The organism is Neglectibacter caecimuris, assembly GCF_034335015.1.
In the GTDB taxonomy this organism is placed as follows: Bacteria; Bacillota; Clostridia; order Oscillospirales; family Acutalibacteraceae; genus Acutalibacter; species Acutalibacter caecimuris_A.
Genome location: NZ_JAWXXK010000001.1, coordinates 230,687 through 288,357, shown reverse-complemented (window position 1 = coordinate 288,357; position 57,671 = coordinate 230,687). Strand labels below are relative to the sequence as shown.

The 57,671-nt window shown below is 51.1% G+C and carries 51 protein-coding genes and 2 pseudogenes (2 of these 53 running past the window's edge); 40 read left to right on the top strand and 13 right to left on the bottom strand.

Features of this window, described 5'->3' with window-relative positions:
• Together U8T64_RS01315 and U8T64_RS01310 are read right to left on the bottom strand one after the other, a co-directional pair.
• Positions 1 to 397: the beginning of a glycosyltransferase family 2 protein gene (locus U8T64_RS01315; RefSeq protein ID WP_322180181.1), read on the bottom strand. Its footprint begins 578 nt before the window's first position; 397 of the gene's 975 nt are visible here — the first part of the coding sequence; the start codon lies at positions 395 to 397; the stop codon falls past the left edge of the window.
• Between the two features lie 42 nt (positions 398 to 439).
• The gene (locus U8T64_RS01310) at positions 440 to 3,019 is read right to left on the bottom strand and encodes a YfhO family protein (RefSeq protein WP_322180179.1); all 2,580 of its coding nucleotides are present in this window, start codon (positions 3,017 to 3,019) and stop codon (positions 440 to 442) included.
• 303 nt (positions 3,020 to 3,322) lie between these two features.
• Between U8T64_RS01310 and U8T64_RS01305 the strand changes: the two genes are divergently transcribed.
• Together U8T64_RS01305 and U8T64_RS01300 are read left to right on the top strand one after the other, a co-directional pair.
• Positions 3,323 to 3,865: a PadR family transcriptional regulator gene (locus U8T64_RS01305; RefSeq protein ID WP_322180177.1), complete on the top strand. Its 543-nt coding sequence runs from the start codon at positions 3,323 to 3,325 to the stop codon at positions 3,863 to 3,865.
• 15 nt (positions 3,866 to 3,880) lie between these two features.
• Entirely contained in the window at positions 3,881 to 5,518 is a 1,638-nt protein-coding gene (locus U8T64_RS01300; RefSeq protein ID WP_322180479.1) for a flavodoxin family protein, read from the top strand.
• A gap of 710 nt (positions 5,519 to 6,228) precedes the next feature.
• Here the strand turns inward: U8T64_RS01300 and U8T64_RS01295 are convergent.
• The 4 genes from U8T64_RS01295 to U8T64_RS01280 all read right to left on the bottom strand — a co-directional run bounded on the left by U8T64_RS01295 (position 6,229) and on the right by U8T64_RS01280 (position 10,481).
• Positions 6,229 to 6,615, bottom strand: a complete 387-nt coding sequence (locus U8T64_RS01295) for a sulfite exporter TauE/SafE family protein (RefSeq protein ID WP_322180175.1) — start codon at positions 6,613 to 6,615, stop codon at positions 6,229 to 6,231.
• Positions 6,612 to 6,974, bottom strand: coding sequence for a TSUP family transporter (locus U8T64_RS01290; RefSeq protein WP_322180173.1), 363 nt, complete (start codon positions 6,972 to 6,974; stop codon positions 6,612 to 6,614). The genes U8T64_RS01295 and U8T64_RS01290 overlap by 4 nt, the downstream gene beginning before the upstream one ends.
• A 797-nt stretch (positions 6,975 to 7,771) precedes the next feature.
• Entirely contained in the window at positions 7,772 to 8,566 is a 795-nt protein-coding gene (locus tag U8T64_RS01285) for an NYN domain-containing protein (protein ID WP_322180172.1), read from the bottom strand.
• A gap of 4 nt (positions 8,567 to 8,570) precedes the next feature.
• Complete coding sequence (locus tag U8T64_RS01280; RefSeq protein ID WP_322180170.1) at positions 8,571 to 10,481, bottom strand: LTA synthase family protein; 1,911 nt, start codon at positions 10,479 to 10,481, stop codon at positions 8,571 to 8,573.
• 212 nt (positions 10,482 to 10,693) lie between these two features.
• On the opposite strand from U8T64_RS01280, the gene sigK reads away from it, so the two are divergent.
• The 12 genes from sigK (at position 10,694) to U8T64_RS01220 (ending at position 22,985) form a co-directional block, all read left to right on the top strand.
• On the top strand, positions 10,694 to 11,383 hold the full coding sequence (gene sigK, locus U8T64_RS01275; RefSeq protein WP_322180169.1) for an RNA polymerase sporulation sigma factor SigK: 690 nt from the start codon (positions 10,694 to 10,696) through the stop codon (positions 11,381 to 11,383).
• 11 nt (positions 11,384 to 11,394) lie between these two features.
• Complete coding sequence (locus U8T64_RS01270) at positions 11,395 to 11,625, top strand: hypothetical protein (RefSeq protein ID WP_322180167.1); 231 nt, start codon at positions 11,395 to 11,397, stop codon at positions 11,623 to 11,625.
• 59 nt (positions 11,626 to 11,684) lie between these two features.
• A complete protein-coding gene (locus U8T64_RS01265; RefSeq protein ID WP_322180165.1) occupies positions 11,685 to 12,677 on the top strand; it encodes a macro domain-containing protein in 993 nt (330 codons plus the stop codon).
• 39 nt (positions 12,678 to 12,716) lie between these two features.
• Positions 12,717 to 13,337 (top strand): Type 1 glutamine amidotransferase-like domain-containing protein, encoded by a 621-nt coding sequence (locus U8T64_RS01260; protein WP_322180163.1) that lies wholly within the window; start codon positions 12,717 to 12,719, stop codon positions 13,335 to 13,337.
• 114 nt (positions 13,338 to 13,451) lie between these two features.
• Positions 13,452 to 13,667 carry a hypothetical protein gene (locus U8T64_RS01255; RefSeq protein ID WP_322180161.1) on the top strand — a complete coding sequence of 72 codons (216 nt, stop codon included), beginning with the start codon at positions 13,452 to 13,454 and terminating at the stop codon, positions 13,665 to 13,667.
• 321 nt (positions 13,668 to 13,988) lie between these two features.
• Entirely contained in the window at positions 13,989 to 14,636 is a 648-nt protein-coding gene (locus tag U8T64_RS01250; RefSeq protein WP_322180159.1) for a vWA domain-containing protein, read from the top strand.
• A gap of 289 nt (positions 14,637 to 14,925) precedes the next feature.
• Positions 14,926 to 16,242, top strand: a complete 1,317-nt coding sequence (locus U8T64_RS01245; protein WP_322180477.1) for a phosphoadenosine phosphosulfate reductase — start codon at positions 14,926 to 14,928, stop codon at positions 16,240 to 16,242.
• Between the two features lies 1 nt (position 16,243).
• Positions 16,244 to 16,840 (top strand): IbrB-like domain-containing protein, encoded by a 597-nt coding sequence (locus U8T64_RS01240; RefSeq protein ID WP_322180157.1) that lies wholly within the window; start codon positions 16,244 to 16,246, stop codon positions 16,838 to 16,840.
• Positions 16,841 to 17,088: 248 nt separating this feature from the next.
• Entirely contained in the window at positions 17,089 to 19,830 is a 2,742-nt protein-coding gene (locus U8T64_RS01235) for a type I restriction endonuclease subunit R (RefSeq protein WP_322180155.1), read from the top strand.
• Between the two features lies 1 nt (position 19,831).
• Positions 19,832 to 21,007 (top strand): restriction endonuclease subunit S, encoded by a 1,176-nt coding sequence (locus U8T64_RS01230; protein ID WP_322180153.1) that lies wholly within the window; start codon positions 19,832 to 19,834, stop codon positions 21,005 to 21,007.
• Entirely contained in the window at positions 21,008 to 21,622 is a 615-nt protein-coding gene (locus U8T64_RS01225; RefSeq protein ID WP_322180152.1) for a DUF8453 domain-containing protein, read from the top strand.
• Positions 21,615 to 22,985, top strand: coding sequence for a class I SAM-dependent DNA methyltransferase (locus tag U8T64_RS01220; RefSeq protein ID WP_322180150.1), 1,371 nt, complete (start codon positions 21,615 to 21,617; stop codon positions 22,983 to 22,985). The genes U8T64_RS01225 and U8T64_RS01220 overlap by 8 nt, the downstream gene beginning before the upstream one ends.
• 75 nt (positions 22,986 to 23,060) lie before the next feature.
• Here the strand turns inward: U8T64_RS01220 and U8T64_RS01215 are convergent, their stop codons facing one another.
• Complete coding sequence (locus tag U8T64_RS01215; RefSeq protein ID WP_322180148.1) at positions 23,061 to 23,870, bottom strand: alpha/beta hydrolase; 810 nt, start codon at positions 23,868 to 23,870, stop codon at positions 23,061 to 23,063.
• 181 nt (positions 23,871 to 24,051) lie between these two features.
• Here U8T64_RS01215 and U8T64_RS01210 point away from each other — a divergent pair, with 181 nt between their 5' ends.
• From U8T64_RS01210 to U8T64_RS01200, 3 genes are all read left to right on the top strand, one after another.
• The gene (locus tag U8T64_RS01210; RefSeq protein WP_322180146.1) at positions 24,052 to 25,146 is read left to right on the top strand and encodes an NCS2 family permease; all 1,095 of its coding nucleotides are present in this window, start codon (positions 24,052 to 24,054) and stop codon (positions 25,144 to 25,146) included.
• Between the two features lie 30 nt (positions 25,147 to 25,176).
• On the top strand, positions 25,177 to 25,725 hold the full coding sequence (locus U8T64_RS01205; protein ID WP_322180144.1) for a phosphoribosyltransferase family protein: 549 nt from the start codon (positions 25,177 to 25,179) through the stop codon (positions 25,723 to 25,725).
• A gap of 102 nt (positions 25,726 to 25,827) precedes the next feature.
• Complete coding sequence (locus U8T64_RS01200) at positions 25,828 to 26,040, top strand: chorismate--pyruvate lyase (protein ID WP_322180142.1); 213 nt, start codon at positions 25,828 to 25,830, stop codon at positions 26,038 to 26,040.
• Positions 26,041 to 26,043: 3 nt separating this feature from the next.
• Here the strand turns inward: U8T64_RS01200 and yfcE are convergent, their stop codons facing one another.
• Positions 26,044 to 26,586, bottom strand: a complete 543-nt coding sequence (gene yfcE, locus U8T64_RS01195; RefSeq protein ID WP_322180140.1) for a phosphodiesterase — start codon at positions 26,584 to 26,586, stop codon at positions 26,044 to 26,046.
• An 18-nt stretch (positions 26,587 to 26,604) separates the two neighbouring features.
• Here yfcE and U8T64_RS01190 point away from each other — a divergent pair.
• A pseudogene (locus U8T64_RS01190) lies at positions 26,605 to 26,922 on the top strand (GNAT family N-acetyltransferase); the annotation flags it as partial.
• Positions 26,923 to 27,231: 309 nt separating this feature from the next.
• Here U8T64_RS01190 and U8T64_RS01185 read toward each other — a convergent pair.
• The gene (locus U8T64_RS01185; RefSeq protein WP_322180138.1) at positions 27,232 to 29,040 is read right to left on the bottom strand and encodes an S-layer homology domain-containing protein; all 1,809 of its coding nucleotides are present in this window, start codon (positions 29,038 to 29,040) and stop codon (positions 27,232 to 27,234) included.
• A 138-nt stretch (positions 29,041 to 29,178) separates the two neighbouring features.
• Here U8T64_RS01185 and U8T64_RS01180 point away from each other — a divergent pair, with 138 nt between their 5' ends.
• Both U8T64_RS01180 and U8T64_RS01175 read left to right on the top strand, forming a co-directional pair.
• A complete protein-coding gene (locus tag U8T64_RS01180; RefSeq protein ID WP_367575387.1) occupies positions 29,179 to 29,658 on the top strand; it encodes a methylated-DNA--[protein]-cysteine S-methyltransferase in 480 nt (159 codons plus the stop codon).
• 308 nt (positions 29,659 to 29,966) lie between these two features.
• Positions 29,967 to 30,926: an NAD(P)H-dependent glycerol-3-phosphate dehydrogenase gene (locus U8T64_RS01175; protein WP_322180136.1), complete on the top strand. Its 960-nt coding sequence runs from the start codon at positions 29,967 to 29,969 to the stop codon at positions 30,924 to 30,926.
• A 65-nt stretch (positions 30,927 to 30,991) separates the two neighbouring features.
• Here U8T64_RS01175 and U8T64_RS01170 read toward each other — a convergent pair whose 3' ends face one another.
• Positions 30,992 to 31,735 carry a hypothetical protein gene (locus U8T64_RS01170; RefSeq protein ID WP_322180134.1) on the bottom strand — a complete coding sequence of 248 codons (744 nt, stop codon included), beginning with the start codon at positions 31,733 to 31,735 and terminating at the stop codon, positions 30,992 to 30,994.
• A gap of 792 nt (positions 31,736 to 32,527) precedes the next feature.
• Here U8T64_RS01170 and U8T64_RS01165 point away from each other — a divergent pair.
• The 10 genes and pseudogenes from U8T64_RS01165 to U8T64_RS01125 all read left to right on the top strand — a co-directional run bounded on the left by U8T64_RS01165 (position 32,528) and on the right by U8T64_RS01125 (position 43,460).
• Complete coding sequence (locus tag U8T64_RS01165) at positions 32,528 to 33,274, top strand: JAB domain-containing protein (RefSeq protein ID WP_322180132.1); 747 nt, start codon at positions 32,528 to 32,530, stop codon at positions 33,272 to 33,274.
• A 60-nt stretch (positions 33,275 to 33,334) separates the two neighbouring features.
• A pseudogene (locus U8T64_RS01160) lies at positions 33,335 to 33,610 on the top strand (DEAD/DEAH box helicase family protein); the annotation flags it as partial.
• An 829-nt stretch (positions 33,611 to 34,439) separates the two neighbouring features.
• Entirely contained in the window at positions 34,440 to 35,606 is a 1,167-nt protein-coding gene (locus tag U8T64_RS01155; protein ID WP_322180130.1) for a site-specific integrase, read from the top strand.
• 20 nt (positions 35,607 to 35,626) lie between these two features.
• On the top strand, positions 35,627 to 36,841 hold the full coding sequence (locus U8T64_RS01150) for a tyrosine-type recombinase/integrase (protein WP_322180128.1): 1,215 nt from the start codon (positions 35,627 to 35,629) through the stop codon (positions 36,839 to 36,841).
• 103 nt (positions 36,842 to 36,944) lie between these two features.
• On the top strand, positions 36,945 to 37,793 hold the full coding sequence (locus tag U8T64_RS01145) for a DUF3990 domain-containing protein (protein WP_322180127.1): 849 nt from the start codon (positions 36,945 to 36,947) through the stop codon (positions 37,791 to 37,793).
• A 95-nt stretch (positions 37,794 to 37,888) separates the two neighbouring features.
• Complete coding sequence (locus U8T64_RS01140) at positions 37,889 to 38,323, top strand: hypothetical protein (protein ID WP_367575386.1); 435 nt, start codon at positions 37,889 to 37,891, stop codon at positions 38,321 to 38,323.
• A gap of 14 nt (positions 38,324 to 38,337) precedes the next feature.
• A complete protein-coding gene (locus U8T64_RS01135; RefSeq protein ID WP_322180125.1) occupies positions 38,338 to 38,547 on the top strand; it encodes a hypothetical protein in 210 nt (69 codons plus the stop codon).
• The gene (locus tag U8T64_RS13845) at positions 38,544 to 38,792 is read left to right on the top strand and encodes a Wadjet anti-phage system protein JetA family protein (protein ID WP_496196604.1); all 249 of its coding nucleotides are present in this window, start codon (positions 38,544 to 38,546) and stop codon (positions 38,790 to 38,792) included. The genes U8T64_RS01135 and U8T64_RS13845 overlap by 4 nt, the downstream gene beginning before the upstream one ends.
• Positions 38,793 to 38,846: 54 nt before the next feature.
• Entirely contained in the window at positions 38,847 to 42,101 is a 3,255-nt protein-coding gene (locus tag U8T64_RS01130; protein WP_322180123.1) for an AAA domain-containing protein, read from the top strand.
• Positions 42,102 to 42,107: 6 nt separating this feature from the next.
• The gene (locus U8T64_RS01125; protein ID WP_322180121.1) at positions 42,108 to 43,460 is read left to right on the top strand and encodes a hypothetical protein; all 1,353 of its coding nucleotides are present in this window, start codon (positions 42,108 to 42,110) and stop codon (positions 43,458 to 43,460) included.
• Between the two features lie 256 nt (positions 43,461 to 43,716).
• On the opposite strand, the gene U8T64_RS01120 is transcribed toward U8T64_RS01125, so the two are convergent.
• A complete protein-coding gene (locus U8T64_RS01120) occupies positions 43,717 to 44,640 on the bottom strand; it encodes an IS110 family transposase (protein ID WP_437125989.1) in 924 nt (307 codons plus the stop codon).
• Positions 44,641 to 45,115: 475 nt separating this feature from the next.
• Here U8T64_RS01120 and uvrB point away from each other — a divergent pair, with 475 nt between their 5' ends.
• The 8 genes from uvrB to uvrA are packed head-to-tail and all read left to right on the top strand — an operon-like array spanning position 45,116 to position 53,712.
• On the top strand, positions 45,116 to 47,134 hold the full coding sequence (gene uvrB / locus U8T64_RS01115) for an excinuclease ABC subunit UvrB (protein WP_322180119.1): 2,019 nt from the start codon (positions 45,116 to 45,118) through the stop codon (positions 47,132 to 47,134).
• 1 nt (position 47,135) lies between these two features.
• The gene (locus U8T64_RS01110; protein ID WP_322180117.1) at positions 47,136 to 47,498 is read left to right on the top strand and encodes a CPCC family cysteine-rich protein; all 363 of its coding nucleotides are present in this window, start codon (positions 47,136 to 47,138) and stop codon (positions 47,496 to 47,498) included.
• A complete protein-coding gene (locus U8T64_RS01105) occupies positions 47,464 to 48,009 on the top strand; it encodes a Type 1 glutamine amidotransferase-like domain-containing protein (protein ID WP_322180115.1) in 546 nt (181 codons plus the stop codon). The genes U8T64_RS01110 and U8T64_RS01105 overlap by 35 nt, the downstream gene beginning before the upstream one ends.
• 18 nt (positions 48,010 to 48,027) lie before the next feature.
• Positions 48,028 to 48,714 (top strand): flavodoxin family protein, encoded by a 687-nt coding sequence (locus tag U8T64_RS01100; RefSeq protein ID WP_322180113.1) that lies wholly within the window; start codon positions 48,028 to 48,030, stop codon positions 48,712 to 48,714.
• Positions 48,715 to 48,736: 22 nt separating this feature from the next.
• Positions 48,737 to 49,501, top strand: a complete 765-nt coding sequence (locus U8T64_RS01095; protein WP_322180111.1) for a GNAT family N-acetyltransferase — start codon at positions 48,737 to 48,739, stop codon at positions 49,499 to 49,501.
• Between the two features lie 4 nt (positions 49,502 to 49,505).
• Complete coding sequence (locus U8T64_RS01090) at positions 49,506 to 50,474, top strand: GrpB family protein (protein WP_322180109.1); 969 nt, start codon at positions 49,506 to 49,508, stop codon at positions 50,472 to 50,474.
• A gap of 21 nt (positions 50,475 to 50,495) precedes the next feature.
• Entirely contained in the window at positions 50,496 to 50,891 is a 396-nt protein-coding gene (locus U8T64_RS01085) for a DUF3795 domain-containing protein (protein WP_322180107.1), read from the top strand.
• Entirely contained in the window at positions 50,881 to 53,712 is a 2,832-nt protein-coding gene (uvrA, locus tag U8T64_RS01080; protein ID WP_322180105.1) for an excinuclease ABC subunit UvrA, read from the top strand. The genes U8T64_RS01085 and uvrA overlap by 11 nt, the downstream gene beginning before the upstream one ends.
• Before the next feature lie 572 nt (positions 53,713 to 54,284).
• On the opposite strand, the gene U8T64_RS01075 is transcribed toward uvrA, so the two are convergent.
• Complete coding sequence (locus tag U8T64_RS01075; RefSeq protein ID WP_322180103.1) at positions 54,285 to 54,533, bottom strand: DUF2442 domain-containing protein; 249 nt, start codon at positions 54,531 to 54,533, stop codon at positions 54,285 to 54,287.
• A 52-nt stretch (positions 54,534 to 54,585) separates the two neighbouring features.
• The gene (locus tag U8T64_RS01070; RefSeq protein ID WP_322180101.1) at positions 54,586 to 54,879 is read right to left on the bottom strand and encodes a DUF4160 domain-containing protein; all 294 of its coding nucleotides are present in this window, start codon (positions 54,877 to 54,879) and stop codon (positions 54,586 to 54,588) included.
• Positions 54,880 to 55,668: 789 nt separating this feature from the next.
• Between U8T64_RS01070 and U8T64_RS01065 the strand changes: the two genes are divergently transcribed.
• Together U8T64_RS01065 and U8T64_RS01060 are read left to right on the top strand one after the other, a co-directional pair.
• Positions 55,669 to 56,553, top strand: coding sequence for a sugar phosphate isomerase/epimerase family protein (locus U8T64_RS01065; protein ID WP_322180099.1), 885 nt, complete (start codon positions 55,669 to 55,671; stop codon positions 56,551 to 56,553).
• Positions 56,554 to 56,649: 96 nt separating this feature from the next.
• On the top strand, positions 56,650 to 57,671 hold the 5' portion of the coding sequence (locus U8T64_RS01060; RefSeq protein WP_322180097.1) for a xylulokinase. The gene runs 604 nt beyond the window's last position; only the first 1,022 of its 1,626 coding nucleotides appear in the window; it begins with the start codon at positions 56,650 to 56,652; the stop codon falls past the right edge of the window.

Below are 57,671 nucleotides of genomic sequence, written 5' to 3'. Positions count from 1 at the left end.
GCTTGTTTCGCACGCCGTACACCACGTCGCAGCCGTCCAGATACTTCTTTACAAATTCGTCCAGCACCTCGATATCGTCCTGCAGGTCGGCGTCCAGGCTGATGGCGCAGTCACAGGACTCCATGGCGGTCATCAGGCCGCAGAGCAGAGCGTTTTGGTGCCCCCGGTTATGGGCAAGCTTTACGCCCTCTACCACGGGGTTTTCCTTGTGAAACCGGGAAATCAGCTCCCAGGTTTTATCCTTGCTGCCATCGTCCACCAGCAGCATGCGGCTGTTTTCTCCGGCAAGCCCGGCGCTTTGCATGGCATAGAGCTTGTCCGTCAGCCGCCGCACGGTTTCCGGCAGCACCTCCTCTTCGTTGTAGCAGGGGATCACAAAATACACAGTTGGGAGCATATGCTGATCTTCCTTTCTTTCCATACAAATGGCCATAAGCAATCAATCCTTAAAGTGTTCGGGGAAATTTGTCTGTTCCGAAGCCTCCTCGGCTTCCTCCGGCGGCTTTTCCGAAGAAAGCTCCTCATTGGCAGGCGCTATGGCTTCCCGGGGAAACCGGGGCGTCAGCGCGCCGGGGCGGAGGAAGGATGCGTTTCTGCTTTTAGCGTATTCGGAAAATCGGCCCGCGTGAAGGGACCCTGCGGGCTGGGGCCTGGGGCCCGGAGCCCTAATGCGGCGGATCAGCACCAGGTAAGCGATTAGCAGCGCCAGGGAAAGCAGCGTCAGCAGAATACCGGAGAGCAGGCCGGGGGTGTGATAGGTGAATTCTATCACTACCTTTTCGCCCTGGGGCACTTTTACCGCCATAAAGCCCACATTAGCCCGGTAGATCTCCGCGTCCTCTCCGTTGACCTGGGCCGTCCAGCCCGGCTCATAGGGAACGCTGAAGAACTGCACCGCTTCCCGGCTGCTGCTGAGTTCGGCGGTGAAGCCTGTTGTGGTGTATTGGAAGGAGGAGCAGGCGGTTTTGGCCCTGTCCTCACAATCTTCCAGATATTTTTCCTCGGTAAAGCGGCGGTTATCAGAGGGAAGCTCCGCAAGCAGAGAGGAAAACTCTCCTCTCACATCGTCCTCCAGCACAATGGCCCGCAGCATGGCCCGTTCCCGATCCGCTTTGCTCAAGGCGTCGTAATCGCTGCGGGTCAGGTAATAGCTGTAGGAAAAGCCCATGGGAATATAATACTCGTTTTCCCAAATATCAAAACCATTGGCATTTCCGTAATAGACCCAGCCGGGCATTTTTGGTTCGGAAGCGTCCTCCCCCGCAAAATAGTCGCCGTCGTGATCATCGTCAAACAGCCAGTGAACAGAGGTCAGGCCCCGCAGGGCGTAATGGGTGGTATCGGGCCGGGAGGCCACGTCCCTGGTCACATCGATGGACTCGTAAAATTCCATCACGGAGCCCGGCACGATACTGTGAAAGGCCTGAATGGAAGGGATCTGCCAGAACATGGCGGAATTATCGGTGGATTCGTAAAAATCAGAGCGGCATTCCTGCAGATCGGGCAGGTCGATCTCTTTTCCTCCGTTTAAGGCATAGGGGATCAGGTGGTCCCAGGTGTAGTCGGACTGGGTTTTCCCCAGGGCGATAAAGTAAATGGAGTAAAGCACTGTAACCACCGCCAGGGCGGTGCTGAGGGCACGGTAAAAGCCCTTGCGGTTTTTGCGATAGAAGATGAAAACATAAATCAAGGCCGCCAGCGAGATCAGGGCGATGGCAGTGTAGGTCCAGAACCGGGTGGGATACTGCTCCAGCCCCATGGACCAGACCTTTTCTCCGTCCACGGTTTCCGCATAGGGCATCAGGCCGATAGCCCCGGAAATGACCAGGGTGATCACGAAAGTCCAGGTAATGGAGCGCTTCCAGTTGGTGCGTTCGTTTTCCAGGGCCATTACGGTGGCCAGGGCCATCATCAGGGTGAGCATATAGAACCACCGGGCATAGTAAGCGCTGTTCAGCATCTGGAAGGAGGAATTCAGGCCCGGCACCAGAGCCATGACGAACAGCACCCAGAGCATTTTTTTCAGCCAGTGCTTTCTGCGCAGTTGCAGCCAGCCGATCACACCGGTCATGCTGAACAGGGGCAGCCAAGCCCCCAGAGAAGCCCACTTGGATTCCGATTCCGGGGTGAAATTGGGCCGGGCCGGAAGATCCGGCGGGAAAAAGAAGCATTCCAAAATATGGAGATACCGCTGATTTTTATTGTAAAGCAGGGCGCTCCAGCCGCTGATCAGATTTTCCGTTCTATTGTTTTGCAGCACAGCCAGCACGGAGGGAACCAGCAGAATGGCGGAAAGGCCCAGTCCCAGCACGGCCTCCAGGGCCAGCAGCAGAAAATCCCGGAAGCTCAGACGCCAGCTGCCGTACAGCAGGCGCAGGAAGAAATAGATCACCGTAAAGGTGACCTGCCCTACAAAGAAGTAGTAATTTGTCAGGCAGCAGAAGGCCACGGTCAGGGCAAAAAGACCCCTGCGGCGGGTGGCCATGTATTCGTCCAAAGCCGCCAGCAGCAGCGGGAACAAAATGATAGCCTCATGGAAATGGTTGAAGAAAATATTGTAGATGGAAAAGCCGGAAAAGGCGTACAGCACCGCGCCGATCAAAGCGCTTTCCCGAGTTTTGGTATAGCGGTGGATATAAATATATCCGGTCAGGGTGGCGCAGGCAAATTTCAGGATAAACAGCGGCCCCATCAAAAATTGCAGCCATTCGGAGGGGAAGGGAATGGTCAGCCAGAAAAAGGGGCTGCCTAAAAGATAGAAGGAATAAGAGCCGATAAAATTGGCGCCCAGGTCGGTTTTATAGCTCCAGCCCCATTCCCCGGAACGCACAGCGTCATGGGCCAGGCGGTAAAAGGGGATCTGCTGTACGTTAAAATCCCCATAGAAAAGGAACCGGCCGCCGTCTACAATAAAAAAGGGCAGAAAAATGAGAAAAGAAAGCCCCATTCCCAAGAAAAAGGCTTTAAGAAAATAATTGTTCCGAAAGCCCCTGGTTTCTCTTCGCTGAAGTCCGTTCATACAAAGAAGCGCTCCTTTGTCTTAAATGCTAGATGCTGGATACCAGCTGCCAGACACTAAACAAAAGCCCTTGCCCTTCTCTAATAACTAACAGCTAATATCTAACAACTAGTATATCACAGCCCGTCGGCAGGATAAAGTATTTTTTGGCGGAAGAGGAAAGATTTTCTTTGGAAAAGCAGCGGCGTCCTCCCTCTACCGCAAAATTTTCCGTCCTGATCCAATATCCGAATCTAATCTTGACAATATTCTACTTGTAGAATATAATTAAGCCTTCAAGTAAGATCCGCGGAGGTGTGCGGCATGCTGAAGCATGGTATTTTGGGGCTTTTGAACTATCATCAAATGTCGGGCTATGAAATTATGCTGGTATTTCGGGATTCTCTTTGTTTTTTCTGGAGCGCCCAGACCAGCCAGATCTACCGGGAGCTGCAAACTTTGGAAACAAAGGGATGGGTCAGTAAAACCACGGTTCCCCAAGAGGGGAAGCCGGATAAAAACATCTACACCATTACGGCGGTGGGCCGGGAAGAGCTGCTTTGCTGGCTTTCCAGCGGAGAGCCGGAGTACGGCCCCCGCAGTGCGCTTTTGATGAAAGTGTTTTTCCTGGGAGAGCGCGGGCGGGAGGAAAATATCCGATATTTTAAAAGCTTCGCGGAATATTGCGGAATCGTTCTGCAGGGGCTTGACGAGGCGCAAAAGCATATCGGCGAGTACCGAGCCGTGCTGGACGATCCGGAGAAGGCGCTCTATTGGGAAATGACGGTGGAGCATGGGCGCAGAGCGATGCAGATGGAAATTGACTGGGTACGGGACTGCATTGCCCGGCTGAAGGGAGAGAGGTAAAGGAAGGTTCTTGTTATCAACGGAAGCCCGAAAGGAGAAAAAAGCAACACCTACCGGCTGACAAAAGCGTTTCTGGAGGGAATGCGCGCGGGCTGTGAGGCGGTGGAAACACAGGAGCTTCTTGTGGGCAGCCTGGAGCTTCGCCCCTGTCTGGGCTGCTTTTCCTGCTGGAATAAAACGCCCGGACAATGCTGTATCAGAGACGACATGGGCCAGGTGATCGAAAAGCTGCTGTGGGCAGACGTGATCATCTGGAGCTTTCCCCTGTACTATTTTTCGGTTCCGGGGCCGCTGAAGAATCTTATTGACCGGCAGCTTCCCATGGTTTTGCCCTTTATGGAGGAGGACGGCGGGGAAACCGGCAGCGGCAGCCACCCGGCCCGCTATGACATGAGCGGCAAGCGGACGGTGGTGATCTCCACCTGCGGTTTTTATACGGCCCAGGGAAACTATGATGGAGTGTACAGCCTGTTCGACCATGAATGCGGCAAAGACAGGTATACCGCTCTGTTCTGCGGACAGGGCGAGCTGTTTCGGGTCCCTGAGGTGCGGAAGCGGACAGAGGAATACCTGGGATATGTTCGTCAGGCCGGAACGGAGTACGTGACCAAAGGCATTTCCCCGGAAACGGAAGAAAAGCTTTCCCAGCTGCTTTTCCCCCGGGAGGTATTTGAACGCTGGGCGGACGACAGCTGGGGCGTGGATAAGGAAACCGGGGAAAAGGAATCGGATCCCCTGATTTTCACCCGGCAGATGGCCGCGCTATACAGAAAAGAAAGCTGGTCCGGCCATGATCTGGTGCTGGAGATGGTCTATACCGATGAAAACGAGCGGTATCAGATCGTCTTGAGCAAGGAGGGCAGCCGCGTTCTGACAGAGGCCTTTCTCCCCGCCACCACAACGGTGGAAACCCCTGTTACGGTGTGGCGGGCTATTTCCATGGGAGAGATCAGCGGCAGCGAGGCGCTGATGGAGCATCAGTACCGGGTGGAAGGCGATTTTGATCTGCTGCTGAAATGGGACGACTATTTTTCCGGGATCGGAGCCGGGGCTGCCCATGCACCGGAAACAAAGGGAAAGCCGCTGCCCGCGTCGGGGCTTCACATTCCGCCGAAGCCCACCAGCCTGCATATCCTTTTACTCCCGTGGATCGTATTTTGGGCAGGAGCCTCCATTCACGCCTTTTGGGGCAGTCTCGCAAGCCTGGGGGTGTGCGTGCTGGTCCCGCTGGTCTTTTATCAAAACAAAAAAACGGCCTACGATGTGCTCTCCGGCAGCCTGATAACATGCTTTTCCGCCGCCACCCTGCTGGGCGCGCCGGTCCGGCTGACAGTACCGCTGGCCTACCTGGCCTTCGGCATTATGTGGACGGCCACCTGTTTCTGCAGGCTTCCCCTTACCGCTCACTATTCCATGAATGCTTATGAAGGCGAAAAGGCCTTATCCAACCCCCTCTTTCTCAAAACTAACCGCATTTTGACCTTGCTCTGGGGCGTGCTGTACCTGATCACCCCCCTGTGGACCTATGCGATCCTGGGCACCGACATCGGCAGCTGGATCGGGGCGATCAATTCGATCCTTCCGTTACTGCTGGGCATGTTCACCGCCTGGTTTCAGAAATGGTACCCCGCAAAGGTCGCCAGGGGGAAATAGCGCGTTGATGCAATGGGGAATGAGCAATTAGCAATTAGCAATGAAGGGCAAGAACAAAAGCGTTGCAAGCGACACAAGTGTTGTGACCAACACTGATAAATTATAGTTTATATGACACCCCCTTGGCTCCCCTGAAAGGGGAGCTGTCACGGCGAAGCCGTGACTGAGGGGTTCCGACTGCATGGTAGAAAAGGTAGGTTTTATGCGGGTTTTCAGCGATCTGGAACCTCTCCACCGCCTATCGGCGGTCCCAGAAGGTTGCAAAGCAACCTTCTTCCCCTATTCAGGGGTGAGCGCGTCCCAGTGGGGGGAAGGTCTCCAGTGGAGAACTCAGCTGTCGCTTCAGACATTGCTGAACGTGCCCCACTGGGGCACAACAACCGCTCTGACCCGTTCTCGTTTGTCAACTCGGTCGTTGCTGGACGTGTGCCACCGGCACACAGCAACCGAGCCGACAGGCGAGACCGCTGGTGCGAACTGTTCTCCGCTTCGCTTCGGGTGCAAAGCGCAGAAAGCCATGGCTTTCTTGGCGCATTGTTCTGCACCGACCGAACCGACAGGTGAGACCGTTGCTGGGCGTGCCCCACCGGGGCACAGCAACCGAGCCGACAGGCGAGAAAGGCAAGGGGTTAATGCTATTCGTAAGTTCGCTAAATTCTAATTTAATGACCCATAATTTCCGGCCCTGCTAAATTCTCATTCCTCATTGCTCATTGTACATTGCGCCCTTGCTTTTTCTTTTTCGTGCCGGAAAACAGCTCCCGGAAGCCGATGAACAGCAGGAAAACGCCGAACAGCCTGCGCAGCAGGGTCACGTCCAGCAGGGAGGCCAAAATCGCCCCCAGAATGCAGGCGGGCAGGCCCAGCAGGGTGCACCACAGCACGGCCTGCTTTTCAATGAGCTTGTTTTTGGCATGGCCCCACAAAGCCGGAAGGGCGCAGCAGACAAAATACAGAAGATTGATACCGCCCGCCTGCTGCTGTGTCAGGCCGGAAACCAGGGTAAGCCATAAAATCAGCAGGGTGCCTCCGCCGATACCGAAGCCGGAAAGCACGCCGGTAAGCGCTCCGGCCAGAAGAGAAAGAAACCACATCATAGGGCCAGCACCGCCCGAACGCCGCCGTATAGGATCAGCAGCCCAAAGATCCGGCGCAGAAGAGTCACGGGCATTTTTTGAAAGATCTTCCCGGAGATCAGCCCGCCGATCCCACCGCCGATCAGATAAGGCAGAGCGGCGTTCAGATCCAGCGCGCCCTTCCAGAAGTAAATGCCTGCCGATACCAGCGAAAGGGGCAGGATCACCGCCACAGAGGAGGCAAAAGCCTTTTTCTGCTCCATTCCCAGCCATTTTGTAAAAAGCGGCACCAGAAACAAACCGCCGCCGGAGCCGAACAGTCCGTTGGCAAGGCCGCCCAAGCCGCCGATCACCGCGTATTTTCCTTTTTCCTTCCTCATAAAAGCTCCTTTTGGTTTCTTAAACTATAAAGAACCTGTATTCACAACCTGCAAACGCCGTCTGAGCGGACTTATTCGCGCTGCTCGTCGTTAAATTTGACAGTATGCCTGCCCAAATTCGCCTAGAGCAACACGAAAAATTCTCGCTCTTCCGGCATCTTCGGTTATGAATACAGGTTCTAAATCGCTGTAATTCAGTTTTCCCAAAAGGTTCCAAAAGATTCTTTTTATGCAAGGGGCTTTTGTTGGGGCAATGAGGAATGAACAGTGAGTAATTAAGGGCAAAGGCAAAAGCGTTGCAAGCAACGCTGATAAATTATAGTTTAGCGGCGAGGCGTCGCGGCCACTCGTGCCCCTGCTTGGTGCGGGAGGATACTTTCTGACCCGACCGGAAGGACACCGCTAAATTGATTGTTTAACGGACTAGTCGTTAGCTGTTAGTTGTTAGTCGTTAGAGAAGAATAAGCCCCCTCCTTTGTCATTACTGAGCAAAAAGCGGAGTAAACTCCGCTTTCCCGGCGAAGAATCTCGTCCTGAAAGCCCATCAAAAAGACCCAAAGAACGAGATCCTTCGCGGCAGCAAAGCTTGCTTTGCCAGAAAAGCGAGGCTGGCTTCGCTTTTTGCTCAGGAATGACAGACGGAGAGTGAGTATCTCGCTGTTGGTCGAGCCGGAAACTAGTCTCCCGCGCCAAGCGGCTTCACGAGTGCCCGCGGTGGCTCGCCGCCAAATTCCAATTTAGCGAACGATGTCCTTACCCTTAAATTGCGCCTTTCTAATTGCTCATTCTCTCACCGGCTACTTCAAATGAATGTAATACTGCGGAGAGCCGTTTTCCATGCGCTCTTCCTTGATTTCAAACATGTCCAGGGAATCCAGGAAGGGGGTGAGCTTGGTAAAGCCGTAGTTGCGCACGTCAAAATCGGGGTAGCGCTTGCCCAGAATGTTTCCCACCTTGCCGATGAAGATCCAGTTGTCCTCGTCGGAATTTTCCCGCACAATGGTGCGCAGTGCCCGGCGAATGGTATTCAAATTGGTTTTCAGCTCCTGCCCGGAGCTTTTTTTCTGCTCGGCTTTTCCCTTCGTTTTCTTGGGGGCTTTTTTGCTCTGCTGGGCGCTCTGCGGCTTATGAGCCTCCTCCGGCTCGTCCTCCTCGGCGGCGGAGAGAATATCCAGGTACTTGAATTTGTTGCAGGCGGCGATAAAGGAATTGGGGGTCTTGCTTTCGCCCATGCCGATCACTGTCATGCCGGATTCCCGCAGCCGGGCGGCCAGGCGGGTGAAATCGCTGTCGGAGGAAACCAGGCAGAAGCCGTCTACCTGCTCGGAATAGAGGATATCCATGGCGTCGATGATCATGGCGGAGTCGGTGGAATTCTTTCCTGTGGTGTAGCTGTACTGCTGGATCGGCAGCACGGAATTATCCAGCAGGGTGCTTTTCCAGGAAACAAGGGCGGGGTTCGTCCAGTCTCCATAGATCCGCTTGTAGGTGGCGATACCGTCTTTGGAGATCTCGTCCAGAATGATCTTGATGTATTTAACGGAAACATTGTCCGCGTCGATCAATACGGCAAATCGAGAGTCGTTGGGCATGGGGTCAGCTTCCTTTCTGTAGTTGGTGTTCAGCTTGCTCCCAGTCCTTGAAATAATCACATTTCAGGGTGTCCATGGAAGCGGTCATGCGTTCCTTTACGGCGGAGGTACGGTCAGTGATCTCCGGGGTGACAGAGCCGCGGCAGCCTTCGGGGTACAGCAGCTCTCCGTCGTACCAGGCGTAATTCGGCAGGGGGATCACGCCGCCCATGTCTCCGAAGATGTCGTCTCCCACATAGTACCTGCGGTCAGCGGGAAGGTCATACAGATTTACCAGCGTGGGGACCAGGTCGATAGAGGAGGCGTATTTCTCCACCCTTTGCGGGGAAAGTCCGCCGCCGTAGAGAAAACAGGGCGTGCGATAAATAGAAACGTCATCGTCCGGCGCGCCCTTGAGCCGCAGCAGAAATTCCTTGTCTGTCATATATTTCCCATAATGATCGGCATAAAACAATAAAGCGGTTTCTTTCAGCTTGCCGTCTTCCTCGAGGGCTGAAATAAGCGCTCCCACAAAAGCGTCCGTTTCCATGGCGTGGGCTACCGCGATAGTGTATTCCTCCAGGTTTTCCGGGCTGTCTGTCACGCCGGAGCGGGCTACGGCCTCTCTCGCCTTCTGAATGTGGGGGTCGGAGATATTTTTCATTTCCTCCGTATAGGGCCCGTGCCCGGAGTAGGTGATGATGTAGGAGAAAAAGCTTCCCTCCGGCGCGATCTTGTCATAAGCCCGGATCATCTGGGAATCCAGCTGGTAGTCGTCCATTCCCATCAGGGTGGAGTAATAGTAGGTCTCAAAGCCCAGATTTTGGTGAACAGAGCCCCGGCTGTAAATGGAGGGGCTGGCGGAGTGGAAGGAGTTGGAGGTATATCCCGCCGCCTCAAACTGGTTTGCCAGGGAAAGCGGAAAGCTGTTCTTCGAGTAGGCGGAGCTGGAAAGGCCGGAAACGGCGGGGAGCAGGCCGGTCTGCGAAATGATCTCCGTGGTGAAGGTGGCTGCGGAAAGGTAGGTGGGCGTATAGAAATTCGTAAAGTCCACGGAATCCTGCTGAAGCCGGTACAGGTTCGGCATGTATTCCGGGGTCAGCAGCCAGGTGTCGATGGATTCCATCATGACCATAATGAGGTTTTTCTCCTTCAGGACGCCGGTCATTTCGTTTTCCCCGCTGATCTCCAGCCCGCGCTGTTCATAAAACGCGTCCAGCTTTTCGGCGCTGAGCTGATTCCCGCTGAGACCGAAGGAAACGAGAAAATTGCGGAAGCTATACTGGTACAGCCCGGTCATGGTAAGGCACTGGTTGAAATCGGTAAATTCGCTGTAGCGGTAGCCCACGGTCGAAGCTTCGGGATCATAGGTGTTTCCCCACCACATTTTGTCCGCCCGGGGCATGGAGGCGTTGTGGGTGCAAAAGAGAAGGATCAGAGAGAGCGCCGCCGCACCCAAAGAGGGCAGCAGCTTTTTCCACCAGGTTACATCGGGCTTCCCCTTCGGCGCAAGAAACGCGGCGAAGGCCATCAGCAAAACAGCCGCGAACAGGCAGAGCAGGAAGGCCTTTCGTAGGTTCAGGTAGGTCCAGCTGAAAAATTTAGCGCCGTCTCCGGCAAAATTCAGGTCCGAGAAGGAAAACATGCTCCCCGTCAGGTGAAAGAGCACTCCGTGTACCAGGGTGAGCACGGAAAAAAGCAGGATCAGCGCCATCGTGGCGATCCGTTTTCCCAACCGCGGCAAAAGAGAGATCAGGGCCGTCAGCAGCAGCGCCCAGCCAAGAGTAAATAGAGTAGGCTTTAAGGCAAACAGCTCCGTATCGCCCGCGAACTGATAAAAGAAGCGGAAGGAAAAGTCCAGCAGCACAAAGCTGAAAAAGCACAGCGGCAGGCTGAGAAAGGACAGCTTTTTAACACGATCTAAAAAATGTTTCATACCTATGTATCCCTGTATTCAGATATTTCCAAGTGGAACAGCTTCGCCCCACAGCGGAAGATATTTCTATTTTATCACATTTTCGGAAAAAAGGGAATTGGAAAAGAATCAGAAGGTACAGGCAGTTTCCGCCAGGGCTTCTCATACACATAAAGAGATGGCCGCCCCGAGGCTTTCGGGCCGGTTATTCCGGTGAAATGGGGGAAACGCATATGTTTTTAACACAGCTTCTGGACTTTCTTTCAGGGATCTTTTATCTCTTTCTGCACGTTACCGGCGGAGGGACCTTCCCCAAGGCGCTCAGCGCCCAGGAGGAAAAAAAGTGCCTGGAGGAAATGGCCCGGGGAAGCGAGGCCGCCCGGCGTAAGCTGATCGAGCACAATCTTCGCCTGGTGGCCCATATCATCAAGAAATATTACGCCAACCAAAACGATCAGGAGGACCTGATCTCCATCGGCACCATAGGGCTCATCAAGGCGGTAGACAGCTTCAATGCGGAAAAGGGCATCAAGCTTTCCAGCTATGCCTCCCGGTGTATTGAAAATGAGATCCTCATGTTTTTCCGCAGCGGGAAAAAGAGCGCTCAGGATATTTCCATCAATGAGCCGATTGAGACGGACAAATCCGGCAATACCCTGACGCTGATGGATACCATGGCGGTGGACGATACCATCATCGATAATATCGATACCAAAATGAAAAGCGAAAAGCTTTACGGCTTTATCGACAAGGTGCTGACCCGGCGGGAAAAGGATATCATTCGCATGCGGTACGGCCTAGGCGGCGGAAGGCCCCTGCCCCAGCGGGTAGTGGCGAAAAAGCTGGGAATCTCCCGCAGCTATGTTTCCCGCATCGAAAAAAAGGCCCTGCAAAAGCTGCGGGGAGAGTTTGAGGGGGAGTAGGGGGAAGCTTGTTGGAAGCAGGATTAGGGCTTTTTTATCGATATGAAGGAAGGCGCCGCCGGAATTCCGGCGGCGCCTTCCTTCTGTGGTTGAAAGGAGTACAGTTTTGCGATATAATGCGATATGATAAAAATTACAAAATTGCGGAATGGGTGGATAAAGAAGAGGACACAGTGCTTTGTCTTTGTTATGGTGCTGATTCAGTGCTTGGCAATGCTTCTGAAATTTATATGAAATACTGAATTTTGAATAAAATGAGTCAAAAATGCTTTACATGAACAAACACGCAGGAGGTGTCCCCATGCCCTTTACCATCGTCCGGCAGGACATTACAAAAATGAAGGTAGACGCCATTGTCAACGCCGCCAATACCGGGCTGCGGGAGGGCGGTGGGGTATGCGGAGCTGTGTTTCGTGCCGCCGGGGCGCGGGAGCTTCAGGCGGCCTGCGATAAGCTTGCGCCGGTCAGGGTGGGAGAAGCGGCCATTACGCCGGGCTTTTCTCTGCCTGCCAAATATGTGATCCACGCGGTGGGGCCTGTTTATCACCGCTGGCACAAAAATCAGTGCCGGGAGCTTTTGACGTTGGCCTACAAATCGGCGCTGGAGCTGGCGGCGGAGCATGGCTGTGAAAGCGTTGCCTTTCCGCTGATTTCCAGCGGAATCTACGGCTATCCCAAGGAGGAAGCGCTTCAGGTGGCCCGGCAGAGCATCGGAGACTTTCTGAAAACCGCTGATATGGACGTGTTTCTGGCAGTGTTCGATCCTTCTTCCTTCCAAATCAGCAAAACGCTGCTGGGCAGTGTGGAGAGCTACATCGACGAGCACTATGTGAAGGCCCACACCTTTGCCCGGAGCAGGGCTTTTGAATGGAAAGCGGAGGCGCTGGAGCAGGCAGCCTCACTCCCGCTTCCTATGGCGGCGGCCCCGGTGCTCAGCGACCTGTTGGACGACCTGGACGAGCCGTTTTCCGACGCGCTTCTGAAGCTCATCGACCAGAAGGGCAAAACCGATGTGGAGGTCTACAAGAAAGCAAACATTGACCGCAAGCTCTTTTCCAAGATTCGAACGGGCAAGGGCTACACCCCCAAAAAGCCCACCATTCTGGCGCTGGCCATCGCTTTGGAGCTGAGCCTGACCGAAACGGATCAGCTGCTGGAGCGGGCGGGCTACGCCCTGTCCCATGCCAGTAAGTTCGACGTGATCGTGGAGTATTTCATCGTGAACCGGAAATATGACATTTTCGAGATCAACGAGGTGCTCTTCGCCTATGACCAGCCGCTGCTGGGGTCGTGAACCCAAAAGATAAATTTGATTTTTTTGGAGGTGCTTCCAATGAAAGAGAGACAGCTGCTTTTGACATCCAGCGGATTGTCCGAAACGACGGGCAAGATCTTTTTCAAGGCCGCCCAGAAAAGCCCGGAAGAAATGAAAATACTCTATGTGCCCACTGCGGGAATCGAAACAGACGGGGCGAGAGAGGGTTTTGCCATTTGCCTGCACGAAATGCTGCGCATGGGAATCCGGCAGGAGAATGTTTTCATCTACAATCTCGAATTGCTTCTTTCCAAGGGCTACAAGCGGACGTACTCGGCCTATGTGGAAACGCCTTCCATGGCGGCCAGGCTATTGACGCAGGAAGAAATGCAGGCGTTCGATGCCGTATTTGTCAGCGGCGGAGACTGTGCTGTTCTGTGCCGCGAAATGGTCAGGACCGGATTCAATAAGGTGCTTTTGACTGCGGTGAACAGCGGGCTTTTCTATGTGGGGATCAGTGCGGGGAGCATGTATGCGGCCGGGAATTTGGAGGACAGTCTGCATGTCATTGAAAACCCCATCATTTTCCATTGGGAAAAAGAGCCGTTGGCGGAAATGCCAGAGGGCAGCGAAGCCGTTTGCCTGGCGGACGGACAGGCTGTTTACGTGACAGGGGATAAGGTAATCCTGATCTGTTAGCGCTCATTCCGCAGGACGGCTTGCTCTTTGCCTGTGAGCAGCCGCTGTTGGGGCGTGTAAACGAAAACTGTAAATCGGATTTTTCTAAAATACATAGAGCAAAGGATAAAATTTGTGAATTGGAGGAAAAACATGCTCGTCAACACAAAACAGTTTGCCGTGGTGGAAAAGGCATTGACCGACAATGGGGCGCTCGAAAGGTTTGAAAAAGAAAACGGAAAAATCAAAGGGCGTATGATGATTACAGTGATCGATATCCCGGAAGAGATTCCAGTCACCGTAAAAGGGAAAAACTTTCCGGTTGGCTTTGACTGCTCTTTTGATTTTTAGGATTCCTCTATTGGCCTTGCACTGTACACAGACACCAAAGAGGCTGCCAGCGGTTTCTGGGTAACACATCAAGTACCGGGAGCGGAGCCGCCTTCTCAGGAATGGATCGAATTCTTTATCAAAACACTTATTGAAAATATTGAGGAAGATGGATCTTTTGGATATCCTATGTATTCTTTCGTCACCGACGAAAGCGACTTGATGGTAGTTCCTACAATTTAATTTGCCAGGTATTGAATAAAAACTTGTCGCTTTGCAAGCGACCGAAGGACCTCCTGTGTGGGCTAAAATGAAGCCATCAAAATACAGGAGGTCATTTTTATGAAGGCGACAGAACTGGTTTTTATTTTAGACAAAAGCGGCTCCATGGCGGGCTTGGAAAGCGACACCATCGGTGGGTTTAACGCCATGCTGAAAAAGCAGAAGGAAGTTCCCGGGGAATGCCGGATCACCACCGTATTGTTTGATAACCGCTATGAGCTCCTGCATGACCGCATCGATCTTCGAGCGGTCGGGCCCATGACGGAGCGGGAATACCGGGTGGGCGGCTCCACCGCCCTGCTGGACGCCATCGGCCTGACCATCGAAAAGCTCGTTTCCGTGCAGAAAAATACGGCGGAAAGCTACCGGGCGGAAAACGTGATGTTCGTCATCATCACGGACGGGGAGGAAAATTCCAGCAGGCGGTTTTCCTCTGACAGAGTCAAGGCCATGATCGAACACGAAAAGGAAAAATACGGCTGGGAGTTTGTGTTCCTGGGGGCAAATATCGACGCGGTGGAAACGGCGGGCAAATTCGGTATCTCCGCTGACCGGGCCGTGGACTATGTGCCGGACGGCCGGGGAACGGAGCTCAATTTCCAGATGATGAGCGAAGCGGTGGCCGATTTCCGGGAGACCCGCGTGCTGCCCCAGGCGCCGCTGGAGGCGATTCGAGGGGACCACAAAAAGCGGGGAAAGAGAAAGTAAATAAATGTCTCCCGGCTCTGTCAGGAGATATTTATTCTGCGCCTTCAGAGGTTTGCCTGTCTTAAAACAGGGCTGCTTACCATTTTGTTTATCAGGGATCCTGTCAGCTCTGAAATTTTCACAAAAAACTGCATAAATCGGCAGAAAAGGGGCTTTCTGTCTTGCTATGATGCCGCGTTGGGACTATAATAAAACCAATTTCTGGAAAATTTTGGGAAAAAGGAAAATAAAACCGCAAAAGCGTGAAAAACCGGAAAACAGGGAATGGGATAAAGAAAAAGCTATGTATATGATGCGGCAGTATACCGGGCAGAATGTGTATGACGCTCTGCAGGAACGGTTCAAGCTTTTATTTGAGGAGTTCGACAATATTTTTGTCTCCTTCTCAGGCGGAAAGGACAGCGGGATCCTTTTGAATCTGGCGCTGGATTTTCAGCAGAAATATTACCCGCAGAAAAAAATCGGCGTGTTCCACCAGGATTTTGAGGCGCAGTACACGGCGACCACAGAATATGTGGAAGCCACCTTCGAGCGCGTGAAGGAGCTGGTGGAGCCCTACTGGGTCTGCCTGCCGATGGCCGTGAGGACCGCGCTGAGCAGCTATCAGATGTTCTGGTACCCCTGGGACGATACGAAGGAGGAGGCCTGGTGCCGGCCCATGCCTCAGCACCCGTATGTGATCAATTTGGGGAACAACCCCATTACGACCTATCGTTACCGAATGCACCAGGAGGATCTGGCCAGGCAGTTCGGCAGGTGGTACCGCCTTGCCCACGGCGGCAAAAAGACGGTGTGCCTTTTGGGGATCCGGGCGGACGAATCCCTGCAGCGGTACAGCGGAGTTCTCAATAAAAAGCACGGATATGACGGGGAATGCTGGATCAGCAAGCAGTTTAAAGACGTGTGGGCGGCGTCTCCCCTTTACGACTGGTCTTACGCCGATGTGTGGCACGCTTACGCAAAATTCGGTTACCCCTATAATCGCCTCTATGACATGTATTACATGGCCGGACTCAAGCCCGATCAAATGAGGGTGGCCTCTCCCTTCAACGATTACGCCAAGGACAGCCTGCATCTTTATCGCGTGCTGGACCCCGAGATGTGGGTGAGGCTTATTGGCCGGGTAAAAGGCGCCAACTTCGGCGCGATCTACGGCAAAACCAAGGCCATGGGCTATCGGGGGCTGACCCTGCCCGAGGGACACACCTGGGAATCCTACACCAGGTTTCTGCTGGATACGCTGCCCCCCAGGCTGAGAAAAAACTATATCGCGAAATTCAAAACCTCCATTCAGTTTTGGCACAAAACCGGAGGCGGGCTGGAGGAACGGGTCATTCAGGAGCTGATCGAGAAGGGCTATCATATCAGGCGAAACGGCGTGTCGAATTACACGGTTATGAAAAATTCCCGGGTGATCTTCCTCGATAAGATCCCCGACCACACCGACGATATCAAATCCTCGAAGGATCTTCCCAGCTGGAAGCGAATGTGCTACTGCATTTTGAAAAACGACCATACCTGCCGGTTTATGGGCTTTGGCCTGACAAAGGAGCAAAAGAACCGCGTGGATATGCTGAAGCGAAAATACAGCGGAATAGGAGAATGATATGGCGTTTCGAAGCCCCGTATACGATGTGATCGCGGTGCCCGTTGAAAAAGTGATCCCCAATACCTATAATCCCAACACAGTGGCCCCTCCTGAGATGAAGCTGCTCTATGACAGCATTCGGGAGGACGGGTACACCATGCCCATCGTGTGCTATTACGCCAAAAAGCAGGACCGCTATGTGATCGTCGATGGGTTCCACCGTTACCGCGTGATGCTGGATCACCCCGATATCTACGAGCGGGAGGGCGGGCTGCTGCCCGTTTCGGTCATCAATAAATCCCTCGATCACCGAATGGCCAGCACCATTCGCCACAACCGGGCCCGGGGCTCCCACGATGTGGATCTCATGAGCAATATCATTAAGGAGCTCCACGAGCTGGGCCGCTCCGACGCCTGGATCGCGAAGCATCTGGGCATGGACAAGGACGAGATCCTCCGGCTCAAGCAGATCACCGGCCTGGCGGCCCTGTTCAAGGATATCAAATTTGGAGAGGCCTGGAAGCCCGTGGAGGACGAATTCTACGAGGAAAGCCCCAAAGCCGATTGCGCGGAGGCCTCGGCAGAAGAAAAGGAACAGGCGGAGGCCGCGCGGTAGGCGGCTTTTGCAAATGGCGGGACGGTGAGGCCGTTGTTTTCGGGTTTAACGGGGGAAATCGGAATTCAAATAGTTTCACTGTAGCTCTGTAAAATTCCTTGTGAAATGTGTCGAAGCATGGTATAATATCCGCAAAGGTCGTGCGGATATTATGGAATTTAAATTGCCTTGCCCAGTTTGTGCTTCGCACAACGGGTAATCGGCACATGATACAAGTGATTTTTTATCTGCGGGGAAGGTGACGCGCAATGACGCCCGAACAGAAAGCAAGGGAGAGCATCGACAAGAAGCTTGCTCAGGCGGGCTGGATCGTACAGGATATGAAGCAGCTTGACCTGTCTGCCGGGTTGGGTGTTGCGGTGCGCGAATTTCCTACCAGCACTGGGCCGGTAGATTATGCCCTCTTTGTAGAGGGTATTCCCGTGGGCGTTGTGGAAGCCAAGAAAGATGACGCGGGCGAAAATATCACAGTTGCAGAAAGCCAGTCAAACCGTTATGCCGGCAGTACCTTCAAGTGGGTCAAAAGTGACTATCGTATCCGCTTTGCTTATGAAGCGACCGGCAAACTGACCCGTTTTACTGATTACAATGATGTGAAGTACCGTTCCCGTACTGTGTTCAGCTTTCACCAGCCGCAGGAATTGCGGCACTTTATGAAGCTGCCCGACACGGTTCGTAATCGCATGAAGCAGTTTCCCGCTTTTGATACTACCGGATTTCGCAAATGCCAGATCACAGCCATCGGCAATCTGGAGCAGTCTTTTGCAGCCAACAAGCCCAAAGCTTTGATACAGATGGCAACGGGCGCGGGCAAGACCTTTACTGCGATCACCGCTGTGTACCGTTTGCTGAAATACGCAAATGTCAATCGCGTTCTTTTTTTGGTCGATACAAAGGGCTTGGGGGAACAGGCAGAGCGAGAGTTTCTGGCGTACCGCCCCAATGACGACAACCGCTCTTTCTCTGAAATTTACGGAGTTCACCGGTTGAAATCTCCCTTCATTCCTGACTCCGCACAGGTTTGCATCAGCACCATTCAGAGAATGTATTCTATTCTCAGCGGTGAAGAAATAAATGAGTCTATTGAGGAGGAGTCCATGTATGAAAATCCTTCCGTAGATAAACAGGCTCCTAAAGAAGTTGTTTATAATTTCAAGTACCCTCCGGAATTTTTTGATGTTATTATTATCGATGAGTGTCACCGCTCTATTTATAATGTCTGGAAACAGGTTTTGGAGTATTTCGATGCGTTCCTGATTGGTTTGACCGCCACGCCGGATAAGCGAACCTTTGCGTTTTTTGACCAGAACATCGTCAGTGAATATCCCAGAGAGCAGGCCATTATTGACCGTGTGAATGTTGGTGAAGATATTTTCCTGATCGAAACAGAGGTTGGAAAGCAGGGGGCCACGATCCTGAAGCAGATGGTTGAATACCGTAACCGCCTGTCCCGTGAAAAACGTTGGGCGCAGCTAGATGAGGACGTGAATTACCACCCTTCTCAGCTTGATCGGGATATTGTGAACCCCAGCCAGATCCGCACAGTCATTCGCGCGTTTAAGGATAACTTGTATACGGCTCTGTTCCCTCGGCGTAAGGAAGTACCTAAAACGCTGATTTTTGCCAAAACAGACAGCCATGCGGACGATATTATTCAGATTGCCCGTGAAGAATTTGGAGAGGGCAACGAGTTTTGCAAAAAGATTACTTACGCCGTGGAAAATCCGGGAGCTGTTCTCAGCTCTTTCCGCAATAGCTACTATCCCCGTATTGCCGTTACCGTTGATATGATCGCTACCGGCACAGATGTAAAACCCATCGAGTGCCTGATTTTTATGCGAGATGTGCGCAGCAGGAACTATTTTGAGCAGATGAAGGGCCGCGGTACCCGTACCCTGGATAAGGACGATTTGCAAAATGTCACTCCGTCTGCTACAGAGAACAAGGATCACTTTGTCATCGTGGACGCGGTAGGCGTTACCAGGTCCAAAAAATCTGATACCCGCGCGCTGGAGCGCAAACCTTCCGTCAGCCTGAAAGAGCTGATGATGAATGTAGCGCTGGGAGCAAAAGACGAGGACACCCTGACCTCCCTTGCAAACCGTATCATTCGCCTGAACAACCAGATGACGGCAACCGAGCGGAAGGCTTTTACCGAAAAGGTAGGAGTTTCCGCCGGGACACTGGCGGAAACTCTGCTGAATGCCTTTGATGAAGATATCCTTACCGCCCAGGCACGGGCTCGGTTTAGCTGTGACGAGCCTGCTCCGGAGCAATACGCACAAGTGCAGAAAGAGGCTGTCCTTGAGGCGGTAAAGCCTTTTCATAAGCCGGAGGTTCGTGATTTCATTGAGAATGTCCGCCGCAGCCATGAGCAGATTATCGACAACACCAATCCGGACGCCGTGACCTTCGCCGGGTTTGATACACAACAGGAAGTGAATGCCGACAAAGTGCTTCAGACATTCCGGGACTTCATCGAGGCCAACAAAGATGAAATCATCGCCCTGCGAATTATCTACAGTCAGACCTACAAAGACCGCCCTATGGTGATAGACGGTCTGAAAAGTCTCTACGAAAAACTGAAAGCACAGGGCATAACGATTGACCGCCTGTGGGATTGCTATGCCATCAAGAAGCCGGATCAGGTGCGCGGCAAAAGCACCATGCACCAGCTGGCCGATTTGATCTCCATGATTCGCTTTGAAATGGGCTATGAAGATAACCTTCAGCCCTTTGCGGAAACGGTGAACTATAACTTCATGCGCTGGACGCTGAAGCGCAACGCCGGTGCCGTTCACTTCACCGAGGAACAGATGGAATGGCTGCGCCTCATCAAGGATCATATCGCGGTATCTCTGAGTATTGAGCTGGACGACTTGCAGCTGAACCCTTTCGACCGAAAGGGAGGCCTGGGGCGGTTCTATGAGGTGTTCGGGGACGGTTATGAGAAAATTTTGATGGAAATGAATGTGGAGTTGGTGGCGTGAGATGGACGAACGGATAAAACTTGGCACAATCCTTCATATGGAAAAGGGCAAAAAGCCCATTGCTCAAGAGAAAGAACCGTTAGAGGGATATCTGCCATACGTGGATATTAAAGCTTTTGAACAGGGTATCATTGATAACTATGCTTCCGTTGAAAAAAGTTTACTATGTGAAGATGGGGAATTGCTTATAGTATGTGATGGTTCCCGTTCAGGTCTGACCGGATATGCAATAAAGGGGGTAGTTGGTTCTACTCTTTCAAAAATAAGTGCAGATGGACTCACTACAAAATATCTTCACTATTTTATCCAGAGCAACTATCTGCATTTGAATACGCAGAAAAAAGGTACTGGAACGCCGCACTTAAACGCAAATATCCTGAAAGATTCAAAAATTTTTGTTCCTTCTATTCCAGAGCAAGAACGCATCGTCGCCCGCATTGAAGAGCTGTTCTCCCAACTGGACGCCGGTGTGTCCGAGCTGAAAACGGCAAAGGAACGGCTAAAGGTGTACCGGCAGGCGGTGCTGAAAGAGGCGTTTGATTCAGCATTGCAGGATAATCTCCCGATGCTGCCTATTGAAAAACTATTGATAACTGAACGAAAAGGGATGGTAACTGGTCCGTTCGGTACGATGATAAAAAAGCATGAACACCAAGCAGTTGGCGTTCCAATGTTAGGAATCGAAAACATAGGTGACGGAAAGTTTATTGACGGGAATAAAATTTTTGTCACACCAGAAAAGGCAAAGGAATTGAAATCTTTTGCCTTATTGCCGGGGGACATTATCATTTCTCGTTCTGGCACAGTTGGTGAAATTTGTGCTGTACCTAAACGGATGGAAGGCGCATTGCTATCAACAAATTTAATGCGTATTTCTCTAAATAGCGATATTATTCGTTCTGACTATTTTATCTATCTATTTCAAAGTAAAAGTGTGGTTTTAGATCAGGTCAAGGAACTATGTAAGGGTTCTACACGTATATTTTTGAATCAAACAATTTTAAAACAAATTGTATTTCCTGTTCCTAATATGAGTAAACAAAAAGAAATTATTGGAGTAATCGAATCGAAAATATCAGTTTGCGATGACATCGAAAAAACAGTGGACACCGCCTTACAACAAGCAGAGGCTCTGCGGCAGAGTATTTTGAAAAAAGCGTTTGAGGGAGGTCTGTAAATGCCGACAATTACTGACTGGTTAATGGTTGCAATTACTGCTGTTTATGTAATTGCGACTATCTTGATTTGCCGGGCGAATATAAAATCTGCCAAGGCTACGAAAGAACAAATTGAAGAATCCAAGCGGCAGTTTGAAGAATCTAATCGAGCTTTTGTGACCGTTTCATTTGATGTTATCAGATCCGGATTAGCGGTTTTACGTATTCAGAATGTGGGAAAACGTATAGCAAACCATGTAAGGGTTCACATTGCAAAAGCATTTATGAACAACGTGCATGATAAAGCAGGAAAAGAGTATCTTGAGCGGTTATGCTCATCTTCATTTACTATCGGAATAGGACAATGCTGGTATATTTGTATCGGAAGCCATTTGCAATTAAAAGAAATGAGCAAAGAACTTCTCTCCATAGAATTGTCATACGAGGATTCATATTCTAGATATACGGAAAATATTGAAATCGACTTAAAAGAATACTTTTGGGCGTTGATGTATGAGTCTCCAACAGAAGATGCATATCAAGAGATGAAAAAACAAACACGAGAATTGGAAAAGTTGTGCAAGGAAGTCACTTTGTTGCGAAAGTACGGAGAACAGGAGAACAAAAATGCCTAACGAAACCTCAACCATCATCTCCAAAGTCTGGGGCATGTGTAATCCCCTTCGTGACGATGGCGTTTCCTACGGGGATTATCTGGAACAGCTTACCTATCTCATTTTTCTGAAAATGTCGGACGAGTATTCCAAGCCGCCTTATCAGAAAGAAACCGGCATTCCGGTGGGTTATACCTGGCAGGATATGAACAACCTGAAAGGTGCGGAGCTGGAAGCGCAGTACAAAGCTACCCTGGAAAAGCTGGGGGGGCAGGGCGGTCTGCTGGGCAAGATTTTTCAGGGCGCCACCAATAAAATCAGCAACGCCGCTATTCTGTATCGTGTGGTGCAGATGGTTGATAAGGAAAAATGGGTTTCCATGTCTTCCGATGTCAAGGGCGAAATTTACGAGGGCCTGCTTCAGAAAAACGCCGAAGACGTGAAAAGCGGGGCGGGGCAGTATTTTACACCCCGTCCGCTGATTCGGGCTATGGTGCGGTGTGTTCGTCCCGAACCGGGTAAAACTATTGCCGATCCCTGCTGCGGTTCCGGCGGCTTCTTTTTGGCGGCGCAGGAGTTTATTACAGAGCCGGGGCGGTATACCCTTGACCGCGCGCAAAAAGAATTTCTCAAGAGCGAAACCTTCTATGGAAACGAACTTGTCAGCGCCACCTTCAAAATGGCGTTGATGAATCTGTACCTGCACAACATCGGCGATATTTACGGCACGGTTCCCGTCACGCTGGGCGACGCGCTGCTCACCGACCCCGGTTACCGTGTGGACTATGTTTTGACCAATCCCCCTTTCGGCAAAAAATCCTCCATCACCATGACCAATGAGGAAGGCGAAGAAGAGGAAGAAGATTTGGTCTATAACCGTCAGGATTTCTGGACGACAAGCTCCAACAAGCAGCTCAATTTTATTCAGCATATCTACACGATTTTGAAAGCCACCGGCCGGGCTGCGGTGGTTGTGCCCGATAATGTGCTGTTTTTCGATAAGCGCCCCGCCAGCCCTGAAATGCAGACAAAGGATATCTGGATTTACGACTTTCGCACCAATGTTCACTTTACGCTGAAGCAGCACCCAATGACCGATGCTGATTTAGTCGACTTTGTTCAGCGCTATCACCCTGAAAACAGGTATGAGCGCACGGAGACATGGTCTGAAAATAACCCGGACGGCCGCTGGCGCAGGTTCAGTGCCGATGATATTTTGAAGCGGGATAAAACCAGCTTGGATCTCTTCTGGATCAAGGATAAATCCCTTGCCGATTTGGATCACCTGCCAGCGCCGGACGAGCTGGCTGCGGATATTGTGGAAAATCTGCAAAACGCGCTGGAAGGATTTCGGGAATTGACGCGGCAGTTGAAGGATCACTGAGAACACGCTCGTCATAAAACGCAAAACAGCGCGGGGCTTTTCGGAAGGCCTCGCGCTGTTTTTTGTATGGATTTTTTACAGCCGGTGCTGAAATTCTCCATTCAGCCAGGCGATGGCAAGCTCCAGCCAGCGGGCGTTGTAGTCGTTTTGGCTGCCGGTTTCTTCCGTGCAGGCGGACATGCCGTGCCAGCCGGTGGGGAAAATGTGGGCTTCAAAAGGAATTTTGTGCTTTTGCAGGGCCGAAAGGAGCGTTAAGGTGTTTTCCACCGGAACGCAGTCGTCCTCGGCGGTGTGCCACACAAAGGCGGGGCAGGTCTTTTCGCTGATTTGCCGGTCCAGAGAAAAATACTCATAGCCCGGCGTGCCCTGTTTACAGCCGCTGACGTTTTCTATGGATTCCACATGGGCGAACTCATCTGCCGTGATGACGGGATAGCCCAGGATCATGGCGTTGGGGCGGTTTTCCCCGCCGTGATTGTCATAGACCTTCAAAAGCTCCGGGTCGTCCCACATGGTTCCCAGGGAGCAGGCCAGGTGACCTCCGGCGGAAAAGCCGCACACCGCAATGCGGTCCGGGTCTACCCGCCATTCCTTGTGGGAGCGAATGGCCCGCAGGGTTTCGGAAAGCTCCCGAAGGGGCAGAAACCCCCTGGCTTTTTCTCCGGTGGAATAGGTGAGCACAAAAACATTGTACCCCTCTGCGAAGAAGGGCAGGGCAATGGGCTCCGCCTCCCGCTCCGATACCATGGCGTAAGCGCCGCCGGGGCAGATCACAACGGCGGGAAACTGTTCCCTGCGCACCTCCATTTCCCAAATGGGAGTGTGCAGATATCCTGCGACAGACGCGCCGGAATCCGGCAGGGGCTGAAAAGCAATGAGTTCCATATGATACTTCCTCCCAAAGCGGGGCATTGCCGCCCGCTTTTCTTTTCCTTCCATTATCCCCGGAAAAGTTTTTTCTGTCAAGGGAAGGTTTTTTCGGGCTTTCCCCTTGAAAATCTTGGAAATTTCCGGTAAACTGGAAACCGGTCTATAGATCAAATTTTTGCAAAGAGGTGCATTTGTTGTGGAGATCATTCAAGACATTCTGGCTGCCATCGGCGTTGTGCTGAACGGTATCCCCCAAGGTCTGCTGGCTTTGACCTACGGCTTTGCTTCCGTTCCCACGGCTCTGGGCTTCGCGGTAGGCGCGGTGGCCTGCGGCGCCCTGGGCTCGGTAGCCCCTATTTCCTTCCAGGCGGAAACCATTGTGCTGGCGGGCAATATGGGAAAGAACAGGCGGGACAGGCTTTCCATGATCCTGTTCGGAGGTCTGATCATGGTGGTGCTGGGCCTTACCGGCGCTCTTTCCGCCATTACCGCCTTTGCCGGTGACGCCATTGTGCACGCCATGATGGCCGGCGTTGGCTTTATGCTGGTGAAGGTGGCCTTTGGCATGGTGAAGGAAAATTCCCTGGTGGGCTGGGTCTCCGTGGCTTCCGCGGTGATCATTTACCTGCTGACGAAGGCCCTTGACCCCGCGAATGCGCTGGTCTATACCATTGTGGGCTCTCTGATCATCTCCAGCGTCGCGGCAAAGCTTGCGGGGCAGGAGCTGGGAGAAAGCGCCATTTCTGAAAAAATGTGCAAGCTGAAGCTGGAAAAGCCCACGGTAAACGCTTCTGTAGTTCGGGGAGCCTTGTCCCTGGCCTGCTTGACCATCGGCGCGAACATCGCCTTCGGCAACATTACCGGCGGCATGGCAAACGCCAATATGAACGTGGATCACCTTACCGTGTATTCCGGCCTGGCCGACGCGGTAAGCGCCCTGTTCGGCGGCGGCCCGGTAGAGGCCATTATTTCTGCTACGGGAGCCGCCCCCCATGCGGTGTGGGCGGGCGTGATCATGATGGCTGTGATGGCGTTGATCCTGTTCTTCGGGCTGCTGCCTAAAATCGGAAAATTCGTTCCCAGCCAGTCCATTGCGGGTTTCCTGTTTATTTTAGGCGCGTTCGTTACCATTCCCGGCGATGGCGCCGCCGCTTTTGCCACCGCGGAGGCGGGCGGCTCTGTGATCGCGGCGGTTACCATGTCCGTTACCGCTGTGTTCGACCCCTTCTTCGGCATGCTGGCAGGCATTGCCCTGAAGCTGCTCATCGGCTGGACCGGTTTGGCCCTGTAAGCTTTTCCGCGGCATAGAAAGGAGCTTTTTATGGAACAGTACTATACGTTGGAGGTGGCGGGCGTTACCCGTCAGCTGCCCATTATGCAGGTGTCCGATTCCTTGTGTATCGCAAGCTTTGTCATTTTGGGGGATTGTGAGATCGTTACCCAGGCCGCGCCCCTGATCGAGGCGGAGCTGCCCCAGGTGGACTATATCGTTACAGCGGAGGCCAAGGGGATTCCCCTGGTACACGAGCTGTGCCGCCTGCGGGGACTGCCCTATTACATCGTGGCCCGGAAAAGCGTAAAGCCCTACATGAGCAAGCCCCTTACCGATGAAGTGGTATCCATTACCACCCAGAAGAAGCAGACCCTCTGCCTGGACGGCAAGGACGCTTTGCTGCTTCAGGGCAAGCGGGTAGCCATTGTGGACGATGTGATCTCCACCGGAGAATCTCTTTCCGCCATTGAACGGTTGGTGGAAAAGGCCGGAGGAAACATCGTGGCAAGGGCCGCCATTCTGGCGGAGGGCGACGCCGCCCGCCGGGACGATATCATTTTCCTGGAGGAGCTGCCGCTGTTCCCGGTGGAGGGATAACAGCGGTTTCCGGTCGATTCTGCGGCTTTTGGGGCAGTACGCCCTGAAGGCCGCAATTTTTGGAGATAATTAGAGATAATTAGAGATAATAAGGAAAAGCCTTTGCCCTGTTTTTCCGGGCAAAGGCTTTGGGAGATCACAATGGGACCTTATGAATATACTGTGGAAGAAATTGTGGGAGAATACGCCTATCTCCGCCGCACGGATATACTTGATCCCGGCGAGCCAATGATGATAGCCATGGCGCTGTTGCCGGAAGGAGTAGAGATAGGAAACAAGTTGCGGTGGGAAAATCTGGAATATACCCTGCTGTAACGGCTACAGCTTCAGGGAATCGTATTCCGTGCCGTCCAGTGTTTTCCAAAGGAAGACGCCGTTTTCCAGTGTCATATAGCTTTTCGGGGTATTTTCCTTGGGAAGAGAAACAGAGCCGGGGTTCAAATACCAGAAGCCCGCAGAATTGTCTTTCGCGGGAATATGGGTATGGCCGTGGAGCAGTACGTCTCCCGGCTTTAGCGGGGGAGGGCTTTGCAGGTTATGGTGATGGCCGTGAGCGGCGAAAATGAGACGCCCCGCGGCTTCCAGCAGGCAGTATTCCGCCAGTACCGGGAAATCCAGCACCATCTGATCCACCTCGGCCTCGCAGTTTCCCCGAACACAGAAAATGCTGTCCTTTACGGCATTCAGCAGGGAGATCACCTGCTTGGGGGCATAGCCCTCCGGCAGGTCGTTCCTGGGGCCGTGGTATAAAAGGTCTCCCAGCAGCAGGAGCTTGTCCGCCCGCTCTCTGCGGAAAGCGGCAAGCAGCGCCTGGCAGCAAGGGGCAGAGCCGTGAAGATCTGACGCGATCAGCCATTTCATGAGTATCGATCCTTTTCAAATAAAATAAAACGGGAGGAAGTCCCTATGGAATTTCAAAGAGAACCAGGCCGTATTTTTGCCCTGGACGAGCAGGGAAAGGTACTGGCGGAGGTCACCTTCCCCACCGGGGAGGACGGCGTGGCGGAAATCAACCACACCTATGTAGATCCCGCTTTCCGCGGAAAGGGTATTGCGAATCAGCTTCTGCGGGAAGCGGCGGAGACCCTGCGGGGAGAAGGCAAAAAAGCCCGCCTGATCTGCTCCTATGCCGTCACCTGGTTTCAGGAGCACCCGGAGTATAGGGAACTGGTTGCCAGTTGTCGGAAAGAGCAATGAGAAATGAGCAATTAGCAATGAGGAATGAGCAATGAAGGGCCTGGTAAGTTGAAAGTTGTAGGTTAGTAGACGGTATGAAAGCCTCCCCTTATGAAATAAGGGGAGGGGGACCGCCAATAGGCGGTGGAAGGGATCAGTCACACGCAGAAAGTAGCATAGAATCGCTAGTTTTTTATCCCCTCAGTCAGCCTATCGGCTGACAGCTCCCCTTATAAATAAGTGGAGCCTAAAGGCGTTAAACCATAATTTACTGCTCCTTATTGCGCTGCTATGCAGCGCCGCCACTGTCCAGCATCTAAAATCTAGCATCTACAATCTGGAAATATACTCATAGGGGATCCAGCCCTCTTTGATCTTGACCCAGCGGCCGCTGCCGATAATGTCCTTGCCCCGTTCCTCCAGAACGGTGACCACATCGTTTTTCTTCAGCTTTTTGATGGCGTGGTAGCCGGAGCCGGGGCCGGAATACACGGTCAGGCTGGAGGCGGTGATCCGGGCGGGGTACGCGCCCTTGTAGTCTGTTTTGTTCTGGCTGATCCGCCCCAGGAATTTTTGCCAGGCGGAAAAGTCGTTTACAAAGGGGGCGGGGCAGACCTTGTGGGAAATGTCGTTGTGCCGCACCACATTTTCCAGGGGAATGCCGTACCGCATCATCAACTCCCGCACCAGCTTTGCGGTGTTTTCCATGGTCTGCTCTGAAAAATACCAGTCGGAGTCATAGGCGGAGGAAGCGTTTGAGGGATCTCCCTTCAGGCAGCACATTTCAATGCCGATGGAATTGGAGTTCCGGCAGAAATCGTGATAGTAGATATCGTTGCCGCAGTGCCAGGAAATATCCCGATCCATCACGCACCGCCAGGCGCCGCCGCCATCTACAAAATAATGGGCGGAGGCGGCCCGGTATACGTCCAGAAAGGCCTGGCACTCTCCCTTGGCGGTGTCTCCGGGTGTTGCCGTGTAGTGGACGGTGATATAATCGATATCATCAAAGCTGCGGTGGGCGGCGCGGTAATTGATTTTCGTCAAAAGCTCGCTGATCTTCAGGGACCGGCTTTCCTGGTTCTTTTCCGGCAGCAGATAGTGTTTGCCGTCAATGACCCGCCAGCCGGTCAGAAGCTTGCCTGAATTGGGATCAAAGTAGTAGGTGTACTCCCCGATATGCTGAAAGCCGATCAGCGGCTCCTGGGCTTCTCCGGCGAGATAGTAGGTATCGCCGTCTTCTGTGACCCAGCCGGCGCCGTCATAGCGATCCGGGAAAACCCAGGCTTCTTTCCCGTTCTGCAGGGTGTATTCATGGGAGGTGGCGGCCTCGCAGATTTGAGGATAGGCCCAGTAGGAGCGGGACACGTCGGAAAACTCCACGGCAAAATAAAGAGTGACCATTCTGGAATCTGGCGTCCGGCCCAGCATGGCGTTTAAGATGGTCACCGCCTCCGCCCGGGTGATGGGGGCGTCAGGGCGAAAGGTGCCGTCCTTGTAGCCTCTGATCCAGCCGTGAGCCACCGCCGAGGTAATGGCGGGCGTGGCCCAGCTCTGTCCCACATCGGAAAAGCCCGCTTCTCCGGTAAGGGGAGCGCTGAACCGGGCAGCAATGGAAACAAACTCCGCCCGGGTGATATTCCGGTTGGGGCGGAACTCGCCGCTGGGATAGCCGCTGATGGCTCCCAGGGAGGCCAGCGCCCGGACCTGGGTGCTGTACCAGGCGGCTTCCGGCACATCGGAAAAGCTGGCGGTCAAGTCAGGCTTGTCCTTCAGCAGGCTGTAAAAAAGCTGGGCGGTCTCTGCCCGGGTGATTTTTCCCTCTGGGCGGAAAGAACCGTTCTTGTAGCCGGAAACGTAGGAACTGTGTGCTTCGGTTTCCAACAGGTCGCTTACCGCTTCACAAAGGAAGGGAAAGGGCTTGTCCACCTCTTCTGTTTCTTCCTCAGAAGGAACTTCCGGTTCCGGAGCTTCTTCCGGTTCCAAAACGGGGTCAGTTTCTGCCGGAAGCTCTTCTTCCGCAGAAGCGTTTTCCCGCACGGGAAGACGTTCTCCTTCCTCCGCAGCGAACGCGGCCGGCGAGCAGGACAGCAGGCAGGTAGCGGCAAGCAGGCAAAGTGACAATCGTTTCCAAAGCATGTGAGCATTCCTCCCAAGTACGCTTTTTCTGGTATCTACTATAGCAGAGCGGAAGACGAAATGCAAATCTTGTCAAATATTGCCGTTTTCAGGCGGCTTTTCAGAATAAGTGAAAATCTAAGAAACGGAGTGGATTTTATGAAGCGGATGCGTTGGGTGGATTCTCCCATAGGAGCGCTGCGGCTAGCGGAGGAGGACGGCGCGCTGACAGAGCTTCTGTTCGGGCGGCGGGAGGACAGCCGGCAGCGGGACGATTCCCCGGTGCTGCTGCAAGCAGAGGTTCAGCTCGGGGAATATTTTGCGGGAAAACGCCGGGAGTTTACGGTTCCCCTATCTCCCAGGGGCACAGAATTTCAGCGCCGGGTGTGGAACGCCCTGCTGACGATCCCCTACGGAGAAACCAGAAGCTACGGGGAGATCGCCATTCTGGCCGAAAGCCCAAAGGCTTTTCGGGCGGTGGGCTCCGCAAACCACAATAACCCCATCTCCATTTTGATCCCCTGCCATCGGGTGATCGGCAAAAACGGTTCCCTTACCGGCTACGGCGGCGGTATGGAGGCAAAGCAATTTTTGCTGGAGCTGGAGAAAGGCAATGGGGAATTAGCAATTAGCAATTAAGGGCAAGGGCAGATAAACTGAAATTTAGAGGTTATCCACTCACCTCCTTCCTGTCATTACTGAACAAAAAGCAAAGCAAGCTTTGCTTTCCTTGTGAAGAATCTCGTTCTTTACTTCTTTGCTCAGGAATGAAGGACGAGATTCTTCGTCACTTTGTTCCTCAGAATGACAGTGGGAGAGCTTGCCCTTCTCTAACGACTAATTCGCTAAACTATCATTTGCACCCCCGAAATTTATTGTTTTGCCCTTGCCCTTTCCCTGGAATCCAGTGTCCAGCATCTAAAATCTAAAAGAATAGAGGAGTCTTTATGAACATTACAGTGATCGGCTGCGGAAGATGGGGTACGTTTTTGGCCTGGTATCTGAACCGGATCGGGCACAGGGTCACGCTGTACGGCAGAGAGCAGTCCGGGCGAATGAAAGCGCTGCGGAAGACCCGTACCAATTCCGTGACCGTTTTGCCGGAAAGCGTGGCCCTGGAAAGCAACCTGTCCCGCGCGCTGGAAAGCGAGCTCTTGGTGATCTCCATCGGCTCGCAAAGTCTGCGGGGGCTGCTGGGGGAGATCTCCGCCCTTTGCCCGGCGGGAGAAAAGACCTATGTTTTGTGCATGAAGGGCCTGGAGATCGGCACCGGAAAGCGGCTTTCCACCATTGTGAAGGAGGAGGCCGGGGAACAGGCCGAAGTGGCTGTTTGGCTGGGGCCGGGCCATGTGCAGGAATTTACCAGGGGAATCCCCAACTGTATGGTGATCGACAGCGAAAGCGAAGCCCTGAAGGAGCGGCTGGTGGCGGAGCTTTCCGGCGACCTGATCCGGTTTTATTACGGCAGGGACCTGATCGGCAACGAGGTGGGGGCGGCGGCGAAAAACGTGATCGGCATTGCCGCCGGCATGCTGGACGGCCTGCGTCTTTCTTCCCTGAAGGGCGCGCTGATGAGCCGGGGCACCCGGGAGATCGCCAGGCTGATCTCCGCTCTGGGAGGCAGCGAGCTTTCCGCCTACGGTCTATGTCATTTGGGCGATTACGAGGCCACCGTCTTTTCCCGGTACAGCCATAATAGAAGGTACGGCGAGGCCCTGATTCTTGGAGAGCCCTATGAAGAGCTGGCGGAGGGCTGCTACACCGTAAAGGCCCTCTTAAAGCTGGGAGAAGAAACCGGCGTTTCCCTTCCCATCTGCCGGGCGGTATACGATGTGCTCTACCAAAAGGCCGACCCCCAAAAGACCCTGGACGCCCTGTTCTCCCGAAGCCTCAAAAATGAGTTTTGAAAACAGCAAACGACAAAGAAAGCGCTGGGGGATCGTTTCCCTTCCAGCGCTTTTTATCATTTTTTCTATTTGATTTCGGTACCGTACCGGTTATACGTTTTCTGATACACGGTATCACCAAGGGAATCTTTCCCGGGGTGCAGGGTTTTGGTTACTGTATAGTCGTTAGTCATACCCTTGGCGACGATCTCATCGCCTATCAGGCTGAGCCGTACATAAGAGTCGCCGCTGCCCTCCAGCTCATAAGAAACATAGTGCTCCAGCAAGGGCTCTTCTTCGTTTTCCGCAGTGCTGATATGGAAGAAAGCGAGAATCTTAGAATTGTCCCCCATAAGCTCTATGATGTTGCCGCTGTGGATCCTGATGGCGCCATTGGGGGCCCCATAGGCGGTAGCACGGCTCTTCTTTTGCCCCTTTTGATAAAATTTCACAGAAAACCGATTCTTCGTTCCATTGGTGGAGGCGGTAAAGGTTTCGCTGTAGGAAACAACTGCTTCAAAAGCGGGCTCCAGCCCCGAAAGACGATATTCAAAGTAGCCCATATCTCCTTCGGGCGGCCAAACGGGATCTCCCAGTTGGTTTTTCCCCCAGCCGAGCTCTTTTCCCTGCGCATTTGTAAGCTTCATACATCTCCCATCCAGGCTGACGATGGCGTGGTCTTCGGTAATATTTTCCAGATGAAAAGCCTCCACCGGATCCGGAGGATTCGGCAGAATCTTTTTAGAAGAGCTCTTCAGCTTTTCACACCCCATAAGCGCGAAAAGAATCAGCAGGCAGAAGAAATTTTTACATATTGCGGAAAAATTCATAATGAAATCCTTTTCATGGCTGAACAATTTCAGTTTGATTGCTTCCGTCAGGGAAAGGAGTGAAAGAGGGATCTTCTTCCTCTACAGGAGCTTCCACTTCTGTAATTTGATCCATCCCGGGGCGATCCGTCCGCTCTAACGTATAAGTCCCCACCATGCCGACGGCTGCAATTCATGATCTGTAAATGCGATTGATACAGACTGAGAACCCATACTGTAAAGAGACTGGGTGCCGCTATCCCCCGGGCGAAAGGATTGCGCCTTAAAGAAGTCCAAACAGTTCCATAGAGCCGTCACTGTGAAGTGCCGCTGTTCCGGAAAAATCTTTCACACATTGGTAGCGGTATTTGTCTATAACCGCAGAGAAGCATTCCTTCTTCTGCAGCGCTTCATAAATCATCCCGCCTTTCTGCAAACGACCTTGTCAGAAACAGAAGCAGCAAGGCTTGTCATAAATACATTTGCGGACCAATTCCTGATTTTTATACTTTAATAATACTAATGCAAATGAAATGTATCAATATAATGCGAGAGATTTCATGAATTTTTTTGGATATTTGTTTTTCATCCTAGCGTTGCGTTTTCCTGAAAGGAAGAGCTTTGAGATATTTCGGAAAAAATAGATTTTTGCAAAGCGAGGACGAATTCTGTCTTGACATCTGAACAAATGTTTGCTATGATAAGGGGCGGAAAACAGCGGAGGCGCTGGGGGACGGGATGGCTTCGGAGAAATCCGGAATTCTCTTCCCCAAAAGCGCGTTTTGCACAGCTGCGGGAAGGAGGGAAAAGGGCGTGAAGGAGAAAAAAGGAAAGCGGCAGGGCGGCTCTTTCGAGGAGGCTCAGCGCTGCCGGGTTTTGCGGGAGGCCTTGGCCTATGTGCTGCCCGCCGGAGAGGCGGAGCGGGCCTGTGACCGGCTGCTGGAGGCCCTGGGCAGCTTTGACGGCATTTTCTGCGCGCCGGAGGAGGTGCTGCGGGAGATCCCCGGCGTGGGGCCGGAGGCCGCGAAATTCCTGCGGCTGATCATTCGCCTGTCCCAGACCTATCTGGAGGAGCGCTCCTGGAACCTGCAAAGGATCTACGACACCCCCTCCGCCGTGGAGATGTTCCGCCCGAAGTTTCTGGGGCGGAAAACCGAAGCCGTGTGCCTGATGCTTCTGGACGGCAGGGGCAGAATGGTCTATAACGATATCATCTGCGAGGGCTCCATCAGCGAGGTGCCCCTTTATCTTCGCCAGGTGCTGCAGCTCTGTATGGAATACCAGGTGGAGGAGGTGTTCCTGGCCCACAACCACCCCAGCGGCGTGGCCTTTCCCTCCCAAAACGACCTGCTCATCACAGATCGGCTGCTGGTGGCCTTAGACAGCATAAATGTGGTGCTTTGCGACCACATTATCTTTGCGGACGAAAGCTACTATTCCTTTTTGGGAAGCGGGGTCCTCACCCGGCAGGAGGATATCATGCGCCAGGCGCAGTATGAGGAAACAGAAAGCGTGCGGAAGCTGGAAAGCCGGCTGCGGGGACAGCAGGAGGAAGGCTGAATGTTTCTGCGTTAGCCTGAAAGAAATTCCCAAAGCTTCGGGGAAAGGGAGGAAGCGGCCTTGGATTTTAAGCTCGTTTCAAAATTTCAGCCCACCGGCGACCAGCCGGAGGCCATCAGCCAGCTGGTGCGGGGCGTAAACGGCGGCGTGAAGGAGCAGACTCTGCTGGGTGTAACCGGCTCCGGCAAAACCTTCACCATGGCAAATGTCATCGCCCAGACCAACCGCCCCACCCTGGTGCTGGCCCACAATAAGACTCTGGCCGCCCAGCTCTGTTCGGAATTCCGGGAGTTTTTCCCGGAAAATGCCGTGGAATACTTTGTGTCCTACTATAACTTGACCCGAAATCGGGTCTTTTTTAATGCTTTTTGGTACATTTTGAGGCTATTTTGTATGCCAAAAACGGATTTGATGGTACTACATGGATAGGCCAGTTATAGATGGACAGGTGACCCTAGCCGTACGATAATAGAAAAGACTTTCTATTCGCCTGGACGATACAGAGAGAAATTCTTTAGGAAAACAAGTCAAAATAGCGGGTTGAATTTTTATACATAGGCGGAATGAATTGTTCGAGGTCAGGAGTGGGTATGTTGACCGTTCTTGATTTTTATTGGCGCTTAGAGCAAGAAAGAACTCCCCATTTTGCTAGGGATGAATAAAAAACCTTGGCAAATAAAACCTTCATGGTACAATTGAGATGAAAAGGTGAGGATTTGAAAAGTCTTAAAAATTTGGGTAATCTGAATCGAATAAAATCCTTTTGATCGACGGAGCTCGTTAGGTGGGCAAAACTTACATTATCCGTTATGTGGGCAATAAGCTTTTTAAAATTACATTGGAATCAATATGGTAGCAGACTCGTTGGGCGATATTATTTTTTTTGACAGCGATACAGGTGAGAAGAAGCTGCAATTTTAAAAACTGCAAAAACAGACGAATATCTATCTTTCATCTACTCAAAGAACCAGGAGTAAGGCTCCCGGTTCTTTTTTGGTTTATCCATACACTCAAAAAAGGCAAAATAAAGCATATTCATCATGAAAGCCAGCGATGAAAGGAGGAAATTCATGTTTACCGATATTGTGGCAATGTCGTTTTTCAATGTTCGGTCAATTTCTTGCATACTCTTTATGAAACGTTATCAGACGAAAGGAGCGAAAAAATGAAAAAGGAACCAACAACGATCTACGAAAGGGGCTCATGGTATTATCGCTATCAGGTGTTGAATGAGAACCTGGAAAAGAAATACCGTAAAAAGGGTGGTTTTAAAACACAGGAGGAAGCAAAGCAGGCATTTATAAGCTATCAAAAGGAGATTCAAGAAAGAGAACAGGCCCTCACACTCAGGCAACGCAATACGATGCTGCTTTCAAAGTATTTGAAGGAGTGGTTTGAAAGCCGGAAATTCCCTACAGGAAGCACGCGCATGGTATATGAATATGTTCTGCAGCTGATTTTGCCGAATTTGGAGGATATCAGGTTAGGCACCGTAAATGCGGAGTACATTCGATCACAGATTGCGTGGATCTCAAGAAGAACTCCATCTTACGGAGAGAAGTTGTACGAGCTGTTTTCAATGGCTTTAGGAGACGCTTTCAATAACGAAAAGATTCCATACAATCCAATGGTGGGTGTTCAGAAACCCACCCGGCTGAAACCCCGGCTTGTTTTCCTAACTAGTGAGCAAAAGAAGCTGTTGTATCAGTCGATTCGCAATAACGACTGGTGCCTGGAGTTTTTGATGGCTCTGCTTTGTGGGCTTAAGAAAGGGGAAATTCATGGCTTGAAATTCTTGGATTTTGACTCTGAGAAGAAAACAGTGCATGTTCAGCGGCAGGTAGTCAATGATTTTCAATTCGTCGATGGAAAACGGGTCCAAGTTCGAACCGAAAAGCTGTTAGGAGCATTAACCGGCGATAGAATTCTGTCTGTGCCGCAGATCGTGCTGGATGAACTGGATCGCCGGAGGGAGAAGATAGAGTACGAAAAGATTGTCTGCAAAGGAGAGTATCAGGATAGGGGGTATCTCTGTTGCCAGAAGGACGGGAGATGCAGGGGCCATGCCTCTTTGAACAACGAGCTTACCAAACTCTGCAATCGCGCTGGATTACCACATCTTTCTCCTGAGGACTTGAGAGAACTATATGCCGCCGCCATGCTTCTGGAAGAAGGGATAAGCTTTGTCATTCTGAAAGGCCTTTTGGGTTACACGACAGTGGAGGAGGCATATGAACGGTACTGTGATCTGGTCGAGGAAAATACGAATCTAACGGAAGTCATTGAGCGAACAATTTCATTAAATGAAGAAGGGACTGGGGATCATAAATGATAACAGAAATGGGACATCTGATGGAATGGAAGATTGGGAATGTAATTTCCATCAATCAAACTTACGGATTTCGCATCACGCTGACTTTTGAAAAAGGGAAGAGGGTCAGGCAAAAGAGTGGATTTGCAAATAGAAAGGAAGCCGAACAGCAACGAGATCAGGTTGCCGCTGGATTCTACGGTAATACCTATGTTTTAGATGAGACCATCCGGGCAGAACAATTTTTTCGGTTCTGGTTGGAAGAAGTCAAGCGTCCATTGCTGACAAATGATTCCTATAACGCATACCGCAACTGTGTCAACAACTACATCATTCCGTTGCTGGGCAGGTTTCTCATGACCCAACTGGAGAAAGAACATATTGAGGTTTTGTACAATAAGGCCGCGGAGCGTTCCCACTCCGTGGCTAAAATTTTGAAGACGGTGATTACCTCTTCCATGGCTTATGCGGTGGCGGAACACGTTTTGTCTTATGATCCGTCAGCCGCGGTACCCCTTCCAATATCTTCACGGAAAGTGACGCCTTTACCGGAAACGCCCAATGTTTTGACAACCGACCAGTTGAGACACCTGCTATATGCTGGCAGGGATACCCCCATTTTCTTACCCATGCTCTTTGCGGCGTTGATGGGGCTCAGGCGAGGGGAGATCTGCGGGTTGAAATACAGTGATATCGATTTTACGAGCAGAACGATTCATATTCAAAGACAGTTGGGGAAAATCCCTTGCGATGAAGAAAAAGGTGGAAGTAAGACTAAAACCAAACAGGAAATACCGCTGAAAACACCTTCCGGCAATCGTGTTTTGGATATTCCCGTTTTTGTGTTTGAGGCAATCATGAAGGAACGCATACGGTATGAAAAACGCCGCAGCCGACGAAAAAAAGAGTTTCAGGATCTGGGTTATATCTGCTGCTCCAGCTATGGCCGTCCAAGGGGAAGAACCTACTTTTGGGCTCCTTTTAAGCGGCTGCTGCGAGAACATGGATTGCCGGATATCAAATGGCATGTCCTTCGCCACACCTATACGACTATATTGCTAAAGGCGGGATGTGGGCTATTGGCAATATCTCATTCTTTGGGACATAAAAAAGCGTTTTTCTCGGCAAATGTGTATGGGGATGACGCCACGCTTCGGGAAGGCCTCTATCCTAAGTGGACCGAAGCATTCATAGATGAGCAGGAGAAAGTAAACGATTTCAGCGGGTTTGGATTATCGGAGTCTGCTTTCACTTGAATTAATCTGTAAACTTAACCCAATTATTTGTATTGCAATTACACCGGGAAGATGTTATAATAAACAAATACAGATGTTATATGATTATCCTAAGGAGGAGCTTATGAAAAACTCCGACATCATTAAAGAGATACGATCCCGCCTATCCCTAAGCCAGATGGAGTTTGCCGAAAAGTTGGGCGTCAGCTTTGCTACGGTCAATCGCTGGGAAAAGGGACGTTGTGATCCGTCGCAGATTGCACAGAACGCCATTAGGCAGCTTTGTACCAAAAATAAGATCGACTATTCACAGTTTGAGGGAAACAGCTTCATTGTCTCCAATGATAGCATCACGCTTTATCATGGTTCAAAATCAGGAATAGATGGAATAATTCAGCCGAACAGCAGGGATAGATGCGATTTTGGCAGAGGCTTCTATATGGGAACCGATCGTTCCCAGCCGTTGACCTTGATATGCAATTATCCCAAGGCAAGACTTTATACCGTCAAAGTCAAGCTCTCCGGCCTCAAAATTCTTGATATCGAGGCTGGCATTGATTGGGCGCTGCTGGTCGCTTTCAATCGGGGAAAAATGGAATCCGTCAAGGGTTCTTCGATTTATAACCGGTTTTCTGCTATGGCGGACGGCTGCGACATGATTATCGGATACATCGCCAACGACCGTATGTTTGTGGTGCTTGACCGCTTCTTTAATGGTGAAATCACCGACACGGCTTTAATTCACAGCCTGTCGGCACTAAAGCTCGGCAAACAATATGTAGCATTGACCGAAAAGGCTTGCGGTCAGATTGAAATCACCGAAGAAAAGTCCCTGACCAACGCAGACCGTGAAACGCTGAAAAAAGAGAGTGAGGAAAACCGTTCCAAGGGGATTGCTTTGGCGGAGGAAATCTGCCGGCAGTATCGCCGTGAGGGCCGGTTCTTTGATGAAATTTTGAAAGTCGGTGAATAGTTTGAAAGCAAGCTTTCGAACCGCGTTTTGTGCCTTTTGGGACATTCGCCCCTTATTTCGCAAAGAGAAATAGGCACAATTCCGAGAGGGGAATCGTGATTATTATGGTAGAAATGAGCTTGGAAAAACGTCAGCTATGCGATATTCAAGGCCGTCTTTTTGAGCTGGCATTGGAAAACGGCTACGATTGCCCCGCTTTTATTGAAGCCTTCATGAACAGCGCTACCGTCGCCGCATTGGACGACACCTATGACCGCCTCCAGTGGGCGGGTGAGGAATATATTCTCGAAGAGTTGAGCGCAGAAATCGGTGGACTGGCTAAAACAAAAACGACTTACCCCCGCGAGATCATGTACTGGACGGGCTATACCTACCGCTATTGGCATTACTATACCGGTGAATCAAGCCAAGAGATTTACAGAATCGCAGACGCCGAAACCATGAATGACTGCTGGTTGGGCTTTCACACCATGGATGTGAAAATGGCGATTGAGGATTTGAAGGAGATTTATAGGCAGAAGACAGAGTAAAAAGGGATGATAAAATGGTTGTTTTTGATGTGTTTGCCAGTAACTTTTTCTCGGTTTTGGTGTTAACAAATCGTGAAATATATGTAAAATCGCTGCTGTTTTTGCATCAAATGTTTCAATTTGAACTCGACAGCATGGTGGCTCTATTTCTGCCCTTATCTTCTCGCAGGAAGATAAAGATTTTACACCCAAAGAAGATGATGAAATTATCGAAGGAAGTTTGATATTTAGCAGAAAAGCTAGACTGATAATTGGCCGTTTTATCAAAACCGGATGGGTGGAAAAAGAATTTTTAGATGGCTCTTTTATAGAAATCATTATACCGCAGCCCTATGCAATCCCGGTAATGAAGCTTTTAAGTGAACTGGGAACTGGCGATGTACAGGAATACAACTCTCTCGTTTTTGCTACATATTCTGGTCTAAAGCAAACTCAATCGGACCACACGGATCAGATGTACGCTTGCTAATGTTTTGCCTATTTTCTGAAAAGCAATAATAAAGTTTAAGATAAAGTAAAGAATTTGGAGGAACAAATGGGACAGTATAAAACAGTTCGCTTGCTAAGTAAAAAAAATGATGGTATTGGCGGCGTTTTTTTGATGGAACATAAAGATACACAGGAGCAATGTGTACTTAAAAAGATTGCATATCTAGATAATCCAGTGCATAGGGCAATTTTTGATAAAGAAGTCCAAGCACTCACGAAGTTGACTGCTTGCCCAAATATTGTGCGCTTACTCGATTATGAATATGGTAGATCTAAAGAAAGCGGTCAAATTGAGGGACATATTTATATCGAATATGTCGAGGGGGACACGCTCAAAAATGTGAATTACAAGTATCACAAACCCTCTGACAAGTTTAGTATTATTAAGCAGTCTGTAGCGGCTCTGAGGAGTGCTCACGAAGAAGGAATTATACATAGAGATATTAATCCTCAGAATATCATGATTACGGATGAAGTAGAAGTTAAGCTTATTGATTTCGGTATCTGTAAAATTAAAGGAGCAATCCAGAGTGGCACTACTTATCAATATGCAACAAACCGTTATGCCGCACCGGAAGTTGGTTATCATAGCGAAAATGCAACAGAGCAGAGCGACATATATTCATTAGGCGCAGTCATTTATTTTATCTTCACAAATCAAGAGCCCCCCCTGCCCGAGGAGTTCATAACAACAATAGAATCCGCATCTGGATTGGATATTGCTCTGAAAGATATCATTAAAAAGATGGTTGCCTATTCGCCACATGAAAGATATGAATCCCTTGTCGATGTGGAATTTGATCTTTCGAGTCTATTATCAAAATATGTACATACAGATGAACAATATGTATTCACTGTTCCAATTGAAAGGTTGTCAGATTTGCGCCGCAAAAGGCTTGCCCCAAGTAAACGTACCAATCCCGAATTGCTTCAGGATGATTTGCGGCGTAATTTTTTAGAGAGCCGCGCTTATTTAGATGAAAATAATGGGGTAAACTATTTTATTTTTGATGGAATTAATTATTCGATGAAATGTACATTTAACAATGAAATATTTAGTGTAGTGAGTTTCTCTAAACTTGATATTGTTTATAGAGAACGGAATAAAAAATTTGCCATGCCTTTGACGGGGAAATGCGTATTCTTTGATGCACAAAAAAGGGCTTATCCTAATCACCACTCCTTCGAATTGCATAACCGTTTAATAGATCATGCTGATAAAATTAGATCCCAGAAAAATATTAACAATGAATATTTCAATGTGTATGGCTTTTGGAAAGATTTCATTCAGGCAATGATTAATGATACCGCACAACAAGCATTAAAATTCAATTACTCTAGCTATAAGTATTCTGAAGGTATTTATAGATTTCAACTTTGCGATGATTCCTGTCTTGGCGATGACAGCATTACAACTGAAACTATTTTTATATATGAAAAAAACACAAGAACTGGGATTAAGCAAACGGAAATAGGTAGTTTTATCGGATTTGAAGATGATGGGAGTACTATAATTATAAAGGCGACAAGACCTCCAAAAATGAAAAGAGCATTGGCTCAAAGTGGTAGTTTTTGTGTAGACTATCGTAGAGAAATAGCCCAATATAAACGGCAGGAGCGTGCTTTAGATGAATTCATGCAGGATGAAGTATATGATAAAAAATTAAAAGGAATAATTACCGGTATCGAAAAAGCTGGGTTTTTCGAGCACAATCAGCCGCTAACCTTTTTTGATAAGAAGCTAGATCACGCTCAACAAAGCGCGGTTCAAAAGATTATTAATTCAAAAGACTTGGCGTTAATCCAAGGCCCTCCTGGAACCGGGAAAACTAATGTCTTAATCGAAGTAGTTAAGCAAATTCTTCATCATAATAAACGCAATCCCTTATTGACTAAAAAAATATTAATCGTGTCGCAATCCCATGCTGCAGTGGATAAGATCCTCGAAGACCTTCACTATCAGCAAGCGTCTTCAACGATTATCCGTATTGGTGCTGAAGACAAACTGTCTGCTTTGGCAAAAAAAGAATATGGTTTAGAAACGCAAAAGAAATCATGGATAGATACCATAATTCAAAAATGCCAAAAAGATATGTGTGTATCACTTGAAAGTGAAGACATAGATTATGATTCTTTTGTTGCGTATGCACAAGCAAAAGATATCATGAGAATTAAGGCTATCGAAAAAGAAGACCTTGATGCCGCACAAAAAGCTGTGTTTGATTTTCAGCAAAAATACGCAGTAGATGATGAACATCCGGTGATTGCTAAACTATTGAATCAATACCATTGGCTTATTCAGTTACCAGAATCCCTTGATATCGATGAATATTTTATTAGAAATGCGACTATTGTTGCCGGCACTTGTTCAGGCTTTATCTCTAACCCATTCATTCGAGATATAATTTTCGATTATGTAATCATAGATGAGGCGGCTAAAGCGACTTTGCCAGAGATGATGGTGTCGCTAATTAAAGCGAAGAAGGCTGTATTGGTCGGAGACCATAAACAATTACCACCGGTATTTGATCGAATGGCCCTTGATCGAGCTGACCTACCATTAAAAATAGAGGAGCTACAAAATGGAGGATTTGGCAAAATATTTGATTTAATCAGCGATGAATGCAAACAAACTCTCACAGTACAATATCGGATGCATCCCTGCATTGGATCAATGATTAGCCAAATTTTCTATGATGGACAAGTTCAAAATGGTATTTATGCAAATGAGCGCACTTTAAATCTGACTAAACTAAGCTTTAAGCCTATGACATGGATATCAACTTCAAGCATAGATCGAAAACAGAGGTTTGAGCAAAAGGTACGGATTGCAAACGGCGGAAATAGTTACAGAAATCCGCTCGAAGTGGATATCATATGTGGTTATTTAAAGCAACTTGATCAAGAAACTGCTATCAAAGACTATTCGATAGGTATTATAACTCCTTATCGTGCTCAGTTAAACTTAATTCAAAAACGGATTAAGAGTTTGAGTCTGGAGAACGTTCAAGTTGAAGTAAATACTGTGGACGCTTTCCAGGGAAGTCAAAAAGATATTATTCTTTACTCGACCGTCCGTAGTAGCGATAAGGCGATTATTGGGTTCTTAAAGGAAGAAGCCCGACTTAACGTATCTTTCTCTCGTGCAAAGTCTGTACTAATAATTGTAGGCGATATGGATTTCTTGAATAATGAGAAAATCCGGGATAATCGATTCCCTTTCATTATTAAATATATGCAGGAAAACCGCGCCGATTGTGACATTATTATGTACAATGAAAGGGGCTGATCAAACATGAATAGTAATATTGATTTGTTAGAGAAGTACATGCCGCCAGACAATCCAGGTTATGAATTCATAAAAAGAATCGTTTCATATATTCCTGTCCGAGAAGTTGGTCTGAGTATCTTAGTAAGAAAAAATCAAAGTATTTCATTTATTTATGAAACTGTGCTGAAGTTTCTTCAGATAGGAATTAATGATATTTCTCAGCTATGTGATACTTTAGGACTTGATATTGATGTATTCAAAGAGATAATCTCTAAGATGGCAGTGGAAGACCTTATATTTGTATCGGAGAACCAAATGGGCTTAACAAAAAAAGGAGAACAAGCATTAAAGAATCTTACTAAAGTTACTATTGAAAAAACACAGCTAAATCGTATCTTCGTAAATCTTATAACGGGAGAATTATATCTTCAGGAACCCGTTGGTCTGACACAGCGTCCCTTACCCAGCAGTATATATCTTGATGAAACCGTTCGCGTCGATGTGGAGTATTTTCATGGCCATTTCGAATATGTAAACGCTATCTATGAGTCCTCTTTGGTTAGCAACATTTTTGAATTAGGGCCAACAGATCCCTGCGAGTTATATAAAATTTTGGATATTGCTTATCAAGAAACTCGTTTTTTACCTGTACCTTGCTTTGTGTATATAAAACCAGGTAAAAATGAAGTGTTTTTAAGTTTTGATAGTGACAAGGATTCCATACTAATGTCAACTGCCTTAACACAAATTAAAGAACGCTCAAATGGCCTTGAGAAATTGTTTGACAATCCTTTGCCTTCTTCTACTCCCAATGATAACCCTGAACTGGCCAAAAAACTTCAAAATCTTCTTTCAATTATTCAATTACGAAATAAATCTAAAGTGTCTACCCAAGAAATTGAGGAAATGTATTTTGCAGATCGACTGTTATTAGATGGGGAAGTACGAGACATATTGATTCAGTGTGATACATTTAAGCCAACAGCTTTATGTATCTCTACTCCATTTTTACGTCGATTATTTGAGGATAATGAAATAATTCATTACTTGGTTTCCTCAAAAGTCAAAGATATATTTATCGAATATAATGCAGATGAATATAAAGTAGAAGACTCCATTAAACGTCTAACTGAAAGAATAACTGACGGGAAAAACGTACATCTTTGTTCAGTAAGTGGACCTGCAAAAATTGCCGGTGACACATTTCTAATTTATCCTCAGGTATTAATTAAAACACAGTACCAGAACATTCATATCAATATTCCGCAGAAGGTACTACATAAGCCAAACTCAATAATTACGTTTGATAAAGCCCAGATAGAAAAAATTTATAGCCACTATGAAAAAGCATTGAATCCACAATTAATGACTAAGTAGATGTGAATTTTGGTGGCCTTGCAGAGCTCGGATCTCCTTACTGAGATCATTATTTTATACCGGCAAGCCTACAAATAAAAAATGGAAAAAGTCTGCAGGCGACAAGAAAGAGGAAAAGAGAAGCACAAAAAGGCCAGCACAAAAGCACCAGCCAGAGTGTATGCATAGAAAAAGGTCAGATAGTCGGGACCAGAGATGCCAGATATTCTTTCACCCTACCATAGCAGACGCGGAGGAACTTTGTTGGCGCCATCGGTCATGTAGACGTAGTAGAGCTTGCCTTCGGCACGTTTCTTGTCCAGGAACTGAACACTGGGTTATTGGCGGGCATGATTTGGAGCAGGGCGCTCATCACCAGGAACAGCGTTTTTCGTAGCTCTGGAGAGCCGCTCTTGGAAGAAGCCTCTTGGCCGCATAAGAGCCGGACTGGTTGGCACAGGAGTCTACACCGGCGAAGGGCAGCCAGAGAACCCTTGTGGGCAAATCGAGTCATGTCTCCAATCTTAGCCATAAGCTGGGGGCCAAGGGACTTGCCAACACCGCCCATCGCCATGACCACAGGATACTCTGGAAGCCGCTCCGCCAAGCGGTTCATCTCCGTGCGCAGCAATTCTACAGTCATAGAGGCGGAGTTAAGCTGGTCAATGGCTTGGTGGATCAGCAGCTTGGCCATGGCATCCTTGGGGAGCATTACAATCTGGTTTTCAGCCCCCTCGTGGATTTCGGCGGCTTTCTCCCTGCTGAAATTGTAGCTATGCCGATTACACCACTTTTGGTAAGGCTCAGTAAAAGAGGAGAGGCTCACACCTCGCACACAGTCCAGATACCAGAAGAACACAGCAAAACCCATCCACTTCTGGCTGCCGTCCTCACGGGCGGGGCTGGAGAAAAGGGCATTGACACCGGGATAGGTCTGATCCAGCAGAGAGATTAGGTTGTTCTTCATGGAGAACTTGGCTTTGGAGTACAGGCCATACTGCCGGTTCATGGTTTTCAGTTGGTAACGAATCGTATCCATAGGAGTATGTTGATGTAGTTCCACCCAGCTGTCAAGCCCATACCGGGCAATTTTCCGAGAATCTGCTTTGTCCGTCTTGACTTTGCGGAGAAAATTGTTCCTGTAGTCCTTGATAAGCTTGGGGTTTACCGCAATGACAAACACCCAGGCGTCGTAGAGCATCTGGGCCACAGGCTCATAGTACCTCCCAGTGTGCTCCAGGATGATCCTCTTTTTTCAGGTAGTTTGCCAGCTTCCTGAGTTCACTGGCGGTGTAACACACTTCAAAAGGCTTTGACACCACTTCTCCAAACGGGAGAAGAACAGATACCATGCTTTTCCCTTTGGAAACATCAATACCGGCTGCGTCTCATTCTCAAAAACAAGATCAACTTCCTGCATACTACAGTTAGAAGAAAGAAAAAAGCAGTGTTTCTTTAATAGAACCAGAGCAGCTAAATTCAATGTAAAGACCAGCCTTTTGTGGCATACTAAAATATTGACAAAGCGTTTCGAAAGAGGTAGAATAACGGAAACATTTGTTCCGTTTTGCTTTTGGTGAGCAAATTCGTGTAAGCTTATGATTAGCCCGAAGATTCATGCTGAATTCGTGTAAAAATGTGGCTGATAGAAGTCGTAATAAATGAGGATTCGTATTATGAATGAACAAAATGAGCGGGAGATATTCAAATTAGTCGCGCCCTACAAACCCACGGGAGACCAGCCAGAGGCGATTGCCAAGCTGGTAGAGGGAATTAAAAGAGGGGATAAAGAACAGACTTTGCTGGGCGTAACAGGCTCCGGCAAGACATTCACCATGGCCAACATTATTCAGCAAGTACAGAAACCCACCCTGATACTGGCCCACAATAAAACCCTAGCCGCCCAGCTTTGCAGCGAATTTCGTGAGTTCTTCCCCGAGTCCTCAGTCGAATATTTCGTCTCCTATTACGATTACTACCAGCCTGAGGCCTACATTGCCCAGACCGATACCTATATTGAAAAGGATTCCGCCATAAACGATGAGATCGACAAGCTGCGCCACAGCGCCACCAGCGCTCTTTCCGAGCGCCGGGACGTGATCATTGTGGCCTCGGTTTCCTGCATTTACAGCCTGGGCGACCCCATCGACTACCGCACCATGGTGATCTCCCTGCGTCCCGGCATGGAAAAAAGCCGGGACGAGCTGCTGCGCAAGCTGGTGGAACTGCAATACGAACGGAATGATGTGAACTTTATTCGCAACAAGTTCCGGGTGCGGGGGGACGTGGTGGAGATCTTTCCGGCCCAGTCCGGCGACCGGGCGGTGCGGGTAGAGTTTTTCGGGGACGAGATCGACCGGCTTCGGGAATTTAACCCCCTCACCGGAGATGTGACGGCGGAGTTGAAGCACATCGCCATTTATCCGGCTTCCCACTATATTGTTCCCCGGGATAAAATGGAAAAGGCCATTGCGGATATTCACGAAGAAATGGAAAAGCGGGTGGAGTTTTTCAAGGGGGAGGGAAAGCTCATTGAGGCCCAGCGCATTGAGCAGCGCACCCGGTACGATATGGAGCTGCTTTCCGAGATCGGCTTCTGCAAGGGCATTGAGAACTATTCCAGAGTGCTTTCCGGCCGGGAACCGGGCAGCGCGCCCTTTACTCTGCTGGATTATTTTCCCGACGATTTTCTGCTGTTCGTGGACGAATCCCACGTGACCCTGCCCCAGGTGCGGGGCATGTTCGCCGGGGACCACGCCAGAAAGGAAATGCTGGTGGATTACGGTTTTCGTCTGCCCTCCGCCTTTGATAACCGCCCCTTGAATTTTGACGAATTTTACAGCCATGTGAACCAGGCTGTTTTTGTCAGCGCCACGCCGGGGGATCTGGAGCTGGAGAAATCCGCCCAGGTGGTGGAGCAGGTGATCCGCCCCACCGGGCTTTTGGACCCCAAGATCACCGTAAAGCCCACGGACGGGCAGATCGACGATCTGATCTCTGAAATCAACCTTCGGGTGGAAAAAAAGGAGCGGGTGCTGGTCACCACCCTCACAAAGAAAATGGCAGAGGATCTCACCTCTTATCTGGAAGGGTACGGCATCAAGGTGCGGTATATGCACCACGATATCGACACGGTGGAGCGCATGGAGATCATTCGCGATCTGCGCCTGGGTGAATTTGACGTGCTGGTGGGCATCAACCTTCTGCGGGAGGGCCTGGATCTGCCGGAGGTGTCCCTGGTGGCCATTCTGGACGCGGACAAGGAAGGCTTTCTCCGCAGCGGGCGCAGCCTGATCCAGACCATCGGCCGCGCCGCCAGAAACGCTGGGGGCCAGGTGGTGATGTATGCCGACGAGGTGACGCCCTCCATGGAATACGCCATTACGGAAACGGAGCGCCGCCGGGCCATTCAGGAAAAATACAACGAAGATCACGGCATCGTACCGAAAACCATCACCAAGGACGTGGCGGAGATCCTGGAGATCTCCACCCACAAGGACGACGGCAAGAAGAAAAAGAAGAGCTATACGGCCCTGGAACGCCGGGAGCTGATCGAAAAGTACACCAAGGAAATGAAGGCGGCGGCGAAGCTGCTGGAATTCGAGCATGCCGCCTATCTGCGGGATAAGATCAAGGAGCTGGAAACAGGGGGCGGGAGCCATCATGCCCCGGTGCCCAGGAGAAAAGGGAGATAGCATGGACAAAGAAAAACTCCGGTTTTTGCCCCAGGCTGGCAGCGGCCCGGCGGAATCGGCTCCCCTTTCGCCGGAGCCTGAGGGAAAATACCCCTGTCCCTGCTGCGGAAGCCTGACCCTTCCCGTGCCGTCGGAAGAGGCCATCGCCTATATCTGCCCAGTGTGTTTTTGGGAAAACGACGTGTTTACCCCTGGGGAAGACGAGCCCAGTGATGAAAATCACGGTCTGACTCTCCGGCAGGGCCGGGAAAACTACAGGCGCTGGGGAGCGGTGCGGGAGGATCTGGCAGGCAAAACCCGGCCGCCGGTAGAAAAAGGAGAGAATTGCGATGAAACGGCTGCTGTTGACCTCGGCCGGCTTTGAAAACCCCGTGATTCGGGACAGCTTTTTAAGGCTGCTGGGAAAAAGCCCGGAAAAGGCGAAAGCGCTTTTTATTCCCACCGCCGCTGTCAATGACGGCGCGCGGGTCATGCTGCCCAAGTGCAGAAACGACCTGCTTTCCGCAGGCATTTTGCCGGAGCATATCGAGGCCTTTGACCTGGATCGCCCCATGGACGCCCAGGAGCTTTCCGGCTATGACACGGTGTATTTCTGCGGCGGCGATACGGCGCATTTATTGAGCCGCGTGAGGGGCTCCGGCTTTGCGGAAGTCCTTGACCGGGCGCTGGAACGGGGGCTTCTATATGTGGGCGTAAGCGCGGGCAGTATTATCTGCGCACGGAATCTGCCGGGTCATCTCGACTATCTGCCGCACCGCTTGGAGGTGCACTGTGAGAAGGGCTCTCCCCCGGGGCCGCTGGGGGAGGAAACCGTTCGTCTCACCAACGCGCAGGCGATCTGTATCGAGGGTGGAAGGTCAGAGCTGATCGAATAAACAAGCGGAGGAAAGCGTATGAAGATCGCATTGATCCACGGGCAAAGCCACAAGGGTACCACCTATCATCTGGCACGCCTGCTGGCGGAGAAGCTGGGCGGAGAGATCAGCGAATTTTTTCTGCCCCGGGATTTCGGCGAATTTTGTGTGGGCTGCTGCCGCTGCTTTCTCAATTTCGAACAGCAGTGTCCTCATTATGAACGGCTTTCGCCCATTACCCGGGCCATAGACGAGGCGGAGCTGGTGATTTTGGCAAGCCCTGTCTATGTGTACCATGCCACAGGGGCCATGAAGGCCTTTCTGGATCACTATGGCTGGCGGTGGCTGGTGCACCGGCCGGAGGAAGCTATGTTCTCCAAGCAGGCGGTGTGCATTTCCACCGCGGCAGGGGCGGGCATGAGAAGCACCAATCGGGATATGGCCCATAGCACCTTCTTTTGGGGCGTAGGGCGCACTTATCGGTTTGGTATGGGCGTTGCGGCAATCGATTGGGAAGGGGTCAGCGAAAAAAAGAAGAAAAAAGCGGAGCGAAGGCTTTCCGCTTTGGCTCAGAAAATCAAGCGGCGTCAGGGAAGGGTCAGGCCGGGGATCAAAACAAAGGCCATGTTTTCCGTGATGCGGCTGGCGTTTCGCCGGGGAGGCAACCCGGCGGACGCGGCTTATTGGAAAGCGAAAGGCTGGACGGAACACGGCAGGCCCTGGTGAGGGCCCGGAGGAAGAGAACCGTATGAACAAACAGAAGAACAGAGAGCTTTTATACGCTCAGCTGGCGCTGGATTATCATGCCGGGCCGGAGGATTTTTGTACGCCCGGTATCGTTTTGACAGAGCCCGCCCTGTGCCCGGGCCGCCGGGCCTACAGTACGGAGCTGCCCTTTCTTGAGTTGGTCACAACAGGCCAGGCCGCCGTTCTTATGGCGGACCCGCGGCTCCACCCGGCTCTGGAGGAGTGGCTGAAGGGTGTGGAGGAGTCTCACTGGCTGCTGGAATTTCCCCGGCTGCTGTCTCTCAGCAGGCTGCTGGAGCCCTATGGCTATGAGCTGACCCAAACTCACCATGGCTACCTGCCCGCAGAGAACCTTTCCCCTACTTTCCCGCCAAAAGGGTTTTCTCTCTGCTGGCTGGAGCGCGGGGAGATCGACCGCTTCTATCCCAACAAGGCCTGGCCCAATGCTCTGCAGGAGCGGGAAAACCCCGCCCGGCCCGATATGCTGGCCCTGGCCGCCATGGTCGGGGAAAGCATCGCGGGGCTTGCGGGAGTATCCGCCGATGGAGAGCTGCTGTGGCAGATCGGCATCGATGTACTGCCGGAGTACCGAAGCAGAGGGCTGGGAACACTGCTGGTAAGGAATTTGGCGGCGGAGCTTGCGCAAAGGGGAAAGCTGCCCTTTTACTACAGCAGCCTTTCCAATCTCCATTCACAGAGCATTGCCCTGGGCTGCGGATTCCGCCCGGCGTGGGTGGATATTTCGGCAAGAAAGCGGGAGGTCTGACATCGTGGGAAAACATTTATCGGAAATGACCCGGGAAGAGCTGTGGGAGCTGTTTCCCATTTTTCTGACGGAGCATAACGACTGCTGGAACCAGTGGTTTCAGGAGGAAAAAGAGGCGCTGCAGGGGCTTCTTCCCCCAAAAACCAGGGTCAGCCATATCGGCAGTACGGCAATACAGGGAATTTGGGCCAAGCCCATTGTGGATATTTTACTGGAAGCGCCGGACAAGGCTACTTTTTCTCAGGCGAAAGCAGCCTTAGCGGGAAATGGATATGTTCTGATGTCGGACAGCGGCGAAAGGGTTTCCTTTAACAGGGGCTATACGGAGCAGGGCTTCGCGCAAAGGGTGTTTCACCTGCATCTACGGCTTCTGGGAGACCACGATGAGCTGTATTTCCGGGACTATATGAATACTCACCCGGAGGCGGCAAAGGAATATGAGGCCTTGAAGCTGCGGCTATGGAAGGAATACGAGCATGACCGGAACGAATACACCCGGCAAAAAACGGAGCTTGTCAGAAAATATACGGAGCTGGGGAAGCAGCCGGAGGGGAGAAGCGGTATGGAGAAAAGGGAAGAAACCGTCAAGGCGTATTTTCGCTGCTGGGTGGAAAATGACCCGGCAGTGCTGGACGCTGTTTTTGCGGAGAAGATCGTGTACAGTGAGTGCTACGGCCCGGAATACCGGGGGCTGGGGCAGGTAAAGCAGTGGTTTTCCGATTGGAACCAGAAGGGAAGAGTGCTGGAATGGAGGATCAAAAGCTTCCTGCACGAAGAGAACAAAACAGCGGTGGAGTGGTATTTCCGCTGCGACTATGACGGGGAAGAGGGCGGCTTTGACGGTGTTTCTCTGATAGAGTTTGACAATGCCGGAAAGATTGTTTCCTTAAAGGAGTTTCAATCCAAAGCGGAGCATATTTTCCCCTATGAAAATGGAAAGGGATCCAACGCTTTGCGGGGAGCAAAGCTCTGAACGGACGAAAGGAGGAAGCCTATGAAACGGGAATTGGGAATTGCGCGCTGCGGGTTGGCTTGCTGCCTGTGCTCTGAAAACGATACCTGCCCCGGTTGTCTCTCAGACGGCTGTAAGGACAAGGACTGGTGCGAGACCAGAAAATGCTCTCTGGAAAAGGGGATTTCCCACTGCTATCAGTGCAAAGAAAGCTGCCGGAAGGGCTTTTTGGAGAAGAACAAGCCCTATGGCTTTACCCTGTTCGCCAGGCAATACGGAGTGGAAGAGCTGCTGAACTGCCTGGAGGAAAACGAAAAACGGGGGATCGTCTACCATCGGGAAGGCTTTACCGGCGATTACGACGGCTTCGATACCCCCGAGCGGCTGATGGAATTTATTAGAACCGGAAAGAGAGGAGAAGGAAGCAATGAGCCTTGATAAAATTGTAGTGCATGGGGCCAGAGAGCACAATTTGAAGGGGATCGACGTCACGATCCCCCGGGACAAGCTGGTGGTTTTGACTGGGCTTTCCGGTTCGGGCAAATCGTCTCTGGCCTTTGATACCATTTACGCCGAGGGGCAGCGCCGGTATGTGGAAAGCCTTTCCTCCTATGCCAGAATGTTTTTGGGGCAGATGGAAAAGCCCGATGTGGATCTGATCGACGGCCTTTCCCCCGCCATTTCCATCGACCAGAAGACCACCTCCAAGAATCCCCGCTCCACCGTGGGAACGGTGACGGAAATTTACGATTATCTTCGGCTTCTTTACGCTCGCATCGGCATTCCCCACTGCCCCATCTGCGGCAGGGAGATCAAGCAGCAAACGGTGGATCAGATCGTGGATCAGGTGCTGGCGCTGCCGGAAAAAAGTAAAATTCAGGTGCTGGCCCCCACCGTGCGGGGCAGAAAGGGAGAGCACCAGAAGGAATTCGATGCCGCCCGGCGCTCCGGCTTTGTCCGCGCCAGGGTGGACGGCCTGATCTACGACCTGAACGAGACCATTTCCCTGGAAAAGAACAAGAAGCATACCATTGAAATCGTGGTGGACCGGCTGGTGGTAAAGCCCGATATCCGCTCCCGCCTGGCCGACTCTATCGAGGTGGCGGCGGGGCTCACCGGCGGTGTTGTGGTGGTCAGCGTGGAGGGGGGAGAGGACATCACCTTCTCCCAGAATTATGCCTGCCCGGAGCACGGCATCAGCATTGACGAGCTTTCCCCCAGAATGTTCTCCTTCAACAACCCCTTCGGGGCCTGCAAGAAGTGTACAGGCCTGGGGGTGTTCATGCGCATCGATCCCCAGCTGATCATTCCCGATAAGCGGCTTTCCATCAATAAAGGCGGTCTGAAGGCCAGCGGCTGGGCCATGGAGGGCAGTACCATTGCCGCCATGTATATGCGGGGCCTTGCGGAGCACTACCATTTCTCCCTGGATACTCCCATCGGCGAGCTGCCCGACAATATCGTGGATATCCTGCTGTACGGCACAAAGGGCGAAAAGATCAAGCTCAAGCGGGTCAGCGAGTACGGCAGCGGCACTTATATGGCGGAGTTTGAGGGCGTTATCAACAACCTGGAGCGCCGGTTCCACGATACCTCCTCCAACTGGATCAAGGAGGAGATCGAAACCTATATGAGCGCCGTCCCCTGCGACGAGTGCCACGGCAGGCGGCTTTCCCGGGAAAGCTTGGCCGTCACCGTGGGAGGGATCAATATCAGCGAGCTCTGCGATAAGTCTGTCACAGAGGCATTGGAATTTGTGGACGCCTTACAGCTTACCGACCGGGAAAAGCTTATTGCCGCTCCGATCCTCAAGGAAATCAAAGCCCGGCTGGGCTTCTTGAACAGCGTGGGCCTGGAATATCTGACCCTTTCCCGTGCCTCCGGCACCCTTTCCGGCGGGGAAAGCCAGCGCATTCGTCTGGCCACTCAAATCGGCTCTTCCCTGATGGGGGTGCTGTACATCCTGGACGAGCCCAGCATCGGCCTGCACCAGCGGGATAACCAGAAGCTTCTGGAAACCCTGAAGCACCTGAGAGACCTGGGCAACACCGTCATTGTGGTAGAGCACGATGAGGACACCATGCGGGCGGCCGATTACCTTGTGGACGTGGGCCCCGGCGCGGGCATTCACGGCGGAGAGATCGTGTACGCCGGGCCGGTCAAGGGCGTTGAAAAATGCAAGGGCTCTGTGACCGGCCAGTATTTGAGCGGAAAAAAGAAGGTGGAGGTCCCTGAAAAACGGAGAAAGGGCAGCGGAAATTTTCTGGAGATCCGGGGGGCCTCGCAAAATAACCTGAAGAAGGTCAACGTAAAAATTCCCCTGGGAGAATTTGTCTGCGTGACCGGCGTTTCCGGCTCAGGAAAATCCTCTCTGATCAATGAGATCCTCTATAAAAAGCTGGCGGCGGAGCTGAACCGGGCTCACACCCATGCCGGCGCCCATGAGGAAATTCGGGGTATGGAGCATTTGGATAAGGTCATTCAGATCGACCAGTCCCCCATTGGCAGAACACCCCGTTCCAACCCGGCCACCTATACCGGTCTATTCACCGATATCCGGGAGCTGTTCGCCAGCACCCAGGACGCCAAAATGCGGGGTTTTACCGCCTCCCGTTTTTCCTTCAACGTGAAGGGCGGCCGATGCGAGGCCTGCCAGGGCGATGGCATTATCTGTATTGAAATGCACTTCCTGCCGGACGTGTATGTTCCCTGCGAGGTGTGCAAGGGCCACCGCTATAACCGGGAGACCCTGGAGGTAAAGTACAAGGGAAAAAGCATTTACGATGTGCTGGAAATGACCGCCGAGGAGGCGCTGGACTTCTTCCGGGATATCCCGAAGCTCAGCAGGAAACTGCAAACCCTGGTAGATGTGGGCCTGGGGTATGTGAAGGTGGGCCAGCCCGCCACCACCCTTTCCGGCGGCGAGGCCCAGCGGGTGAAGCTGGCCACAGAGCTTTCCAAGCGGCCCACCGGCAGAACCATCTATATTTTGGATGAGCCCACCACCGGCCTGCATATCGCCGATGTGCACAAGCTCATCGAGGTGCTGCAACGTTTAGTGGATACCGGCAACACCGTGGTGGTGATCGAGCACAACCTGGATCTCATCAAAACCGCCGATCACATCATTGACCTGGGACCGGAGGGCGGCAACCGGGGCGGCGAGATCGTAGCTCAGGGTACGCCGGAGCAGGTGGCGAAGGTGAAAGGCTCCTATACCGGACAGTTCTTGAAGCCGCTCTTGCTTAAAAAGGAATGAGAAATTAGCAATGAGGAATGGGGAATTTAAGGGCAAGGAACCAGTTAGATGAATTGGAATTTGCTGCACCCACTCGTGAAGCTGCCTGGTGCGGGAAATCGGTTCCTGACCCGACCGCAAGTAGAGCGATAAACTTCAATTTATCGGTTATCCGCTCACCTTCCTTTTGTCATTACTGAACAGAAAGCAAGGCAGCCTTGCTTTCTCGGTGAAGAATCTCGTCCTTTGTCCTTTTGCCCTGGAATTAAGGGCGAGATTCTTCGCCTGCGGCTCAGAATGACAAGAGAGGAGGCTTGCCCTTCTCTAACAACTAACGGTTAACGACTAGTTCGCTAAACTATAATTTTCCATCTTTTCCAGTCGGGTCAGAACCCAAACTTCCGCACCAAGCAGGGGCACGAGTGGCCGCGGCGCCTTGCCGCAAACTATCCTTTATTGTCTCGCCTTCTGCCCTTCATTGCTAACTGCTCATTTCTCATTATCGTTAGCTGCCCTTCGGCATTAAAAAGAGCCGCCGCAAAATGTACCCTTTTGCGGCAGCTCTTTTTTTGATTAGAAATTGTCTGTTCCTTCTACTCCGGTTTGCTGTGCTGGTATAAATATTCCGGGGCAATATCGATATCATTGTTCCAAACCACCGTGCCGTAGTCAAGCTTTGCTTTCAAAAAATAAGTAAGGCTTTTCAGCTTGCGGTAATACGGCTTTTCCAGCAGGGGGCGGGCGTCAAATATCCGTCGTTCCCCATTGGCGAAAAACAGCAGTAACGTGTGGTCCCCATGGGGCTCTACTTCTCTTATGATCCATACTGGAGCATCTGCCATAAAAACGTGTTCCTTTCCGCGAAAGCTCAAGCCGGGTCTTATAATATGCCGTTCAGCGCAGTGGGTCGATCGGAAACAGGGGCTCCTCCCGCAAGGCCAGTTCCCAGTCCGCAATCAGCTCTTCCCTGTGGATCTCTGTCCAGGCCGCGATAAATTTCAGCTGTTTTTTTGGAAGGCTACCCGCCACGATATCACCTTCTATGGTGAATACCGCGTTATGCTTCTGATAGGAAGCATGGAAATGGGGAAGCCCGTGTTCCTCTCCCCGATAGATGCGAATAACGATTCCAAAAAACATGGAAACAACAGACATGAGATCAGCTCCTGAATATACCGTTTTAGTCATACGGCTTTCTAATGACCCGCAAAGCCGCAACTATTTGTTAAGTGAAATTGTAACACATTCAGGAAAGAAAAATCAACCCCATTCTTTGAGAAAAACAGATTTTTGTAAAAATTTTTTCTTTCAAGAGAATTCACTTTGAAATTTGTGAGAGAAATTATAGGTATTGTGTCGATTTCTGAAGAATTTTGTCGTTAAAGAGATCAGCCAAACAGGAAGGCTGAAAATATAGTTTATCTAAAATTTCCAGAAACCGTTTTTAAGGGGGTATCCTTTCCAGATACAGGAAAGGATACCCTGCAAATGATTGCGCCCCAGCTTGGCGCGGGAGAATGATCCCCGGCCCGGCTGCAGAGTAACCGCTAAATTATAGTTTGCGGCGAGGCGCCGCGGCCACTCGTGTCCCCGCTTAGTGCGGAAGTTTGGTTTCTGACCCGACCGGAAGATAAGATGACAAATTGTAGTTTAGTACATAGTTCCCTCTACTGTCATTCTGAGCCGCAGGCGAAGAATCTCGCCCTTAATTCTTGGTAAAAGGTTAAGGACGAGATCCTCCGCCGAGAAAGCAGGGATTCCTTGCTTTCTGCTCAGGATGACAGGCGGGAGGTGAGTGGATAACCGTTAAATCCCAATTTATTTGCCTTGCTCTTCATTGCTCATTACTAATTCCTCATTCTGCACCCCCTTTTCCCTTGAAACTTCCGGGAAAATATGGTATCGTTAGAAATAAGAAATCGCGCCGTTTTCTCCCTGAGCGGAAAACGGGCAAATAAAAATCAGGAGATCATTTTTATGAGGGTTGGCATCGGTACTTATTCCTTCGGCGGCATTGCCAGCTATCTGGGCCTTGGCCCCACGCTGTTGGAAAAATTCCGAACCATTCGGAAGCTGGGCTTTGAAAGTGTGGAGCTGCTGCCTGTGGACCTGGAAAACGATGTGGAGGACATCAAGAAATGGCTGGCGGAAACAGGCCTTACCGTGACTTCCGTTCATGCGGAGCCCACTGAGGAGATCGTCAGGAAAATGGCAGCTCTGGGCGGCAAGGCGGTCATTTGGGCGGGCACCCCCTTCTGCAACAAGGCGGAGGCTGTGGAAGTGGCCCATCTGCTGGATAAAATGGCGGAAATGGCGGAGCCCTACGGTATTAAGATCGGCTACCACAACCACAGCCAGGAATTCTATTTTGACGAGGGAAAATCCCTCTTGGAGCACCTGCTGGATAACAGCACCAAATGCTTCTCCCAGCTGGACTGCGGCTGGGCCCAGAACGGCGGCATGTATCCCCCCTACTTTATCCGCAAATACAGAAACCGCATTATTTCCATTCACGTCAAGGAAAACAGCCGGGTAGCGGGCCCCGGCGGCCTGCCGGAATCCCGCCATGGGGAAGGCGGCCCCAAGGAATCTCCCTTTGCCCATGTAAAGGAGCTGCCCCTGGAGGAGCGCCAGAAGATCCTGCAGGGCTTTGAAGAGCGCGCGAAGCAGGACGGCGGGCGTTTCCAGGTACAGTGCAAAATGGGCGCGCCGGAATCCAACATCGACTGGAAGGAGATCAAGAAAGCCCTGGATGAGCAGGATTTTGAGGCCTTCTGGGTAGTAGAGCGGGAAGGCTTTTACGATGAGCACGATCAGTGCCTCAAGGACGACTGCGCCTGGCTGAAGGAAAATATTCAGTAAGTTTGAACTGCAAGCTCGATCTGCCCGAAAAGAAGAGCGCTGCGACCTGCGGCGCTCTTTTATCCTTACTTATAACGCAAACAGGAGAGCTGTGCCATGGAAGAGAAAATCACAAATTCTACCAGCCCGGAAACCGTAAAAAGCTGGATCGAGCAGGGGGAAACCGCCCTGGGGATCGAGCTGGGCTCCACCCGGATCAAGGCGGTGCTCATCGGAGCGGATCATTCCCCTATCGCCTCCGGCGCCTTCGACTGGGAAAACCGCTTGGAAAACGGAGTGTGGACTTACCATTTGGACGATGTGTGGGAGGGGATCCAGGCCGCGTACCGGGCCCTGAGAGAAGAGGTAAAAGCACGGTACGGCACAGCGTTGAAGTGCCCCGGGGCCATGGGGGTCTCCGGCATGATGCACGGGTACCTTCCCTTCGATGCGGAAGGAAACCAGCTGGCCGAATTCCGCACCTGGCGGAATACCCTGACAGAGCGGGAGGCGGCGGAGCTTACCGACCTGTTTCAGTTCAATGTTCCTCAGCGCTGGAGCATCGCTCACCTTTGGAGGGCGCTCAAAAACAGAGAGCCCCATGTGCAAAAGCTTCATTATCTCACCACCCTGGCGGGCTATGTGCACTGGAGGCTCACCGGGGAACGGGTGCTGGGCGTGGGCGAGGCCTCCGGCATGTTCCCCATTGACAGCGATACGAAAACCTTCCACGCCGGAATGATCAAGCGGTTTGACAGCCTGCTTGCCGGTCAGGGCGTTTCCTGGCGGCTTTCCGAGGTACTGCCCAGGGTGCTTTCCGCCGGAGAGCCCGCCGGTGTGCTGACGCCGAAGGGCGCCGGGCTTTTGGACCCCTCTGGGGAGCTGGAAGCGGGGATCCCCCTGTGTCCTCCGGAGGGGGACGCGGGTACCGGCATGGCGGCCACCAACAGCGTGTCTGTCCGCACGGGAAATGTTTCCGCGGGAACCTCCATTTTTGCCATGGTGGTGTTGGAAAAGGCCCTTTCCAGGGTCTATCCGGAGATTGACATGGTCACTACGCCCTCCGGCCTGCCTGTGGCCATGGTGCATTGCAACACCTGTACCTCGGATCTGGACGCCTGGGTAAAGCTGTTCGGGCA

Bases quoted from the DNA above. Each gene is read 5' to 3' on its own strand.
- U8T64_RS01310 (WP_322180179.1), bottom strand. From the start codon at position 3,019: ATGAACGGACTTCAGCGAAGAGAAACCAGGGGCTTTCGGAACAATTAT.
- U8T64_RS01305 (WP_322180177.1), top strand. From the start codon at position 3,323: ATGCTGAAGCATGGTATTTTGGGGCTTTTGAACTATCATCAAATGTCG.
- sigK (WP_322180169.1), top strand. From the start codon at position 10,694: ATGTTTTTAACACAGCTTCTGGACTTTCTTTCAGGGATCTTTTATCTC.
- U8T64_RS01220 (WP_322180150.1), top strand. From the start codon at position 21,615: ATGCCTAACGAAACCTCAACCATCATCTCCAAAGTCTGGGGCATGTGT.
- yfcE (WP_322180140.1), bottom strand. From the start codon at position 26,586: ATGAAATGGCTGATCGCGTCAGATCTTCACGGCTCTGCCCCTTGCTGC.
- U8T64_RS01100 (WP_322180113.1), top strand. From the start codon at position 48,028: ATGAAGATCGCATTGATCCACGGGCAAAGCCACAAGGGTACCACCTAT.
- U8T64_RS01155 (WP_322180130.1), top strand. From the start codon at position 34,440: ATGAAAAAGGAACCAACAACGATCTACGAAAGGGGCTCATGGTATTAT.
- U8T64_RS01185 (WP_322180138.1), bottom strand. From the start codon at position 29,040: ATGCTTTGGAAACGATTGTCACTTTGCCTGCTTGCCGCTACCTGCCTG.
- uvrA (WP_322180105.1), top strand. From the start codon at position 50,881: ATGAGCCTTGATAAAATTGTAGTGCATGGGGCCAGAGAGCACAATTTG.
- U8T64_RS01225 (WP_322180152.1), top strand. From the start codon at position 21,008: ATGCCGACAATTACTGACTGGTTAATGGTTGCAATTACTGCTGTTTAT.
- U8T64_RS01145 (WP_322180127.1), top strand. From the start codon at position 36,945: ATGAAAAACTCCGACATCATTAAAGAGATACGATCCCGCCTATCCCTA.
- U8T64_RS01175 (WP_322180136.1), top strand. From the start codon at position 29,967: ATGAACATTACAGTGATCGGCTGCGGAAGATGGGGTACGTTTTTGGCC.
- U8T64_RS01110 (WP_322180117.1), top strand. From the start codon at position 47,136: ATGGACAAAGAAAAACTCCGGTTTTTGCCCCAGGCTGGCAGCGGCCCG.
- U8T64_RS01285 (WP_322180172.1), bottom strand. From the start codon at position 8,566: ATGCCCAACGACTCTCGATTTGCCGTATTGATCGACGCGGACAATGTT.
- U8T64_RS01205 (WP_322180144.1), top strand. From the start codon at position 25,177: ATGGAACAGTACTATACGTTGGAGGTGGCGGGCGTTACCCGTCAGCTG.
- U8T64_RS01245 (WP_322180477.1), top strand. From the start codon at position 14,926: ATGATGCGGCAGTATACCGGGCAGAATGTGTATGACGCTCTGCAGGAA.
- U8T64_RS01260 (WP_322180163.1), top strand. From the start codon at position 12,717: ATGAAAGAGAGACAGCTGCTTTTGACATCCAGCGGATTGTCCGAAACG.
- U8T64_RS01295 (WP_322180175.1), bottom strand. From the start codon at position 6,615: ATGATGTGGTTTCTTTCTCTTCTGGCCGGAGCGCTTACCGGCGTGCTT.
- U8T64_RS01240 (WP_322180157.1), top strand. From the start codon at position 16,244: ATGGCGTTTCGAAGCCCCGTATACGATGTGATCGCGGTGCCCGTTGAA.
- U8T64_RS01250 (WP_322180159.1), top strand. From the start codon at position 13,989: ATGAAGGCGACAGAACTGGTTTTTATTTTAGACAAAAGCGGCTCCATG.
- U8T64_RS01085 (WP_322180107.1), top strand. From the start codon at position 50,496: ATGAAACGGGAATTGGGAATTGCGCGCTGCGGGTTGGCTTGCTGCCTG.
- U8T64_RS01135 (WP_322180125.1), top strand. From the start codon at position 38,338: ATGGTTGTTTTTGATGTGTTTGCCAGTAACTTTTTCTCGGTTTTGGTG.
- U8T64_RS01235 (WP_322180155.1), top strand. From the start codon at position 17,089: ATGACGCCCGAACAGAAAGCAAGGGAGAGCATCGACAAGAAGCTTGCT.
- U8T64_RS01265 (WP_322180165.1), top strand. From the start codon at position 11,685: ATGCCCTTTACCATCGTCCGGCAGGACATTACAAAAATGAAGGTAGAC.
- U8T64_RS01095 (WP_322180111.1), top strand. From the start codon at position 48,737: ATGAACAAACAGAAGAACAGAGAGCTTTTATACGCTCAGCTGGCGCTG.
- U8T64_RS01170 (WP_322180134.1), bottom strand. From the start codon at position 31,735: ATGAATTTTTCCGCAATATGTAAAAATTTCTTCTGCCTGCTGATTCTT.
- U8T64_RS01105 (WP_322180115.1), top strand. From the start codon at position 47,464: ATGAAACGGCTGCTGTTGACCTCGGCCGGCTTTGAAAACCCCGTGATT.
- U8T64_RS01075 (WP_322180103.1), bottom strand. From the start codon at position 54,533: ATGGCAGATGCTCCAGTATGGATCATAAGAGAAGTAGAGCCCCATGGG.
- U8T64_RS01120 (WP_437125989.1), bottom strand. From the start codon at position 44,640: ATGCTCTACGACGCCTGGGTGTTTGTCATTGCGGTAAACCCCAAGCTT.
- U8T64_RS01180 (WP_367575387.1), top strand. From the start codon at position 29,179: ATGAAGCGGATGCGTTGGGTGGATTCTCCCATAGGAGCGCTGCGGCTA.
- U8T64_RS01280 (WP_322180170.1), bottom strand. From the start codon at position 10,481: ATGAAACATTTTTTAGATCGTGTTAAAAAGCTGTCCTTTCTCAGCCTG.
- U8T64_RS01290 (WP_322180173.1), bottom strand. From the start codon at position 6,974: ATGAGGAAGGAAAAAGGAAAATACGCGGTGATCGGCGGCTTGGGCGGC.
- U8T64_RS01230 (WP_322180153.1), top strand. From the start codon at position 19,832: ATGGACGAACGGATAAAACTTGGCACAATCCTTCATATGGAAAAGGGC.
- U8T64_RS01125 (WP_322180121.1), top strand. From the start codon at position 42,108: ATGAATAGTAATATTGATTTGTTAGAGAAGTACATGCCGCCAGACAAT.
- uvrB (WP_322180119.1), top strand. From the start codon at position 45,116: ATGAATGAACAAAATGAGCGGGAGATATTCAAATTAGTCGCGCCCTAC.
- U8T64_RS01215 (WP_322180148.1), bottom strand. From the start codon at position 23,870: ATGGAACTCATTGCTTTTCAGCCCCTGCCGGATTCCGGCGCGTCTGTC.
- U8T64_RS01150 (WP_322180128.1), top strand. From the start codon at position 35,627: ATGGAATGGAAGATTGGGAATGTAATTTCCATCAATCAAACTTACGGA.
- U8T64_RS01065 (WP_322180099.1), top strand. From the start codon at position 55,669: ATGAGGGTTGGCATCGGTACTTATTCCTTCGGCGGCATTGCCAGCTAT.
- U8T64_RS01070 (WP_322180101.1), bottom strand. From the start codon at position 54,879: ATGACTAAAACGGTATATTCAGGAGCTGATCTCATGTCTGTTGTTTCC.